This window comes from Variovorax paradoxus, assembly GCF_030815975.1.
Lineage (GTDB): Bacteria > Pseudomonadota > Gammaproteobacteria > Burkholderiales > Burkholderiaceae_C > Variovorax > Variovorax paradoxus_N.
In genome coordinates this window covers 276864-332490 of the sequence record NZ_JAUSXL010000002.1, presented here as the reverse complement: position 1 = coordinate 332490, position 55627 = coordinate 276864, and the positions used below count along the sequence as shown (strand labels likewise).

51 protein-coding genes and 1 pseudogene (2 of these 52 only partly in view) are annotated in these 55627 nt (G+C 68.1%); 26 read left to right on the top strand and 26 right to left on the bottom strand.

The genetic code is table 11. From position 1 onward, the window contains the following. The 3 genes from QFZ47_RS05330 to QFZ47_RS05320 all read right to left on the bottom strand — a co-directional run. On the bottom strand, positions 1 to 811 hold the 5' portion of the coding sequence (locus QFZ47_RS05330; protein WP_307654657.1) for an ABC transporter substrate-binding protein. It extends 770 nt beyond the left edge of the window; 811 of the gene's 1581 nt are visible here — the first part of the coding sequence; the start codon lies at positions 809 to 811; the stop codon falls past the left edge of the window. A 137-nt stretch (positions 812 to 948) separates the two neighbouring features. Continuing rightward, complete coding sequence (locus QFZ47_RS05325) at positions 949 to 2394, bottom strand: M81 family metallopeptidase (protein WP_307654656.1); 1446 nt, start codon at positions 2392 to 2394, stop codon at positions 949 to 951. 33 nt (positions 2395 to 2427) lie between these two features. Further along, positions 2428 to 3588: an NAD(P)/FAD-dependent oxidoreductase gene (locus QFZ47_RS05320; protein ID WP_307654655.1), complete on the bottom strand. Its 1161-nt coding sequence runs from the start codon at positions 3586 to 3588 to the stop codon at positions 2428 to 2430. A 203-nt stretch (positions 3589 to 3791) separates the two neighbouring features. On the opposite strand from QFZ47_RS05320, the gene QFZ47_RS05315 reads away from it, so the two are divergent. Together QFZ47_RS05315 and QFZ47_RS05310 are read left to right on the top strand one after the other, a co-directional pair. Beyond that, a complete protein-coding gene (locus tag QFZ47_RS05315; protein WP_307654654.1) occupies positions 3792 to 4538 on the top strand; it encodes a helix-turn-helix domain-containing protein in 747 nt (248 codons plus the stop codon). A gap of 97 nt (positions 4539 to 4635) precedes the next feature. Further along, entirely contained in the window at positions 4636 to 5904 is a 1269-nt protein-coding gene (locus tag QFZ47_RS05310) for a glutamate carboxypeptidase (RefSeq protein WP_307654653.1), read from the top strand. 21 nt (positions 5905 to 5925) lie between these two features. Here QFZ47_RS05310 and QFZ47_RS05305 read toward each other — a convergent pair whose 3' ends face one another. The 8 genes from QFZ47_RS05305 to QFZ47_RS05270 form a co-directional block, all read right to left on the bottom strand. After that, positions 5926 to 7827 (bottom strand): DUF3300 domain-containing protein, encoded by a 1902-nt coding sequence (locus tag QFZ47_RS05305; protein ID WP_307654652.1) that lies wholly within the window; start codon positions 7825 to 7827, stop codon positions 5926 to 5928. Between the two features lie 155 nt (positions 7828 to 7982). Next, complete coding sequence (locus tag QFZ47_RS05300; RefSeq protein WP_307654651.1) at positions 7983 to 8624, bottom strand: DUF3299 domain-containing protein; 642 nt, start codon at positions 8622 to 8624, stop codon at positions 7983 to 7985. Between the two features lie 3 nt (positions 8625 to 8627). Beyond that, positions 8628 to 9890, bottom strand: a complete 1263-nt coding sequence (locus tag QFZ47_RS05295; protein ID WP_307654650.1) for an ABC transporter permease — start codon at positions 9888 to 9890, stop codon at positions 8628 to 8630. Between the two features lies 1 nt (position 9891). Next, positions 9892 to 10641: an ABC transporter ATP-binding protein gene (locus QFZ47_RS05290; RefSeq protein WP_307654649.1), complete on the bottom strand. Its 750-nt coding sequence runs from the start codon at positions 10639 to 10641 to the stop codon at positions 9892 to 9894. 4 nt (positions 10642 to 10645) lie between these two features. Further along, positions 10646 to 11224 carry a DUF2796 domain-containing protein gene (locus QFZ47_RS05285; RefSeq protein ID WP_307654648.1) on the bottom strand — a complete coding sequence of 193 codons (579 nt, stop codon included), beginning with the start codon at positions 11222 to 11224 and terminating at the stop codon, positions 10646 to 10648. Then, positions 11221 to 12129, bottom strand: a complete 909-nt coding sequence (locus QFZ47_RS05280; RefSeq protein WP_307654647.1) for a sulfurtransferase — start codon at positions 12127 to 12129, stop codon at positions 11221 to 11223. Before QFZ47_RS05280 ends, QFZ47_RS05285 begins: the two co-directional genes overlap by 4 nt. A 37-nt stretch (positions 12130 to 12166) precedes the next feature. Continuing rightward, on the bottom strand, positions 12167 to 13084 hold the full coding sequence (locus tag QFZ47_RS05275) for a DMT family transporter (protein ID WP_307658888.1): 918 nt from the start codon (positions 13082 to 13084) through the stop codon (positions 12167 to 12169). A gap of 26 nt (positions 13085 to 13110) precedes the next feature. Next, the gene (locus tag QFZ47_RS05270; RefSeq protein WP_307654646.1) at positions 13111 to 14253 is read right to left on the bottom strand and encodes an aromatic ring-hydroxylating oxygenase subunit alpha; all 1143 of its coding nucleotides are present in this window, start codon (positions 14251 to 14253) and stop codon (positions 13111 to 13113) included. 213 nt (positions 14254 to 14466) lie between these two features. Here QFZ47_RS05270 and QFZ47_RS05265 point away from each other — a divergent pair, with 213 nt between their 5' ends. The 4 genes from QFZ47_RS05265 (at position 14467) to QFZ47_RS05250 (ending at position 18737) form a co-directional block, all read left to right on the top strand. Further along, positions 14467 to 14733, top strand: a complete 267-nt coding sequence (locus QFZ47_RS05265; protein ID WP_307654645.1) for an exodeoxyribonuclease VII small subunit — start codon at positions 14467 to 14469, stop codon at positions 14731 to 14733. Further along, positions 14730 to 15647, top strand: coding sequence for a polyprenyl synthetase family protein (locus QFZ47_RS05260; RefSeq protein WP_307654644.1), 918 nt, complete (start codon positions 14730 to 14732; stop codon positions 15645 to 15647). Before QFZ47_RS05265 ends, QFZ47_RS05260 begins: the two co-directional genes overlap by 4 nt. 38 nt (positions 15648 to 15685) lie before the next feature. Further along, positions 15686 to 17542, top strand: a complete 1857-nt coding sequence (gene dxs / locus QFZ47_RS05255) for a 1-deoxy-D-xylulose-5-phosphate synthase (RefSeq protein ID WP_307654643.1) — start codon at positions 15686 to 15688, stop codon at positions 17540 to 17542. Between the two features lie 112 nt (positions 17543 to 17654). Next, on the top strand, positions 17655 to 18737 hold the full coding sequence (locus tag QFZ47_RS05250; protein WP_307654642.1) for a TRAP transporter substrate-binding protein: 1083 nt from the start codon (positions 17655 to 17657) through the stop codon (positions 18735 to 18737). Positions 18738 to 18852: 115 nt separating this feature from the next. On the opposite strand, the gene QFZ47_RS05245 is transcribed toward QFZ47_RS05250, so the two are convergent. Then, a complete protein-coding gene (locus tag QFZ47_RS05245; RefSeq protein WP_307654641.1) occupies positions 18853 to 20646 on the bottom strand; it encodes a TRAP transporter large permease in 1794 nt (597 codons plus the stop codon). Positions 20647 to 20658: 12 nt separating this feature from the next. Further along, positions 20659 to 21255, bottom strand: coding sequence for a TRAP transporter small permease subunit (locus tag QFZ47_RS05240; RefSeq protein ID WP_307654640.1), 597 nt, complete (start codon positions 21253 to 21255; stop codon positions 20659 to 20661). A 261-nt stretch (positions 21256 to 21516) separates the two neighbouring features. On the opposite strand from QFZ47_RS05240, the gene QFZ47_RS05235 reads away from it, so the two are divergent. Further along, entirely contained in the window at positions 21517 to 22746 is a 1230-nt protein-coding gene (locus QFZ47_RS05235) for an SUMF1/EgtB/PvdO family nonheme iron enzyme (RefSeq protein WP_307658887.1), read from the top strand. Positions 22747 to 22765: 19 nt separating this feature from the next. On the opposite strand, the gene QFZ47_RS05230 is transcribed toward QFZ47_RS05235, so the two are convergent. From QFZ47_RS05230 to aptA, 3 genes are all read right to left on the bottom strand, one after another. After that, entirely contained in the window at positions 22766 to 24217 is a 1452-nt protein-coding gene (locus QFZ47_RS05230) for an MFS transporter (RefSeq protein WP_307654639.1), read from the bottom strand. A 36-nt stretch (positions 24218 to 24253) separates the two neighbouring features. After that, on the bottom strand, positions 24254 to 25363 hold the full coding sequence (locus QFZ47_RS05225) for a substrate-binding domain-containing protein (protein WP_307654638.1): 1110 nt from the start codon (positions 25361 to 25363) through the stop codon (positions 24254 to 24256). Between the two features lie 147 nt (positions 25364 to 25510). Next, on the bottom strand, positions 25511 to 26866 hold the full coding sequence (gene aptA / locus QFZ47_RS05220; RefSeq protein WP_307654637.1) for an omega-aminotransferase AptA: 1356 nt from the start codon (positions 26864 to 26866) through the stop codon (positions 25511 to 25513). Positions 26867 to 26974: 108 nt separating this feature from the next. Between aptA and QFZ47_RS05215 the strand changes: the two genes are divergently transcribed. After that, positions 26975 to 27931, top strand: a complete 957-nt coding sequence (locus QFZ47_RS05215) for a LysR family transcriptional regulator (protein ID WP_307654636.1) — start codon at positions 26975 to 26977, stop codon at positions 27929 to 27931. 294 nt (positions 27932 to 28225) lie between these two features. On the opposite strand, the gene QFZ47_RS05210 is transcribed toward QFZ47_RS05215, so the two are convergent. Beyond that, positions 28226 to 29011: a FadR/GntR family transcriptional regulator gene (locus QFZ47_RS05210; protein ID WP_307654635.1), complete on the bottom strand. Its 786-nt coding sequence runs from the start codon at positions 29009 to 29011 to the stop codon at positions 28226 to 28228. Positions 29012 to 29199: 188 nt separating this feature from the next. On the opposite strand from QFZ47_RS05210, the gene QFZ47_RS05205 reads away from it, so the two are divergent. The 11 genes and pseudogenes from QFZ47_RS05205 (at position 29200) to QFZ47_RS05155 (ending at position 39421) form a co-directional block, all read left to right on the top strand. Further along, complete coding sequence (locus tag QFZ47_RS05205) at positions 29200 to 30405, top strand: ABC transporter substrate-binding protein (RefSeq protein ID WP_307654634.1); 1206 nt, start codon at positions 29200 to 29202, stop codon at positions 30403 to 30405. 25 nt (positions 30406 to 30430) lie between these two features. Then, positions 30431 to 31292, top strand: a pseudogene (locus tag QFZ47_RS05200) (branched-chain amino acid ABC transporter permease). Between the two features lie 8 nt (positions 31293 to 31300). Further along, positions 31301 to 32263 (top strand): branched-chain amino acid ABC transporter permease, encoded by a 963-nt coding sequence (locus QFZ47_RS05195; RefSeq protein WP_307654633.1) that lies wholly within the window; start codon positions 31301 to 31303, stop codon positions 32261 to 32263. Continuing rightward, positions 32260 to 33030, top strand: a complete 771-nt coding sequence (locus tag QFZ47_RS05190) for an ABC transporter ATP-binding protein (RefSeq protein ID WP_307654632.1) — start codon at positions 32260 to 32262, stop codon at positions 33028 to 33030. The genes QFZ47_RS05195 and QFZ47_RS05190 overlap by 4 nt, the downstream gene beginning before the upstream one ends. After that, a complete protein-coding gene (locus QFZ47_RS05185) occupies positions 33027 to 33740 on the top strand; it encodes an ABC transporter ATP-binding protein (RefSeq protein ID WP_307654631.1) in 714 nt (237 codons plus the stop codon). Before QFZ47_RS05190 ends, QFZ47_RS05185 begins: the two co-directional genes overlap by 4 nt. A gap of 34 nt (positions 33741 to 33774) precedes the next feature. Beyond that, on the top strand, positions 33775 to 35031 hold the full coding sequence (locus QFZ47_RS05180; RefSeq protein WP_307654630.1) for a Zn-dependent hydrolase: 1257 nt from the start codon (positions 33775 to 33777) through the stop codon (positions 35029 to 35031). After that, positions 35028 to 36500 carry a M81 family metallopeptidase gene (locus QFZ47_RS05175; protein WP_307654629.1) on the top strand — a complete coding sequence of 491 codons (1473 nt, stop codon included), beginning with the start codon at positions 35028 to 35030 and terminating at the stop codon, positions 36498 to 36500. Before QFZ47_RS05180 ends, QFZ47_RS05175 begins: the two co-directional genes overlap by 4 nt. 89 nt (positions 36501 to 36589) lie before the next feature. Continuing rightward, entirely contained in the window at positions 36590 to 37348 is a 759-nt protein-coding gene (locus QFZ47_RS05170) for an ABC transporter permease (protein WP_307654628.1), read from the top strand. Further along, positions 37321 to 38064: an ABC transporter ATP-binding protein gene (locus QFZ47_RS05165; RefSeq protein ID WP_370880565.1), complete on the top strand. Its 744-nt coding sequence runs from the start codon at positions 37321 to 37323 to the stop codon at positions 38062 to 38064. Before QFZ47_RS05170 ends, QFZ47_RS05165 begins: the two co-directional genes overlap by 28 nt. Beyond that, positions 38061 to 38921: an ABC transporter substrate-binding protein gene (locus QFZ47_RS05160; protein ID WP_307654626.1), complete on the top strand. Its 861-nt coding sequence runs from the start codon at positions 38061 to 38063 to the stop codon at positions 38919 to 38921. The genes QFZ47_RS05165 and QFZ47_RS05160 overlap by 4 nt, the downstream gene beginning before the upstream one ends. Positions 38922 to 39043: 122 nt before the next feature. Further along, positions 39044 to 39421 carry a nuclear transport factor 2 family protein gene (locus QFZ47_RS05155; RefSeq protein ID WP_307654625.1) on the top strand — a complete coding sequence of 126 codons (378 nt, stop codon included), beginning with the start codon at positions 39044 to 39046 and terminating at the stop codon, positions 39419 to 39421. Between the two features lie 111 nt (positions 39422 to 39532). Here the strand turns inward: QFZ47_RS05155 and QFZ47_RS05150 are convergent, their stop codons facing one another. Next, the gene (locus QFZ47_RS05150) at positions 39533 to 40669 is read right to left on the bottom strand and encodes a helix-turn-helix domain-containing protein (RefSeq protein WP_307654624.1); all 1137 of its coding nucleotides are present in this window, start codon (positions 40667 to 40669) and stop codon (positions 39533 to 39535) included. A gap of 181 nt (positions 40670 to 40850) precedes the next feature. Between QFZ47_RS05150 and QFZ47_RS05145 the strand changes: the two genes are divergently transcribed. The 7 genes from QFZ47_RS05145 to QFZ47_RS05115 all read left to right on the top strand — a co-directional run bounded on the left by QFZ47_RS05145 (position 40851) and on the right by QFZ47_RS05115 (position 48528). Further along, positions 40851 to 41348 carry a (2Fe-2S)-binding protein gene (locus tag QFZ47_RS05145; protein ID WP_307654623.1) on the top strand — a complete coding sequence of 166 codons (498 nt, stop codon included), beginning with the start codon at positions 40851 to 40853 and terminating at the stop codon, positions 41346 to 41348. A gap of 13 nt (positions 41349 to 41361) precedes the next feature. Then, entirely contained in the window at positions 41362 to 43812 is a 2451-nt protein-coding gene (locus QFZ47_RS05140; RefSeq protein ID WP_307654622.1) for a xanthine dehydrogenase family protein molybdopterin-binding subunit, read from the top strand. Positions 43813 to 43833: 21 nt separating this feature from the next. After that, positions 43834 to 44625 carry an FAD binding domain-containing protein gene (locus tag QFZ47_RS05135; protein WP_307654621.1) on the top strand — a complete coding sequence of 264 codons (792 nt, stop codon included), beginning with the start codon at positions 43834 to 43836 and terminating at the stop codon, positions 44623 to 44625. 70 nt (positions 44626 to 44695) lie between these two features. Then, entirely contained in the window at positions 44696 to 45598 is a 903-nt protein-coding gene (locus tag QFZ47_RS05130) for an AAA family ATPase (protein ID WP_124956910.1), read from the top strand. A 27-nt stretch (positions 45599 to 45625) separates the two neighbouring features. Beyond that, complete coding sequence (locus QFZ47_RS05125; protein ID WP_307654620.1) at positions 45626 to 46840, top strand: vWA domain-containing protein; 1215 nt, start codon at positions 45626 to 45628, stop codon at positions 46838 to 46840. Positions 46841 to 46873: 33 nt separating this feature from the next. Then, complete coding sequence (locus tag QFZ47_RS05120) at positions 46874 to 47488, top strand: SRPBCC family protein (RefSeq protein ID WP_307654619.1); 615 nt, start codon at positions 46874 to 46876, stop codon at positions 47486 to 47488. A gap of 17 nt (positions 47489 to 47505) precedes the next feature. Then, positions 47506 to 48528, top strand: a complete 1023-nt coding sequence (locus QFZ47_RS05115) for an XdhC family protein (protein ID WP_307654618.1) — start codon at positions 47506 to 47508, stop codon at positions 48526 to 48528. 17 nt (positions 48529 to 48545) lie between these two features. Here the strand turns inward: QFZ47_RS05115 and mnhG are convergent, their stop codons facing one another. The 8 genes from mnhG to QFZ47_RS05075 form a co-directional block, all read right to left on the bottom strand. Then, entirely contained in the window at positions 48546 to 48902 is a 357-nt protein-coding gene (gene mnhG, locus QFZ47_RS05110; protein WP_307654617.1) for a monovalent cation/H(+) antiporter subunit G, read from the bottom strand. After that, positions 48899 to 49177 carry a K+/H+ antiporter subunit F gene (locus QFZ47_RS05105; protein WP_307654616.1) on the bottom strand — a complete coding sequence of 93 codons (279 nt, stop codon included), beginning with the start codon at positions 49175 to 49177 and terminating at the stop codon, positions 48899 to 48901. The genes mnhG and QFZ47_RS05105 overlap by 4 nt, the downstream gene beginning before the upstream one ends. Next, a complete protein-coding gene (locus QFZ47_RS05100; RefSeq protein WP_307654615.1) occupies positions 49174 to 49665 on the bottom strand; it encodes a Na+/H+ antiporter subunit E in 492 nt (163 codons plus the stop codon). The genes QFZ47_RS05105 and QFZ47_RS05100 overlap by 4 nt, the downstream gene beginning before the upstream one ends. Then, the gene (locus QFZ47_RS05095; RefSeq protein WP_307654614.1) at positions 49662 to 51365 is read right to left on the bottom strand and encodes a monovalent cation/H+ antiporter subunit D; all 1704 of its coding nucleotides are present in this window, start codon (positions 51363 to 51365) and stop codon (positions 49662 to 49664) included. The genes QFZ47_RS05100 and QFZ47_RS05095 overlap by 4 nt, the downstream gene beginning before the upstream one ends. Beyond that, positions 51362 to 51715: a Na+/H+ antiporter subunit C gene (locus QFZ47_RS05090; protein ID WP_307654613.1), complete on the bottom strand. Its 354-nt coding sequence runs from the start codon at positions 51713 to 51715 to the stop codon at positions 51362 to 51364. The genes QFZ47_RS05095 and QFZ47_RS05090 overlap by 4 nt, the downstream gene beginning before the upstream one ends. Continuing rightward, a complete protein-coding gene (locus tag QFZ47_RS05085) occupies positions 51715 to 54675 on the bottom strand; it encodes a monovalent cation/H+ antiporter subunit A (protein ID WP_307654612.1) in 2961 nt (986 codons plus the stop codon). Before QFZ47_RS05085 ends, QFZ47_RS05090 begins: the two co-directional genes overlap by 1 nt. Positions 54676 to 54762: 87 nt before the next feature. Then, a complete protein-coding gene (gene crcB, locus QFZ47_RS05080) occupies positions 54763 to 55140 on the bottom strand; it encodes a fluoride efflux transporter CrcB (protein WP_307654611.1) in 378 nt (125 codons plus the stop codon). A 31-nt stretch (positions 55141 to 55171) separates the two neighbouring features. Beyond that, positions 55172 to 55627, bottom strand: partial view of a TRAP transporter large permease gene (locus tag QFZ47_RS05075; protein WP_307654610.1) — the 3' end only. The gene runs 846 nt beyond the window's last position; only the last 456 of its 1302 coding nucleotides appear in the window; its start codon lies beyond the right edge, outside the window; its stop codon occupies positions 55172 to 55174.

The window sequence follows — 55627 nt, the reverse complement described above, 5'->3', positions numbered from 1 at the left end:
CGGGGTCGGTGCGCAGCGGCGCGATGTAGTCGGGCGGCACCTGCTCCACCAGGTCGACCTCGCCGCGCTTGAGCGCCGCGATGGCGCTGTTGGCGTCGGGAAGGTAGAGCCATTCCACGCGGTCGAAGGTGGTCTTCTTGCTGCCGGCCAGGCCACTCGGCGGTTCGCTGCGCGGCACGTAGTCGGGGTTGCGCACGAACACGGTCTTGTTGCCCGGCACCCATTCGTCGCGCTTGAAGATGAAGGGGCCCGAGCCGATCACCTCGGGCAGCGGCGCCGTCGCGGGCATCTTCGCGAGCCGCTCGGGCAGGATCACCGGCGGAAAGCTCGACGGCTTGGCCAGCCCCTCGAGCACCAGGCCGGAGGGCTCGGCGAGCGTGAGCGTGAAGGTGCGCGCATCCACCGCCTTCCACTCGGCGCCGCCCGCCACCATGGCGCGGCCGATGCTGTCGCGCGCGGCCCAGCGCTGCAGCGAGGCAATGGCGTCGGCCGAGGTCACGGCGGCGCCGTCGGAGAACTTCAGGCCCGGGCGCAGCGTGAAGCTCCACTGCTTGCCGTCCTTGGAGCTGGTGTACTTCTCGGCCATCTGCGGCTGCGGCTTGCCGTTCGCATCCTGCGCGAACAGCGTGTCGTACACCATGTAGCCGAAGTTGCGCGAGATGTAGGCGGTGGTGAAGGTCGGGTCGAGGATCTTCAGGTCGGCATGCGCCACCACCTTGAGCGTCTTGGGCGCCGGTGTCTGGGCGAGCGCCGGCAGACACGCGGCGGAAAGCGCCAGGGCGGCAAGGGCTGCAAGCGTTCGTCGTTTCATCGTCGGTACTCCGATAGAGGCTGAAAAGAAGCGGGCCAGATTCATTCGCGAAACACCGCGGAACCGGCTTTGCCGGGCCGCTGGTGTTGCCCCCTGGAAGGGGGTTGGAGGCCACACGAAGTGGGCAAGCCTGGGGGTCATGCCGTGATCGGCCACTTGGGCAGGCGCGCCTTGCGGTAGGGCAGGGTGTTGAGGTCGAGCGTCACGGCGCCTGGCGCACCGGCGTAGATCACGTGCTTCGCGACCTTCGAGTAAGAGGCGTAGAAGTGCTGTGAAGACTTCACCACGATGATCTTCTTCGCGGCCAGGTCGCAGCCCAGCTGCGTGAACAGGTCGGTGCCCATGGCCTGGTTGCGCAGCGTGATCAGCACGATCTCGATGCCGTTGGCCTCGACGAGTGCGCTGTCGCCCATCAGCGTGGGCGTGCCCGCCAGGCCCGTCATCACCAGGTCGTGCTGCAGTGCCTTCACGGTGCAGTCGAGGTCGATCGGGTCGCCCGACAACGGGCTGATCTTGCCGCCGATGCGCATCGCGAGCTTCGCGCCCACGCCCGCATCGAAGGCGATGCGCACCGCGATCGGGTCCCACATCGGCCCGATGGCCGCGTTCGTGATGCCGCGCTCGACCATGCGGCGCACGATGAAGGTGGAGTCGCTGGCCGCGCCGCCGCCGGGGTTGTCGGCGCCGTCGGACAGCACCACCGGGCCGCCATCGAAGGCCAGCGCTTCGTCGAGCGAGGCATCGATGCTCGGGTAGTCGATCGCGAGCCCGTCGCGCATGGCGATGACTTCATCGGCAAGCTGGCGCGCCAGCGCATCGGCCTTGGCCTGGTCGCCGTCGGTGTAGACCAGCACCTTGGTGCCCATCTCGGGCACGTCGCCCCATGAGAAGCCGTGCGTGAGCGAGATCGACAGTACGCCGTCCTTGCCCTCCAGCGACTGCATGCGCTCGACAAAGCCGCGCGCCGGTTCGCGCGAGGTGTGCACGGTGACGATCATGTCGCAGTCGACCACCGCGGCCACCGGCTTCACCTTGCCTTCGGCCATCGCGGCGCAGATGTCCACCAGCTCCAGTCCGCGTTCGAGCACATCGGTGTGCGGATATTCCTTGAACGAGATCATCAGGTCGGCGTTACCGATCATCTCGGGCGTCAGGTGGTTGTGCGGATCGAGTTCGGCGCCGATGACCACGTCGGGCCCGACGATCTTGCGCACGCGTGCCAGCAGGTCGCCTTCGCAGTCGTCGTAGCCGTCGGCCACCATCGCACCGTGCAGGCCGAGCAGCACCATGTCGACCGGCAGCACCGCGCGCAGGTCGGCCAGCAATTCCTCGCGCAGCGTTTCGTAGGCGTGGCGCGTGGTCGTGCCGCTGGGCTGCGCGCCGGCCACCATGCCCTCGAACAGCTCCCAGCCCTTGTCCGCACCGCGCATGCGCGCAGCCCACAGCGGGCCGGAGAACAGCGTCATCGCATCCGGGTGCTTGCCGGCCGGGAAGTGGCCGCGGTCCTTGAAGGAGGCGAGGCCGGTCGGCATCGGGCCGAAGGTGTTGGTTTCGGTGGCGAGGGAGGCGCTGAAAACTCGCATAGGTTTGTCTCTGTGGTTGTGGGAGTGTTCTTGTCAGCCGGCTGCAGCGGTGCGAAGGCGCTGCGGCCCGAGCATCTCGGCCGTGAGCCCAAAGGCCGCGATGCGCTCGGGCAGCGGCAGTCCGCGTGCCAGCGCTGCGCAGGCTTCGCCCATCGCCGCCGAGGTCTGGATGCCGTAGCCGCCCTGCGCCGCAACCCAGAAGAAGCCCGGCGCATCTGGATCGAAGCCGCCCACCAGGTCGCCGTCGGCCACGAAGGAGCGCAGGCCGGCCCAGGTGCGCGTGGGGCGGCGGATGGTGAGCGTGGTCGCTTCCTCGATGCGGTGGATCGCGAAGGCGATGTCCAGCTCCTCGGGCTGCACGTCCTGCGGCTCGACCGGATCGGCGTTGGCCGGCGAGCCAAGCAGCATGCCGGCGTCGGGCTTGATGTACCAGCCTTCGTCGGCACCGAACACCATGGGCCAGTGCGCGACGCTGCTGCCTTCGGGCGGCGCGAAGATGAAGGCCGAGCGCCGGCGCGGCTCGATGCCGATGGGCTGCACGCCGGCAAGCTGCGCGATGGTGTCGACCCAGGCCCCTGCGGCGTTGAGCAGCACCGGCGCTTCGTAGACGCCGCCGCCGGCCGTCACGCGCCAGTGGCCGCCGATGCGTTCGATGGCCGTCACGCCGGCATCGCACACCAGCTTGCCGCCGGCCTGCCGCATGCCGCGCAGGTAGCCCTGGTGGATGGCATGCACGTCCATGTCGGCGGCATCGGGCTCGTAGACGGCGCCGGCCACCTGGCCGGGCCGCAGGGCGGGCACCATCGCGAGCGCCTCTTCGCTGCCCAGGCGCGTGGCGCCGGTGTTCATGGCGCGCAGCACGTTCCAGTGGGCTTCGAGTTCCGGCAGCTGTTCCTTGCTCGCGACCATCATCGCGCCGCGCGGCGTGAGCAGCGGGTGCTCGGAAAAGCCTTCGGGCGGATGCTCGAGGAAGGCGCGGCTCGCCATGGTGAGGGCGCGCACCTGCGCCGTGCCATAGCTTTCCATGAAGAGCGCGGCCGAGCGGCCGGTGGAGTGGTAGCCCGGCTGGGCTTCGCGTTCGAGCAGGATCACGCGGGCATGCGGCGCGAGCCAATGGGCCACCGAAGCCCCGGCAATGCCGCCGCCAATTACAAGGTAGTCGGCCACCACGGGCGCTGGAGAGTTTGCAGTCATCGGCGAAAAGTGTAGGTAGAAATTTGCGGATACGCAAATTAAATAGAAGGCACCAAGGGGAAACCATGGTGCACCGCATCGGTGAAATTTGCGTCAACGCAATTTGCGTATACGCAACTTCCGGGCCTGCGTCACGCGGGTCAACGTGGATGGCGCGGCACCGGGCTGGCAGAATTGCGCTGCACTAAAAGAGAAAGCCAAGCGTGAATCCACACACAGGGACCAAGCCGGGGACAAGGCCGAAGGACGAGGCGCCCACGCTGGACCGCACCACTTTCGGCCATCGCCTGCGCGCCGCGCGCAAGCGCTTCGGCTGGACGCTGGCGCAGCTGGCCGAGCGCTCGGGCGTGTCGATTACCACCATCTCGCGCGCCGAGCGCGGGCAGCTGGCACTGGGCTACGAGAACTTCACCGCGCTCGGCCGCGCGCTGGAGATGGACATGAACGCCATGTTCGCGGGCGCCGGCGTCAAGCCCGCGCAGCTCGACGGGCCGGTGGTCACGCGCGCCGGCAAGGGCGTGGTGTACCGCGGCCTGTCGATCGCCTACGAATTCCTCGGCACCACGGCGGCCGGCAAGCAGATGAGCCCGATCGTGGGCACCGTGCATGCGCGCCGCATCCATGGCCCGGAAGACTTCGTTCGGCACTCGGGCGAGGAATTCGCCTATGTGCTGTCGGGCGAGATCGAGGTGCACTTCGACAACGGAGAAGTGGTGCATCTGGCGCGCGGCGATTCGCTGTATTTCGACAGCCGCATGGGCCACGCCTATGTGAGCGTGAGCCGGCAGCTCGCGAAGATCGTGGGCATGACCACGGCGGAGAGCGGGCACATGAGGTCGGCGCGCGAAGCGCCTGCATCCGGTCCGGTGGGAAAGGTGTTGCCCAAACCCCGGCCCAAATCCAGGCCAGCAGCCGTCGCGAAGAAAGCCGCGCGAGGCCGCGGCGCCTGACGCTTCGCCGCGCTGTCCTGCTGTCGCCGATTTGCGCGCGAATCCTGGCGAGGGCCGCTATGCTGGCGCCCGCCAATCACTCCGACAAGAAACCATCATGACCCTGCACTCGTCCTTCCTTGCCCTGCGGTCTGTGTCGCTGGCCTGCAGCCTCGCCCTTGGCGCCGCCGCCGCCGTGCACGCCGCGCCCGATGCGAAGCTGCTCGCCGCCGCCGAGAAGGCGCAGCCCGCGGTGATCGACAGCCTCAAGGAGATGGTGCTGATCGAATCGGGCAGCCTCAACGTCGACGGCCTGCTCAAGATGGCCGACGTGGTGGAAGGACGCCTGAAGGCTGCCGGCTTCAAGACCGAGCGGCGCAAGGCCACGGCCGGCGCGGGGGCCGATCTCGTCATCGGCACCCTCAAGGGAACCGGCAAGCGCAAGATCATGCTGCAGGGCCACATGGACACGGTGTACGCCGCAGGCATTCTGAACAGCCAGCCCTACAAGGTCGACGGCAACCGGATCTACGGCCCCGGCATCGCCGACGACAAGGGAGGCCTCGCGGTCATGCTGGCGTCGCTGAAGATACTGGCCGACGCGGGCTGGCGCGACTACGACACGCTCACTGTGCTCATGAATCCCGACGAAGAAGTGGGCTCGGTCGGCTCCGGCGAACTCATCGCGGCCATGGCCGACCAGCACGACACGGTGCTGTCCTTCGAGCCCACCGCGGCCAAGTCGGTGGCCAAGGGCGAATCGCTGCTGCTGGGCGCGGCCGGCATCGCGCAGGCCACGCTCGACGTGAAGGGCCGCGCATCGCATGCGGGTGCCGCGCCCGAGCTGGGGCGCAACGCCCTGTACGAGCTGTCATACCAGCTGCTGCAGACCAGGGACGTGGCCAAGGACATCCCCGGCGTGGCGCTCAACTGGACCGTGGCGCGCGCCACCGGCCCGATCAACCAGATCACCGAGAAGGCGCAGGCGCTCGGCGACATCCGCATCACGCAGCCCGGTGCCGAGAAGAAGCTCGAAGCCGCCCTGCAGGCGAAGATCGCGAGCGGCAAGCTGGTGCCCGACACCGAGACCACGCTCAAGGTGGAAGTGGGCCGCCCGGCTTTCGTGGCGGGGGAGAAGGGCCGTGCGCTGGGCGAGAAGGCCCAGGCCATCTACAAGGAAATCGACCGCGAACTCGCGCTCACGCCGATGACCGGCGGCGGCACCGATGCGGGCTATGCGGGCCGCTCGGGCAAGGCCACCGTGGTCGAGAGCTTCGGCCTGGCGGGCTTCGGCTATCACGCGCGCGACGAATACATCGAGGTCGACTCGATCGTGCCGCGCCTCTATCTCGTCACCCGGCTGCTGACGGAAATCGGCAAGCAGTAACCCGCGTCTCGGCGGCCGCCCTCAGGGCTGATCCTTGGGCGGTTCGCCGGGTCGGCCGGGTGGTCGGCGATGCGCGGCGGCGGCCGCTGCCGCGTGCTGCTGGGCCTGTTGCTGCTGGTGCTGCTGGCGGACTTGCTGAGCCTGCTGCTGAGCCTGTTGCTGTTGGCGTTGCTGCTGTTGCTGTTGCTGCTGGCGTGCCGCTTGCGCCTGTTGCTGTTGCTGCCGGTGCATCTGCTCTTGCTGCTGTTGCCGGGCTTGTTGCTGCGCCTGCTGTCGTTGCACCTGTTGCTGTTGAGGCTGTTGCTGCTGAAGCACGCGGGCTTGTTGCTGCGCTTGCTGCTGCATCTGCTGCTGGCGCCTTGATTGCTCCTGCTGTGCCGATTGTCTTTGTTGCTGGCGCTCTTGCATGGCCTGCTGTTGCTGTTGCTGTTGGGCCTGCCGGCTGGCCGCGCGTGCCTGTTGCTGTTGTTGCTGGGCCTGTTGTCGCCGCGCTTGTTCCTGCTGCTGTTGTTGAAGCAGGGCCTGCGGCGGTTGCTGGGGTATGTTGCGCGCCTGCTGCCGTGCTTGTCGCTCCTGTTGCTGTGCCTGTTGCGCTTGCTGGCGCTGCGCCCTGTCTTGTTGCTGCTGCTGCTGTTGCTGAAGACGTGCCTGTCGTTCCTGCTGCGCTTGCTGGCGCTGGCGCGCCTGCAACTGCTGGGCCTGTTGCCCGGCTTGTTGCTGCTCCTGCTGCTGGCGCATGAAGGCTTGCTGCTGCCGCGCTTGCTGCTCTCGTTGCTGTTGCTGTTGCTGCTGCTGCTGCTGCGCGAACTGGGCGTTATGCGGCGGGGGCAGGCCCGGCGCGGCCGCGAAATTGGGAGCGGGAGCGCCTGGCGGCAGACCGCGCGGCGCGTTGTTGTTGTAGACGTTGCGCACGTTGTTGACCACGGTCGTCGAACGCGAGATGTAGGTGCTGTTGTTGTAGACCACCGCGGGCCGCGCATAGGCCGGCGCCACCGCGCGGTCGCGATCGCGGTAGCGCGGCGCGCCCCAGTTCATGTCCCATGAACGCCAGCCCCAGTCGTGGCGTTCCAGCGCGGCGCCCACGACCACGCCGAGCCCGAAGGTGAACGCACCGGCCGCCGCCATCTGGCCGCGGCTGTAGCCGGGCGCGGCCTCGACGGGCGGGGCATACGCATAGCCGGGGTACACGGGCACGGGCTCGCCGTAGATGCGCTGCGGGTCGTAGCTCGGCACGTAGACCACGTCGGGCTGGGCGGGCTCGATGGTGATGAACTGCGGCGGCGGCTCGACCACGGCAGGGCCGGCATAGACGGGCTGCACGTCCGGCGCGGGCGCGTAGTTGCGCGGCGTGGCAGCGCTGGCCACGCGCAGCCTGTTGTTGGTCTTGAGCCGGCCCGCCGCCTGGGCGCGCTGGCGCATGACCTGGATGGCGTTCATCACGTCGGCCGGATCGTTGTAGTAGGCCTGTCCGAGCGCCTCGGTCCACGCGATGTTGCCGGCCATCTGGTCGAGCACCGGGCGGAATGCGGTGAGCGACTTGACGCTCGGATCCCAGGGCTGCTGGTTGGCCGCATCGGCGAGCGGGCCGCCCCTGAGCGCTGCGTTCTGCGCGAGCCAGCCGTGCGCGGCGGTGATCTGGTCGGGATAGGTGGATCCGGCCAGCACCTGCGCCACCAGCTTGTCGGGATACAGCGCGATGGGTGCGACGAGTTGATAGAGCTGCTCGGCCGAGGGTGGCGTGTAGGCCACGGGTGCGGGCGCCGGCGCGGGCGGGGCTGGTGCCGTGGCCACTGGCGCCGCGGGCGCCGGTGCCGGGGCCGAAGGCGTGTCGGTCTTGTTGCAGCCGGCGACAGCGAGTGCGCCGATGCACAGCGAAATCGTCAGGAGCCGCGCAACCGGTGTGCGGCGCAGTGTTGTTGTCATCTGGAGTTCCTGTGAGCGCGGACGCCGCGCCCTCGAAACTCTTCAACGGCGCGCCGCTTGGGGCGACGACGCCAGCCTGCATCGCCGATGCAACGGTCTGTGTCGGCGGTGCGCCGCCTGCGCTGTCGGCGCAGAACCACAGGCCCGCAGGAGCCCTACTTGGCGCCGCCCGCGTATTTGGTGACGCTCGTCGCGCTCACGTGATAGCCGCTCACGCCCATCATCGAATCGTTGCGCAGGGTCTGCAATTTGCCGGTGACCCACACGGTGTCCATGGCGCGGAACTTGGCGCCCTTGGGCGTCACCACGTGCAGGATCTGGTTGGCAGGCGGTGGTGGCGTGTGGATGCAGGCGCCGAAGTAGGGCACGAGCAGGAACTCGGTGACCTCGCCCTTGGCTTCTTCGAGCGGCACGATGAAGCCCGGGATCTTGATGTCCGCGCCGTTCATGGCCGGGTTGGTCGGCGCATTGTTCGACACTTCCTGCATCTTCATGAGCAACTCGTTGGCGCGCGGGTCGCCGTCGTTGAGCGCGCTCAGGTCCATGCCCTTGAATTCCTTGGCCGGGTCCCAGTCCTTGGGCACGAGTTCTTCCCAGGTGATCTGGCGCGGCTGGCCCGGCGGGGCTTTGGCTGCTGCGGCAGGCGGCGCGGCCTTGCCGCCGAGCGGGTTCGATGCGGTCGTGTCCTTGGGCGCCGGCTCGGCGGCCCACGTGGCGGCTGCGAGGCCGGCGCCAGCCAGCAGCATCGAAAGCCGGGTGAAGGCTTGGAGCGTGGAGATCTTCTTTGCGATGCGCATGGTCTAAATCCTCGGTGAGAGGCCGTCGGCCAAAGAGAGCCGGTAGGCACGAATGCCGGGCAAGAGGCTGGCCAGCCAGCCCGCGACCAGCAGGCTCGCCATCAGCAGCCATTCATTCAGTGTAGGTTGCGAAAGGCTCAATGTCAGCCCGAACTGCGACTGCAGCCATGGCGCGAGCAGGGCGATGCCGAGCACCGCCATCACCACGCCGAAGGCCACGCCCAGCACGGTGACCATGGCGCCTTCGAGCGCGAGCAGCGCCAGCACATGGCGCAGGCCGGCGCCCACGGCGCGCAGCACGGCCAGCTCGCGCCGCCTTTCGTTCAGCCCCGCCATCACCACCGAGACCAGGCCCGCAAGGCTCACCAGCGCCACCAGCGCCGACATCAGCAGCAAGGCGTTCTCGCCGATGCCGATCACGCTCCACAGCTCGTCGAGCGCCACGCCCGGCAGGATGGCCATCAGCGGCTCGCCGGTGTAGGTGGAAATCCAGCGCTGCACGCCGAACACGGCCGAACGGTTCTTCAGGCCCACGAGCGCGGCCGTCACGTTCTTGGGTGTGAGGTCGAACTTGCGCACCTGCTCGGCCGGGATCTTCACGCCCGGCATCGGCGCGCCGCCCACCCATTCGAGGTGGATGGCTTCCATCGCTTCGAGGCCGATGTGCACCGTGCGGTCGACCGGCGTGCCGGTGCGCGCGAGCACGCCGACCACGGTGAAGGGCTTGTCGGCATGCTCGGACGCGTTGAGTTCGCCGCTGCCGTGGGCCAGCGTGATCTTCTGGCCGACGTGGTAGCCGAGCTTGTCGGCCACTTCGGCGCCCACCACCGCATCGAACAGCGCACTGAAGGGCTTGCCTTCGCGCAGCGCGAGCGGCTGCCGGTTGCCGTAGCGAAAGCGCGTGAAGTATTCGGGCGAGGTGGCCAGCACCGCGAAGCCGCGGTGCGAGTCGCCGAGCGAAAGCGGCACCACCCAGTCGACGCCGGGGTGCGCGGCCAGGGCCTGCACGCTCTTCCACGAGATGTTGTTGGTGGCCGCGCCGATGCGGAACACCGAGTACAGCAGCAGCTGCGTGGAGCCGGTGCGCGCACCGACGATCAGGTCGGTGCCCGAGACGGAGGACGCGAAGTTCTGGCGCAGCTCGGTGCGGATGCGCTCGACGCCGAGCAGGAGGAAGGTCGACAGCGCGATCGAGAACACCGTGAGCGCCAGCGTGAAGCGCCGGTTCCAGGCGCTGTGCCAGGCGATGGAAAAAAGCGCCTTCATTTCAGGTATCCGCCGCCATGGCCGCCGGCGCCGCGCGGTTGATCTCGGGCAGCAGCACATGCCGCGCAAAGCGCTGCGCAATGCGCTGGTCGTGGCTCACGAACACGAGCGCGCTGTTGTTGACGGCGCAGGCCGTCAGCAGCACGTCGAGAAAGGCCTCGCGCCGGTCTTCGTCGAGCGCGGAGGTGGGTTCGTCGGCAATGACCACCTCGGGCTGGCCGATGAGTGCGCGCGCTGCGGCGACGCGCTGCTGCTGGCCCACGGAGAGCTGCATCGCCTGCCGCTTCCACAGGCTGCGGTCGAGCCCCATCTGATCGAGCAGGTGCTCGGCCTCGTCGCGCGCACTGCCGCCGCGTGCGGCCTGCGACTCGCGCCGCTGCGAGAAGCGGCAGGGCAGCAGCACGTTGTCGAGCACGCTCAGGTACGGCAACAGGTTGAACTGCTGGAAGATGTAGCCGACATGCGCGACGCGGCAGCGGTCGCGCGCGGCGCCCGAGAGCTGCGACCAGTCGTGTCCCAGCAGCGTGACGCGGCCTTCGTCCGCCACCAGCACGCCGGCCAGCAGCGACAGCAGCGTGCTCTTGCCGCAGCCGCTCGGGCCGTGCAGGAAGACCGCCTCGCCGGCGGTGATGCGCAAGGCCTCGATGTCGATGCATGGCTTTGGCATGCCGGGCCACGAGAAGCGCAGCCCTTCGGCGGCGAGCACCACGCGCAGCGGCGGCACGGCCTCGCCCTGGGGGATGGTGCTCACAGCCTCACTTGCCCAGGTTCAGGCGAACGGGCTGGGCCGCTTGCGCGCCTGCCGGGCGCTTGAGCTGGCGCTTGAACTGGCCTTGGGCGGATGCAATCTGCGAATCGATCTGGCGCGTGCCCTTGAAGGCGGAAAAAAGATTCACGTCGATGAACTTCGCCGCGGCCGCGTTGGTGCAATTGAAGGAGAAGGTGGCGTCGAGGTCCGCATGTCCCGGAGGCTCGTTCGGATCGGGGTTGCCGAGGCCCAGGGCGCTGGAGCGCAGCTCGACCGGGCCGAGCTTGCAGTTGGCGGCGGGGTCGATGGCAAAGAGCTTGTCGGCCGCGCGAAGCTGGGCGATGGCGTCTTCGGCGGTTTTTTTCTCGGCAGCGGACTTGGGTGCGCGCTCGAAGCCGACGATGTTGTCGAGCGGGGATTCCATGTCGATCACCACCGTGGGCCCGTCGATCGCCACGTCGAGCTTGAGCTGGCCGTGCACATGTGCATGCTGCTGCTGGGCCTGTGCAGAAAGAAAGGGAGCCGCGAACAGTGCTGCGGCGAATGCGAAGCCGGATGAAATGCGTCGAAGTCGGATCTGTTTCATGGTTCTGCGCCTTGCCGGGTCGGCAGCCCCGGCGTGTTGCTCCATTCGCTCCAGCTGCCGGCATAGAGCGCTGTCGTCCCAAGGCCCGCGATCTGCATCGCGAGCAGGTTGGGCACAGCGCTCACGCCGCTGCCGCAGTGATGGACGACCGTCGCCGGATCGCGCCCCGCGAGCAGCGCTTCGAACTCGGCACGCAGTTGCGATGCCGGCTTGAACTTGCCGTCGGGACCGAGGTTCTCGGCGAAGGGCCGGTTCGCAGCCCCGGGGATGTGACCCGCAATCGGGTCCAGAGGTTCCACCTCTCCGCGATAACGCGCAGCGGCACGCGCGTCGATCAGGTTCTGGTCAGGCTGGCCGAGCCGGCGCGCCACCGTCTCGGTGACGACGAGCTTCACAAGCGGCTCGCCCACGACGAAGTTCGACTGGAAGTGCGCGGGCTCTTCGCGGTTCGTGACCTCGCCGCCCGCGGCCTGCCAGGCCTGCAGGCCGCCGTCGAGCACGGCCACCGTGTCGTGGCCCATCCACTTGAGCATCCACCAGAGCCGGCCGCAATAGTTGGCGCCGTTGCGGTCGTACACCACGGCCTGCATGTCGTTGGAAAAGCCGATGCTCGACAGCCAGGCCGCGAACTTCTCGCGGCTCGGCAGCGGATGGCGCCCGCCCGAGGCCGGCACGCCGTCTTCCTGCGCGATGACCACGTCGCCCTGGGCGCCCGGCACGCCGTGCTTCGCGCTCAGGTCGGTATCGAGGTTCGCATACAGGGCGCCCGGGATGTGGGCGGCGGCATATTGCTGTGCGCCGGCTTCGGGCTTCATGAGATCGAAGCTGCAGTCGAAGACCATGAGGGGCGCGTCGCCAGCCTGCAGCTGCTGGAGTTGTTCGACGCTGACGAGGGTGGTGTACATGGCGGGGTTCCTTCGTTGTCGACGGTTGCGATGCGGATCAGTGCTCTTCGGCCGGTGCCTTGGGCACCGCGCGCTGGCGCAGCACGGTGGCCGCGATGCCGCTCACGATGATGAGCGCCATGCCGGCCCAGCCGGCGGCGTCGATGCGGTCGTCGAACAGCACCACACCATAGAACGCGGCAAAGATGATGCCGGAGTACTGCAGGTTGGCCACCAGGAGCGTGCCGGCCTCGGTCTTGGCCGTGGCGTAGGCGCGCGTCATGCAGAGCTGCCCGAGGGCCGCCAAGAGGCCGATCGGCAGCAGCCACAGCGCATGCTGCCACGTCCAGGATTCTCCGCCCGAAAACCCCGTGGCGGCCGTGGCAAAGGCGCCGGCCACGGCCGAGCCCACCGCGAAATAGAACACCGTGCGCAGCTCGGGTTCGCCGATGCGCGACAGCGCCACCACCTGCATGTAGGCGAAGGCGGCCGTGAGGCCCGACAGCAGGCCCAGCATTCCCGCGAAGCCGTCGCTGCCGCTGACCGAAGGCTTGAGCATCAGCACCACGCCCACGAAGCCCGCGAGCACGGTCAGTGCCAGGGTGCCCTGCAGCGGCGGGCGTTCGATGCGGCCGTCGCGCCCGGGCACCGGCACCCAGGCCAGCAGCGCGCCGCCGACCAGGAAGGCCGCGATCCACACGCTGCTCATGTAGTTGAGCGTGACGGCCGTGGCCAGCGGCATGTGGGCAATGGCATAGAACCATGCGCCGAGCGACACCACGCCGATGGTGCTGCGCCAGGCGTGCATGCCGGGATAGCGGGTGGCCAGCGAGACGCCGCGGTTGCGCGCCAGAAGCCACAGGAACACGATGCCGATCAGGCCGCGCCCGAGCACCATCTCGCCACTGTTGAACCAGGCCGAGGCGACTTTCACGACCACGCTCATGGTGGCGAACAAAAAGGCGCCGAGCACCATCCAGAGCGCTTGCACTGTTGTCCGGCTCAGGCGTTGTTCTGCATTGCGCTGCGGTACCACTCGTGGAACTGCTGCATGCCGTCTTCCATCGGGCTCTGGTAGGGGCCGCTCTCGTCGTCGCCGCGCAGCATGAGCGCGCGGCGGCCGGCGTCCATGCGCTCGGCGATCTCGTCGTCTTCCACGCAGGTTTCCATGTAGGCGGCCTGCTGGGCCTCGACGAATTCGCGCTCGAAGGCCACGATTTCCTCGGGGTAGAAGAACTCGACCATGTTGAGCGTCTTCGTGGGGCTCACCGGATGCAGCGTCGAAACCGTGAGCACATGCGGATACCACTCGACCATCACGTGCGGATAGTAGGTGAGCCAGATGGCGCCGTACTTGGGCGGCTTGCCCTCGCGGTACTTGAGCAGCTGCTCCTGCCATTTCTGGTAGATGGGGCTGCCCGCGCGGCCGAGCCGGTTGGCCACGCCCACGGTCTGCACCGAGAAGTTGCGGTTGAACTCCCAGCGCAGGTCGTCGCAGGTGACGAAGCTGCCCAGGCCCGGATGGAACGGGCCGACGTGGTAGTCCTCGAGGTAGACCTCGATGAAGGTCTTCCAGTTGTAGTTGCACTCGTGCAGTTCGACGCGGTCGAGCGCGTAGCCCGTGAAGTCGAGGTCGGCACGCGGGCCGAGCTCGGCCATGTCAGCCGCCACGTCGCGCCCGCCGCCGTCCGGGCCGCCTTCGAACAGCAGGCCGTTCCACTCGGTGAGCGGATAGTTGTGCAGGTTGAGGCAGGGGTCCTGCTGGAAGTGCGGCGCGCCGATCAGCGTGCCCGTGGTGCGCGGGTCGCTCGCCGCATAGGTCCAGCGGTGCAGCGGGCACACGATGTTGCCTCCGGCCTGGCGGTCGAGCTGGCCGCGGCCCTGGAGAATGAGCGCCTGCCGGTGGCGGCACACGTTGGAGATGAGTTCCACGCCCTTGGGCGTGTGCACCAGCGCGCGGCCCTGGTGCTCCTGCGGCAGGGTATGGAAGTTGCCGGGCTCGGGCACGGCCAGCCGGTGGCCCACGTAGCGCGGGCCCTGCGCGAACAGCGTTTGCATTTCGCGCGCATAGAGCGACTCGTCGAAGTACGCGGAAACTGGAAGTTGGCTCGTGGCCTGCTGCAGTTGAAGACTTAAATCAGACATGGAGGACCTGACCAAGCTCCCCACAGGGAGAAAAAAAGAAAAGACGGAAGGCGCCGTCTGGAGGGCGACGGCCCGAAGAGTTGTGCCGGGTTGGCCGGCATGGGAAGCCAGGATTGTACCCAAGGGGGCAGTGCCGTGCCCGCGGCTCGCCGCATGCCGGCGCCCGTTTGCTTCCCCGTCCTAAAATGCGCGGTTTCACACTCGTTCTCTCGCATGCCCAAGGTCCCTTCTTCCGCCACGTCCAGCCCGGCCGCCAAGCCCGACACCGGGCCGCTGCCGGCCAGCTACGAAGCCGGGCTCCAGGAGTTGGAACAATTGGTTGCAGAACTCGAGTCGGGCCAGCTGCCGCTCGACCAGTTGCTCGGCAGCTACCAGCGCGGCGCGGCACTGCTTGCCTTCTGCCGCGAAAAGCTCCAGGCGGTCGAAGACCAGATCAAGGTGCTCGATGCGGGGAGCCTCAAGCCCTGGACTGCCGAATGAGCGCGGCTAACGTGGTGACGTGGGATGCCGCGCGCCTGGCCAGTTGGAGCGACCCGCATCTGGCGCGCGTCGAGGCGGCGCTGTCGCGATGGGTCGGCGTCGATGCGCCGGTGCTGCTCGGTGATGCCATGCGCTATGCCGTGCTCGATGGTGGCAAGCGGCTGCGGCCGCTCTTGGTGCTGGCCGCGAGCGAAGCGGTCGGCGGCAATGCGGCCGCGGCGCTGCGCGCGGCCTGCGCAACGGAGCTGATCCACGCCTACTCGCTGGTGCACGACGACCTGCCGAGCATGGACAACGACGTGCTGCGGCGTGGCAAGCCCACGGTGCACGTGAAGTTCGGCGAAGCCGATGCGCTGCTGGCCGGCGACGCCCTGCAGGCCTTGGCCTTCGAGCTGCTCACGCCCGACGGCGACGAGATTCCCGCATCGATCCAGGCCATGCTGTGCCGCCTGCTCGCGCGTGCCGCGGGCAGCCAGGGCATGGCGGGCGGGCAGGCCATCGACCTGGCCAGCGTGGGCCTGGCGCTCGACGAAGCGCAGCTGCGTGAAATGCACCGCCTGAAGACCGGCGCGCTGCTGCAGGGCAGCGTCGAGATGGGCGCGGCCTGCGCCGGCGCCGTGGCGCCCGCGGCGCTGGCCGCTCTGCGCGACTACGGCGGCGCCATTGGCCTGGCGTTTCAGGTGGTCGACGACATCCTCGACGTCACGGCCGATTCGCAGACCCTCGGCAAGACGGCCGGCAAGGATGCGGCCGCCGACAAGCCCACTTACGTCTCGCTCTGGGGCCTCGATGGCGCGCGCGCGCAGGCCAGGCAACTGCTGGCCGAATCGCTTGCGGCGCTGGAGCGCAGCGGCCTGGCCGACACCGCGGCCTTGCGCGCGCTGGCCCACATGGTCGTCGACCGCGACCGATGAACAGTTCACAGATGGACAAGAAGAACCAACACGATCCCATGGCTGCGCTGCTTCCCACGCTTCACGATCCATCGCCGATCCGCCAATTCGACCGCGCCCAGCTCAGGCAGCTGTGCGACGAGGTGCGCGCCTGCGTGCTCGACAACGTCTCACGCACCGGCGGCCACCTGAGCTCCAATCTTGGCACCGTCGAGCTCACCGTTGCGCTGCACCATGTGTTCAACACGCCGCACGATCGCCTGGTGTGGGACGTGGGCCACCAGACCTACCCGCACAAGATCCTGACCGGCCGGCGCGAGCGCATGCCCACGCTGCGCCAGATCGGCGGCATCTCGGGCTTTCCGCAGCGCAGCGAAAGCGAATACGACACCTTCGGCACGGCGCATTCATCGACCAGCATCTCGGCCGCGCTCGGCATGGCGATGGCGGCCAAGCAGAAGGGCGAAGACCGCCACGCCGTAGCCATCATCGGCGACGGCGCGCTCACGGCCGGCATGGCCTTCGAGGCGCTCAACAACGCCGGCGTGTGCGACTGCAAGCTGCTGGTGATCCTGAACGACAACGACATGTCGATCAGCCCGCCCGTGGGCGCGCTCAACCGCTACCTCGCGCAGCTCATGAGCGGCAACTTCTACGCCGCTGCCAAGAACGTCGGCAAGAGCGTGCTGCGCGCCGCGCCGCCGCTGTTCGAGCTGGCCAAGCGCTTCGAGCAGCATGCCAAGGGCATGGTGGTGCCGGCCACGCTGTTCGAGCAGTTCGGCTTCAACTACGTCGGCCCCATCGATGGCCACGACCTCGACTCGCTGGTGCCCACGCTCGAGAACCTCAAGCACCTCGACGGCCCGCAGTTCCTGCATGTGGTCACCAAGAAGGGACAGGGCTACAAGCTGGCCGAAGCCGATCCGGTGGCCTACCACGGGCCCGGCAAGTTCGATCCGCAGGTGGGGCTGGTCAAGCCCACCGCGGTGGCCAAGCAGACCTTCACGCAGGTCTTCGGCCAGTGGCTCTGCGACATGGCCGCGCACGACGGCCGGCTGGTGGGCATCACGCCGGCCATGCGCGAAGGCTCGGGGCTGGTCGAGTTCGAGCAGCGTTTTCCGGACCGCTACTACGACGTCGGCATTGCCGAGCAGCATGCCGTCACCTTCGCGGCCGGCCTCGCCTGCGAGGGCCTGAAACCTGTGGTGGCGATCTATTCGACCTTCCTGCAGCGCGCCTACGACCAGCTGATCCACGACGTCGCGATCCAGAACCTGCCGGTGGTGTTCGCGCTCGACCGCGCCGGCCTCGTGGGCGCGGACGGCGCCACGCACGCGGGCGCCTACGACATCTCGTTCCTGCGCTGCATTCCCAACATGAGCATTGCCTGCCCGGCCGACGAGCGCGAGTGCCGCCAGCTGCTGTCGAGCGCCTACGAGCAGAACCATCCGGTGGCCGTGCGCTATCCGCGCGGCGCCGGTGCGGGCGTGGTGCCGCACCTCGCGCTCGATGCACTGCCGTTCGGCAAGGGCGAGGTGCGGCGCGAGGGCCAACGCATCGCGATCCTCGCGTTCGGCAGCCTGCTGTACCCGGCGCTCGCCGCGGCCGAATCGCTCGACGCCACGGTGGTCAACATGCGCTGGGCCAAGCCGCTCGACGTCGAACTGCTGCTGAAGGTGGCGGGCACGCACGAGGCCATCGTCACGCTCGAAGAAGGCGCCGTCATGGGCGGCGCGGGCAGCGCGGTGCTCGAGGCGCTGCAGGCGGCCAATGTGCAGAAGCCGGTGCTGCAGCTGGGCCTGCCCGACCGCTTCATCGAGCATGGCGATCCGGGCAAGCTGCTCGCGTCGATCGGGCTCGATGCGGCCGGCATCGCCGCTTCGGTCGCGCAGCGCTTCGGCGCCGCCGCAGGGTAAACCCCGGCCGGCCGCGTGTAAGCGCGTTTTTACAATAACCGGGACTCACAAAAGTCCTCGACGCGGCCACAAGCCGCGTTTCGTTTTTTCCAATGCACTCGGAGTGAATTCAATGGATCGTCGTTCCCTCATCAAAAACGCCGGCATCGCTGGCGTTCTGGCCGCCGGCATTGCGCCCGCAGTTCATGCGCAGGCGGCCGTCCGCTGGCGCCTGGCATCGAGCTTTCCCAAGTCGCTCGACACCATCTACGGCGGCGCGGAAGTCTTCGCCAAGGCGGTCAAGGCCATGTCGGGCGGCAAGTTCGAAATCTCGGTGCATGCCGGCGGCGAGCTGATGCCTCCCTTCGGCGTGGTGGACGGCGTGCAGAACGGTTCGGTCGAGATGTGCCACACCGTGCCCTACTACTTCTACGGCAAGAACCCCGCGTTCGCGCTGGGCTCGGCCATTCCGTTCGGCCTGAACTCGCGCCAGATGACGGCGTGGATGATGCACGGCAATGGCCGCAAGCTCATGAACGAGTTCTACGCCAAGTACAACATGGTGAGCTTCGCCGGCGGCAACACGGGCTGCCAGATGGGCGGCTGGTTCCGCAAGGAAATCAAGTCGGTGGCGGATTTCAAGGGCATGAAGATGCGCCTGGGCGGCGGCCTGATCGGCGAGGTCATGCAGAAGCTGGGCGCCGTGCCGCAGAGCCTGCCGGGTGGCGAGATCTACCAGGCGCTCGAAAAGGGCACCATCGATGCCGCCGAATGGGTGGGACCGTACGACGACCAGAAGCTCGGCTTCAACAAGGTGGCGCCGTTCTACTACTACCCCGGCTGGTGGGAAGGCGGTCCGGAAGTGGACTTCTTCATCAACCAGAAGGCCATGGACGGCCTCTCGGCCGAGAACAAGGCCATCGTGGAAGCCGCCGCGGCCTTGGCGTCGTCGGACATGCTCGCCAAGTACGACGCGCTGAACCCCATCGCGCTCAAGCAGCTCGTGGCCGCCAAGACCAAGGTGCTGCCGTTCTCGCAAGCCATGATGGACGCCGCCTACAAGGCTTCGCTCGAGGTCTATGCCGAGAACGACGCCAAGAGCCCCGAGTGGAAGAAGATCTACGCCGACTTCCGCAGCTTCCAGCGCGACCAGGTGCTCTGGTTCCGTTTTGCGGAATCGCGCTTCGACTCGTTCATGTCCACGCTCAAGCTCTGATCCGGGTTCATTCCGGACAGCAAAAAGCCCCGCGCCGCGGGGCTTTTTTTTGGGTCTCGGGGAAGTCCCAGCCGCCGCAAGCCCCGAAGGGCCTGCCGGCGGCCTTCTTCGAGAACTACTTCTTGCCGGCGTCCCGGTCCAGCTGTTCCTGCATGGCCTTCATCGGGTCTTCTTCCGCGCCCGAAGGCGCAGCAGGCGCTTCGCCGCCGGCCGGTGCCGAGGCGCCCGGCTGCGGCTCGGGAGCGGGCTGGGAATCGTCCTTCGGCATGTTGGCCTGCATCTCGGCTCCGATCTTGTCGAGGTCGACCGCCACCTCCTTGTCGAGTCCGCTCGAGACGATGGCCGGGAACGCGATGATCAGGCCGACCATGATGATCTGGATCAGCACGAAGGGCACGGCCCCCCAGTAGATCTGCATGGTGGTGACCGGCTCGATGCGCTCGTTCGTGACCTTGTCGTTGTAGGCCTTGGTCGGCGCCACGCTGCGCAGGTAGAACAGCGCAAAGCCGAAGGGCGGATGCATGAACGAGGTCTGCATGTTCACCGCCAGCAGCACGCCGAACCAGATCAGGTCGATGCCGAGCTTGTGCGCCACGGGTGCCAGGAGCGGCACGACGATGAACGAGAGCTCGAAGAAGTCGAGGAAGAACGCCAGGAAGAAGATCAGCACGTTCACCAGGATCAGGAAGCCGAGTTGGCCACCGGGCATGCCGGTCAGCAGGTGCTCGACCCAGCGCGGTCCGTCCACGCCCTGGAACACCAGGCTGAAGATGGTCGAGCCGATCAGGATGAACACCACGAAGCACGACAGCTTGGTGGTGGTGTTGAGCGCCTGCTTGAGCAGCCTCATGCTGAGCCGGCCGCGCACCATGGCCATGATGAAGGCCCCGAGCGCACCCATGGCGCCGCCTTCGGTGGGGGTGGCCACGCCGAGGAAAATCGTGCCCAGCACCAGGAAGATCAGCAGCAGCGGCGGGATCAGCACGAAGGTCACGCGCTCGGCAATGCGCGACAAGAGGCGCAGCCGCAGCAGGCGGTTGGCCACCGCGATCAGGAAGGCCAGCATCACGCCCACGCACATCGACACCACGATGGTTTCGTCGGTGGCCACGCTGGCCACGGGCTCGCCGGTCCACCAGGTGTGGACGTCGGCAATGTGCTCGGCAAAGAACATGGCCGCTGCGGTGGCAATGATGGTCAGCACGAGCAGCGAGGGCAGGCCGCTGCTGCCGCTCGGCTCGCGGAAGGTGCGTGCTTCGAGCGGCAGGGCCGGAACCCACTTGGGCTTGAAGATGGCCAGCAGGATCACGTAGCCCGCATACATGGCGGTCAGCATGAAGCCCGGCACGAACGCGCCCTTGTACATGTCGCCCACGCTGCGGCCGAGCTGGTCGGCCATGATGATCAGCACCAGCGAGGGCGGAATGATCTGCGCCAGCGTGCCCGAGGCCGCAATCACCCCCGAGGCAAGCCGCCGGTCATAGCCGTAGCGCAGCATGATCGGCAGCGAGATCAGGCCCATCGAGATGACCGAGGCTGCGACCACGCCGGTGGTGGCCGCGAGCAGCGCACCCACGAAGATCACGGCCAGCGCCAGGCCGCCGCGCACCGGGCCGAAGAGCTGGCCGATCGAGTCGAGCAGGTCTTCGGCCATGCCGCTTCGCTCGAGGATCAGCCCCATGAGCGTGAAGAACGGAATGGCCAGCAGCGTGTCGTTCTGCATGATGCCGAACACCCGCAGCGGCAGCGCCTGCAGCAGCGCTTCGGGCAGCAGGCCGAGCTCCACGCCGACGAAGCCGAAGAACAGGCCGCAGGCGCCGAGGCTGAACGCCACCGGGAAGCCGAACAGCAGGAAGACGATCAGCCCCGCGAACATGATCGGGGCGAAGTTTTGTGCGATGAATTCCATGGGTGCTACCGCTCAGCCTTTGACGTTGGATTCGGCGAGCCGGCGGATCGACTCGGCCAGTTCTTCTTCGGCGGTCTTTTCTTCACGCTTTTGCGTGGGATCGTCGATGCGGCCCTGCAGGAAGGCGATGCGCTTGATGAGCTCGGACCAGCCCTGGAGCATCAGCAGCGTGAAGCCCAGCGGGATCATGGCGTAGATCGGCCAGCGGATCAGCCCGCCGGCGTTGTTCGACATTTCGCCCGAGCGGTAGCCCTGCAGGAAGAACGGAATGCCATACCAGAGGATGGCCAGGCAGACCGGTGTGAGGAAGAAGCTGAAGCCGATGATGTCGACCCAGATCTGGCCGCGCTTGGACAAGCGGCTGAGGATCACGTCGATCTTCACGTGCTCCTGGTTCAAGAGGGTATAGCCCGCGGCAATCAGGAAGGACGCGGCGAACAGATACCACTGCACTTCGAGATAGGCGTTGGAGCTGACGTTGAACACCTTCCGGACCACGGCATTGACGCCGCTGATCACGGTGGACGCAAGGATGAGCCAGATCACGTACTTGCCGAGCTGGCCATTGAGCCAATCGACCGCGCGCGAAAATCTGAGCAGGAAATTCATGCTCTTCTCCAGAGAGGAAATGGATGCTTGGATGCAGAAGCGGGCCGGGGTCCGCCGGCGAGCGGCGGTCCGGGGGCTTTCGGCGGACGCGCGATTTTATCGGCGCGCAAAGCCGTTTTCGGACGGGCACGGGCGGTGTATTCCCGTAGGCCCGCCGCCATGCGCCGCGCTGGTGCGCCGGCTCGCGATAATGAAACATGCCCTCGTCGTCGCCGCCCCCGCTGCCCACGGGGCTTGCCGCACTCCATCGAATCGCCCGACATGCGGCGCGCCGGCCGCGAACTGCTCTCGCTCGCCCTGATCGACGCACGCAACCACACGCTGCACCTGTTGTCGCTCTACGAGGAGGCGCTGGGCTCGCCCGCGCTCGCCGTGGAGCGCACAAGCGATGAGGGTGTGGTGCCACCGCTCTGGCTCGCCGGGCACATCGGCTGGTTTGCCGAATGGTGGATCGGGCGCAACACCCAGCGGGCCTTCGGTGCCGAGTGCCCGGTGCGGCCGACCCGCCTCGCGGCCATCGATCCCGGTGCCGACGACTGGTGGAACCCGGCCCAGGCCCCGGCCGCGCAGCGCTGGTCGCCCGGCCTGCCGGACCTGGCCCAGACCAAGGCCTACCTGCTCGAAACACTGGAGAGCACGCTCGAACTGCTCGAGCATACGGCCGAGACCGACCCGGGGCTGTACTTCTACCGCCTTGCGTTGTTCCACGAAGATTTGCGCGGCGAGCAGTTCATCGTGATGGCGCAGACGCTCGGGCTGCCTCTGGGCATCGAGCCGGTGCCCATGGCCGTCACGCGCGAGCCGCTGCTGCTGCCGGCGACGCAATGGGAGCTCGGCCTGCCCGAGGGCTGCGGATTCGCCTTCGCGCAGGAGCAGGGCGCGCACCGCGTCGAGGTGCCCGAGTTCGAGATCGACGCCCAGCCCGTGACCTGGAGCCAGTACATCGAGTTCGTCGACGAAGGCGGCTACGACCGCGAGGAGCTCTGGCATCCGCAAGGCTGGCGCTGGCTGGCCTCGCAGATCGAAGGGCGCCGCGGGCCGCGCCACGTCGAGCAGATCGGCGTCGCGCGCAAGGGCGCCGGCGGCTCGGTGCTGCAGCACCGTTTCGGTTCCACCGTGCGCGCCGCCGGCCACCACAGCGCGGTGCACCTGAGCTGGTGGGAGGCCGATGCCTGGGCGCGCTGGGCCGGCCGGCGCATCGCGACCGAGGTGGAGTGGGAAATTGCAGCGCACACGGCGGCGCGGCGCGGATTCCGCTGGGCCGACGTGCACGAGTGGACCGCGGGCACGCTGCGGCCCTGGCCCGGCTTTCGCGCCGATCCGTGGAGCGCCGGCAGCGAGTTCGATCCGGTGCCTGCATTCGGCGAGGCGCGCGTGCTGCGCGGCGCTTCGTTCGCGACCCGCTCGCGCTTGCGTTCGCCGCGGCGCCGGGGCTTTGCGTTGCCTGGCCGCGACGACGGATTCTTCGGCTTCCGGACATGCGCGCTCTGAGCCTCCCGCAGGTCGGGGCCTAGTCGCCGATGCCGGTGCTCCCGATGTCCGACGACAGCGGCGGCGCCACTTCCTCGAGCGGCTTGCACTCCGCATCGGCCGCATAGCGCAGCGCCAGCAGCCCCGCGACGATGACCAGCGTGGCACCGATCGCGTAGCCCACCATCACCGCGCCGCGGCTGCCGGTTTCGATCAGCATGCCGAAGATGACGGGCGCCGCGAAGCCGCCCGCGCCCATGCCGACGGCGTAGAAGATCGCGATGGCCATCGCGCGCATCTCGAGCGGGAACACTTCGCTGACCGTGAGATAGGCCGAGCTCGCAGCGGCGGAGGCCAGGAAGAACACCGCCGACCAGCACAGTGCCTGGCTGCGTGCGTCGAGCCATCCCATCATGAAGGCCCAGCCGGTGAACGCGAGCGCCACGCCCGCGAGCACGTAGGTCAGCGCGATCATCTTGCGCCGGCCCACGCTGTCGAACAGCGGGCCCAGCAGCAGCGGCCCGAGCACGTTGCCGAGCGCGAAAGGAAAGATGTAGAGCGCCACGTTGTCCTCGGCCACGCCGTAGAAGCGCGTGAGCACCAACGCATAGGTGAAGAAGATCGCGTTGTAGAAGAAGGCCTGCGAAACCATCAGCGCCACCGCGACCACGCTGCGCTCGCGGTAGCGGCGCAGCAGCACGTGCGCCACCTCGCGCATCGACGGGCTGCGGTGGCGCCCGCCGCCGTAGGCCACGCGGCCCTCGGCCAGCGCCAGCGGGCCGTGCTGTGCACTGACCTGGGCCTCGATGTCTTCGATGATGCGAAGCGCCTCGTCGGCGCGGCCATGCGCCATCAGCCAGCGCGGGCTTTCCGGCACATCGCGCCGCACCAGCAGGATGGCCACCGCCAGCACCGCGCCCAGCGCGAAGCCCGCGCGCCAGCCCCACACCGGACCGATCACGCGCGGATCGAGCAGCACCAGGCTGAGCCCGGCACCCAGCGCCGCGCCGATCCAGAAGCTGCCGTTGATTGCGAGGTTGACGCGGCCGCGCACGCGCGCCGGAATGAGCTCGTCGATGGCCGAGTTGATGGCCGCGTATTCGCCGCCGATGCCCAGGCCCGTGACGAAACGACACAGCGCAAAGAAGGCGAAGTTCGGCGAGAACGCGGTGGCCAGCGTGCCCACCGTGTAGACCACCAGCGTGACCAGGAACAGCTTCTTGCGCCCGAGCCGGTCAGTCAGGCGGCCGAAGAGCAGGGCGCCGATCACCGCGCCCGCAATGTAGATCGAGCCCGACCAGCCGATCTCGCCGGCGCTGAGCCCCAGCGTGTCGGGCCGCTCGAGCACGGCGCCGATCGAGCCGACCAGCGTCACCTCGAGGCCGTCGAGCACCCAGGCCACGCCGAGCGCGACCACCACGCGCCAGTGCCAGCGCGACCAGGGCAGGCGATCGAGACGGGCGGGAATGTCGCTGAGCACCGCAGCTGTCATGGGCACAACCTTAACCCATGTGCCCGGACCGCCTCTTCAGGGCCTGTGTGCCTTCTTCTCGCGTGCGAAGGTCCACCAGGGCAGCAGCGCGCGCAGCGACTGCACCTCGCCGCTGTCGGCGGCTTCGTAGCCGGGCAGCGTTCCCAGCAGGTGCTGCCAGTTCGCGCTGCGCAGCACCGCCACCAGTGCCTGCATGGCAGGCTGGTCGAGCGCCGACTTGAGGCAGGCCAGGTGATAGCGCTCCCGCACCAGCGGCACGAAGTCGAGCCCTTCGGCGTGCGCGGCCGATTCGAGCCCGAGCCCCGCATCGGCCTGCCCGGACGCCACGGCATGCGCGACCGCGGCATGCGAGGTTTCGCAGCGCTCGTAGCCCGCGAGCGCCGCGGCATCGAGCCGGGCCTCGGCCAGCAGCTCGTCCAGCAGCAGGCGCGTGCCGGTGCCGATCGCCCGGTTGACGTAGCGCGCACGCAGCCGCACGGCGTCGGCCAGCGAGCGCAGGTTGAGCGGGTTGCCCGGCGCCACGAGCAGGCCCTGCGTGCGCCGCGCGAATCCGATCAGCTTGTGCTGGCCCGGCTTGAGCAGCGGCTGGTAGGTGCGCTGCGCCAGCGAGCCGCGCGGCGGATGCTCCAGCGTGTGAAAGCCCGCCATCACGCAGCGGCCCTGGTTGAGCGCGCGGATCGCATCGACGCTGCCGGTGAACTGGATGTCCAGGTGCAGCTGCGCGGTGCCCGCCGCATGGGTGCGCAGCAACGCGAGCGCGTCGTCATGGCTCGCCTGCAGGCTCAGCACATGGGTGCGGTCGTCGAAGGCGAGCGCGAAGGCGCGCTCGAGTTCGGCGTGCAGCGCCTCGATCTGCGGCGCCAACCGGGCCTGGGCCTGGCGCTCGGCCCACAGCAGCTTGTCGCCGAACTCGGAAAGCTGCGCGCGCTGGCCCCGCTCGCCCTGCACCAGCGGATGGCCGAGCGCCTGCTCCCAATGCTTGAGCTCGCCCCACACGTGGCGATAGGACAGGTCGAGCGCGCGCGACGCGCCCGAGATGGAGCCGTGCTCGCGCACCGCCTGCAGCATCTGAATCAGCGGATTGCGGATCTGCCGCGATCCGCTGCGGCGGGGACGGATCGCGTAGGAAAGGTCGATCTGTTGCACAGGGCTGGCGGGAGAGGAATGGAGGCCGGCCGATTATGCAGACCGCTCGTGTCCCGGGCCCAGTCCAGTGCACCCGCGGAACCGGCTTTGCCGGGCCGCTGGGTGCGCCCCCAGTGGGGGAGGCGCCGAAGGCGCTTCGGGGGCGTCCTATGCCGTTTCGGCCAGTGCGTCGCCCAGCGCGTTGACGAGGCGGTCGATCTCCGCCTTCTCGGCGATGAAGGGCGGCGCGAGTTGGATCGTGTCGCCGCCGTAGCGCACGTAGAAGCCCTTCTTCCAGCAGTTCATCGCGATCTCGTAGGGGCGGCGTGCCGGCTCGCCCGGCAGCGCGGCAATCGTCAGGCCCGCGGCCAGGCCGTAGTTGCGGATGTCCGTCACGTGCTTGCTGCCCTTGAGGCTGTGCACCGCGTTCTCGAAGTGCGGCGCGAGCGCCTGCACGCGGCCGATCATGTCATCCTTCTGCAGCACGTCGAGCGCCGCGATGCCGGCGGCGCAGGCCACCGGGTGCGCGCCGTAGGTGTAGCCGTGCGGGAATTCGAGCATGTAGTCGGGCCCGCCCGCCGCCATGAAGGTGTCGTAGATCTCCTTGCTGGCAATCACCGCGCCCAGTGGCTGTGCGCCGTTGGTCACCTGCTTGGCGATGTTCATGATGTCGGGCGTCACGCCGAAGGCTTCAGCGCCCGTGAGCGCGCCGCAGCGGCCGAAACCGGTGATCACTTCATCAAAGATCAAGAGGATGTTGTTCGCGGTGCAGATGTCGCGCAGGCGCTTCAGGTAGCCCTTGGGCGGAATCACCACGCCGGCCGAGCCCGCGAAGGGTTCGACGATCACGGCTGCGATGTTCGAGGCGTCGTGCAGCGCGATCAGGTCGAGCAGGCGGTCGGCCAGTTCGGCGCCGTTCTCGGACATGCCGCGCGTGAAGGCATTGGCCGCAATCTGCGTGTGCGGCAGGTGGTCCGCTTCGACGCCCTGGCCGAACAGCTTGCGGTTGGCCGCGATGCCGCCCACCGAGATGCCGCCGAAGTTGACGCCGTGGTAGCCCTTCTCGCGGCCGATCAGGCGTGTCTTGCTGGCGAGGCCCTTGGTGCGCCAGTAGGCGCGCGCCATCTTCAGCGAGGTGTCGGCGGCTTCGGAGCCCGAGCCGGTGAAGAACACGTAGTCCAGGCCCGCGGGCGTGAGCTCCTTGATCTTGTTGGCCAGCTCGAACGAGAGCGGATGGCCGAACTGGAAGGCGGGCGAGTAGTCGAGCTTCGCGATCTGGCGGCTCACCGCTTCGGTGATCTCGGGGCGGCCGTGGCCCAGGCCCGAGCACCACAAGCCCGAGAGGCCGTCGAAGATCTTGCGGCCGTCGCCATCGGTGAAGTAGGCGCCCTTGGCCTCCACGATCAGGCGCGGATCGGCCTTGAAGCTGCGGTTGGCGGTGTAGGGCATCCAGTGCGCGTCGAGCCAGGCGGCGTCGGTGCGCAGGGCGGGCGTCGGTTCGATGGCGGGCGTTGCAAGGGTCATGGCGCTTCCCGCGCAGGGCGGGCTCCAAAGAGGTAATGAGGTGTGCCGATTGTTGGCAGAGCCATCAGTGTGGAGAATGGCGCAATATCAATGTTCACTTGACACTTTATGCAAGTAAAGGCGAAAGCCCAAAACAGTGCCCCGGGCACCCGGAACCGCGCCGTTCTGGGGCAGCTCAGCGACATGGACCTGCGCCTGCTCAAGGTGTTCAAGAGCGTGGTCGACTGCGGCGGCATGGCGGCGGCCGAGCTGGAGCTGAACATCGGCACCTCCACCGTGAGCCGGCATGTGAAAGACCTGGAGACGCGGCTCGGCCTCGTGCTGTGCCGGCGCGGCCGCGCGGGCTTCGCGCTCACCGCCGAGGGCCAGCGCGTGTACGACGAGACGCTGCGGCTGCTGGCCTCGGTCGATGCCTTTCGCGGCAGCATCGACGACATCCACAACCGCATGGGCGGCCAGCTCGACGTGGCGCTGTTCGACAAGACGGCCACCAATCCGAAGGCGCGCATCGGCGAAGCCATTGCGCGCTTCACCGAGATGGCGCCCGAAGTGCAGCTGGCGGTGCACGTAGGCTCCATCAACGCCATCGAGCAGGGCGTGCTGGAGGGCCATTTCCAGATCGGCATCATCCCGGCGCACCGCGCCTCGAAGAGCCTGGTGTATGCCGACCTGTTCGACGAGACGATGCTGCTTTACTGCGGCAAGGGACATCCGCTCTTCGAGGCTAACAACGCAAGGCTCACATGGGCCAGGCTGCGCGAGCATCACTTCGCGGGCCTGGGCTACCACTCGCCCAACATGGAACTGAGCCACCGCGCCAAGCTGTCGCGCAAGGCCACGGGCTTCGACCAGGAGGCGATTGCCACGCTGATTCTGTCGGGGCGATTCCTGGGCTTTTTGCCTGACCACTATGCGCAGGTGTTCGAGCAGCGTGGGCTCATGAAGGCAGTGCTGCCGGCGCGGTTCAACTATGTGTGCCGGTTCGTGAGCTTGCTGCGGCGGTCGCCTAAACCTTCTCGGGCTGTGTTGGCGTTTCAGGAGTGTCTGGAGAAGGCGCATGCCTGAATTCAGGGCGCGCTCCCGCCGACGGGGTACCTTGCTCCGCGAATGTCCTCCGGCCTGCGGCCTCCCCCTTGATTTCGCTGCGCAAGGCACCCCATCGGCGTGATCGTTGTTCAGAGCACTGGTTGATCAGCCAGCACCACGGCAGCGCCTCTTGTGCACAGGGCATCGGGTGCTCCCCGCAGCGAAATCAAGGAGGAGGCCGCAGGCCGGGGGACATTCGCGGAGGGGAGTACCCGGTGTCCTGTGCACGCGCCCTGAACAACAGCGCCTTTTACTGTGCGGCAGCCAATCCGGCTACCGCTGCCCACTAGGCAGCAACAGATGCTTGGCCCCGATGTGCGCCTCCATCTCGTGCATGTGCGCCTCGGCATCGACCATGTGCTCGGCCATCAACCGTCGCACGGTGTCGGCGTCTTCACGGCGGTATGCGGCCAGCAACTGCGTGTGATAGTCGACATTGGCTTCGCCGAAGTGGTGATGGTCCAGCGCCTTCTTGTAGACCACGAGGTCGCGCAGCAGGTCGTTGAGGAAGCGGCACATGAATGAGAGCACCGGATTGGGGCAGGCCTCGGCCAACATGGTGTGAAACGCGAGCTCGGCCTCGCGCTGGGTGCGCAGCTCGTCCTCGTTGGTGGGCTCTATCGTGCAAAGGCGCACGTTGGCCTCGAGCCGCTCGAAATGCTCGGGCGTCAGCTTGCCGACCACGCTCACGGCCAGCTCGGGCTCCAGTACCTTGCGCAGCTGGTAGATGTGGTGCCCGTCCAGATGGTGAAAGTGCAGGAAGTTGCGCAGCGGCTCCGACGCATGGTCGACCGACACCTGCTGCAGGTAGGCCCCGCCGCCGGGGCCGGTGCGGATCGAGACCAGCCCGCGCACCTCCAGCGCCTTCAACGCCTCGCGCACCGTGCTCTTCGAATAGCCGAAGAGCTCGATCAGCTCCTTCTCGTTCGGCAGCCGGTCGCCGGGCTGCTTGCGCTCGGCCACGATCCAGCGCTTGACCTCCTCGACGATGACGTCGGAGAGCTTCTGCCGCTTGGCGCGGGTGTGCCCGAAGGTCATGGCGTCCTGCGTCGATTTCATTCGTAGAGGGTCATTTCGGGGGTGATGAGGGACTCTGAGCAGGTATCGGGCCCGGGCCTTCCCGGATTTTGGCACGGGCATTGCTAGCGGGTTTTTACCAGCATATTAATCCTATTTATCCGCTTAAATTCGTTGCCGACTTCAGGCAGCACCTTTCTCGTACCTCCCATCCACGTCCGGAGAATTCCATGCAACGCAGACACCTTCTTCAGCTCGCCGCCCTGTCGGCCGCTCCCGCTTCCCTGCTGGCCGGCCGCGCGGCCTTCGCCCAATCGGCCGATGCGATCCGCTTCGGCTGCCCGGTGCCGATGTCGGGCGCCTTTGCGGCCAACGGCAAGTTCGCCGACCTGGGCATGAAGCTGGCCATCGAGCAGTACGGCAGCGTGCTCAAGCGCCCGCTGGCCTACACGGTGCTCGACACCGAGGGCAAGCCGGCCACTGCCGTGCGCAAGGTGCAGGAAGCCTCGCAGCAGCAGGGCGCCAAGTTCTTTGCGGGCGGCATCCTGTCGTCGGAGGCGCTGGCCATGGGCAAGGAGGCCGAGAAGGCCGGCGGCATCTTCATCACCACCGCGGGTGCCGACGAGATCACGGGCAAGGACTGCAACCCCGCCACCTTCCGCTGGTCGGTGCCCACCTTCGGCGCCATCGAGCAGACGGTGCGCCCGCTGATCGCCTCCATGCCGAAGGCCAAGCGCTGGTACACCATCACGCCGCAGTACGTGTTCGGTGAAGGACTTTTGGGTGCGGCCAAGAACATCTTCCAGGAGAAGGGCATCGAGCACGTGGGCAACAGCTACCACTCGCTCAACGAGAAGGAGTTCAGCGGCTACCTCACCAACGCCATGGCGGCCAAGCCCGACGTGCTGCTGCTCTTGAACTTCGGCGCGCAGTCGTCGGCCGCGCTGCGCCAGGCGGTGAGTTTCGGCATGCACAAGAACATGACGATCCTCATTGCGTGGGCGTCGGGGCTGGAGCAGTTCGACGAGCTGGGCGCCGACCTGTGCGACGGCGTCTATTTCGGCGCGCAGTACTGGCACACGGCCGACACGGCGCTGAACAAGGACCTGGTGAAGCTCACGGCCGACAAGCTCAAGATCGTGCCCAACTACAGCCTCGCTGGCTCGTACATTTGCACCAAGATCCTCATCGATGGCATCGCGCGGGCGGGCACGGCGGACCAGAAGGCCGTGATCGCGGCGCTCGAAGGCATGAAGTACGAGGGGCTCACGGGCACGGAAGAAATCCGCAAGGCCGACCATCAGGTCATCAAGGACTACTACCTGCTCAAGGGCAAGGCCAAGTCGAAGATGAAGAACCCGGCCGACTATGTGGACGTGGTGAGTTCGGGCAAGTCCTTCCTTGCCGTAGACAAGACCGGCTGCAAGCTGGCCTGAGCACGCCAAGGACACCGACGCGCCCATGACCGTCTACCTGCTCCAGACCATCAACGGAATCGGCATCGGCATGCTGTATTTCCCTGCTGGCCGTTGGCTTGTCCATCGTGTTCGGCCTGCTGCGCTTCGTGAATTTTGCGCACGGGGCCTTCTATCTGCTGGGCGCCTACCTGTGCTTCCAGGCCATGCAGTGGGGGCTCGACTTCTGGGCCGCGCTGGTGCTGGTGCCGCTGTTCGTCGGCGCACTCGGCTGGCTGGCCGAGAAGCTGCTGCTGCGCCGCGTCTATGCCAAGGCGCACGAGTTCCACATTCTCGTGACCGTGGGGCTTGCGCTCGCGGTGCAGGAGATCGTCATCGTGTTCTGGGGGCCGCTCGGCAACAGCGTGGCTACGCCCGACCTGCTGCAGGGCGTGGTGATGTGGGGCAGCTTCATCTACCCCAAGTACCGGCTGTTCGTGATCGGCTTTACTGCCGTGCTCGCGGTGCTGCTGTGGTGGGTGCTCGAGGGCACGCGCCTGGGCAGCGCGGTGCGCGCGGGCAGCGAATCGACCGAGATGGTGTCGCTGCTCGGCATCAACGTGTTCCGCGTGTTCAGCCTGGTGTTCGCACTGGGGGCGGCCACCGCGGCGCTGGCCGGCGTGCTGGCGGCGCCGATCCGCGGGGCCGAGCCTTTCATGGGTGTGGAGGCACTCGGCGTGGCCTTCGTGGTGGTGGTGATCGGCGGGCTCGGCAGCTTCGGCGGTGCGCTGGTGGGCGGCTTGCTCATCGGCATCGTGCAAAGCCTCATGAGCACCATCTGGCCGCCGGGCGCGAGCCTGATGATCTACATCGCGATGGCGGCCGTGCTGCTGCTGCGCCCGCATGGCCTGCTCGGCCGCAGAGGATGAATATCGCCATGCCAAAAAAAATCACTTTCCTGCTGGCGCTGATCGTCACGCTGGCGCTGCCGCTGTGCATGCGCTCGGGCTCGCTCGCGAGCGAGGTGCTGATCTATGCGCTGGCCGCGCTGGGCTGCAACCTGCTGCTGGGCTACACGGGGCTGCTGTCGTTCGGGCAGGGCATCTTCTTCGGCCTGGGCAGCTACACCATCGCGATCCTGCTCACGCGGCTTTCGCTGCCGATGCCGCTCGCCTTGCTTGCGGCCATTGCCATGGGCGCCTTGGGCGCGGCGGTGGTCGGCTGGGTCGCGATTCGCCAGCGCGGCACCTACTTCGTGATGCTCACGCTGGCCTTCGCGCAGATGTTCTATTTTGTGGCGTACACGGCTTCGGGGCTCACGGGCGGCGACAACGGGCTGCTCGACGTGCCTCGCCCCGCGTTCATGGACACGCCCTGGAAGTACTACGGCTTCGTGGCTGTGATGTTCCTCGTCGCCTTCGGCCTACTGCTGCGCGTGACGGACTCCGTGTTCGGCCGCACGCTGCTTGCCATTCGCGACAACGAGGACCGCGCCGCCGCGGTGGGCTACGACCTCAAGCGCTTCAAGCTGCTGGCCTTCGTGATCTCGGGCGCCGTCACCGGTCTTGCGGGCGGCCTGCACGCCATGATGACCGGCATCGCGCCGCTGTCGAATGCTGAATACCACACGAGCGAGATGATCCTGGTCATCACCGTGATCGGCGGCACCGGCAACCTGTTTGCCTCGGTGCTGGGCTCGGCCTTCTATGTGCTGCTGGCCGACTGGCTCTCCACGCTGTGGCCGCGGTGGCTGCTGTTGCTGGGGCTATTGCTGATCGGCGTGAGCATCGGCATGCAGCGCGGCCTCTGGGGGCTTGGCGAGAGCGCATGGCGCCGGGTGTTCCGCAAGGCGCCGCCTTCGGCGCCGGTCGCGCCTGGCGTGGAGGGAGAAAAAGCATGACGCAACCCATCCTGATCGAAGCCATTGGCGTCACCAAGCACTACGGCAAGTTCGCCGCGCTCGGCGGGGTCGACCTGAAGATCAAGCGCAACACCGTGCATTCGGTGATCGGGCCCAACGGGGCCGGCAAGACCACGCTGTTCCACATGCTCACGGGCACCGGCACCACCACGGGCGGCCGCATATTGTTCGATGGCCACGACGTGACGCACGAGCCCGACCACAAGCGCGTGCAGCGCGGCATGGCGCGCTCGTTCCAGGTGACCAGCCTGTTCGCGAGCCTTTCGGTGCGCGAGAACCTGCGCGTGGCGGCGCAGGGCATCGCGCCGCGCCAGGCCATGAACTGCTGGCGCGCACCGGTCGGCGAACGCGCTTGCGCGGAAACCGTGGCCGAGGTGCTGGAGCGCGTGGGTCTGCAAAGGCTGGCCGGCGTGCCCGCGAGCGAGCTGTCGCACGGCCAGCAGCGCCGCCTCGAAGTGGGCATGGCGCTCGCCGCCAAGCCCAAGGCCATCTTCCTGGACGAACCCACCTCGGGCATGGGCATCGACGACCTCGACGACATGAAGCGGCTGATCCGCGGCCTGCGCGATGCGCACACCGTGGTGTTGATCGAGCACAACATGAACATCGTGATGGACATCTCCGACACCGTGACCGTGATGCAGCTGGGCCGCGTGCTCGCCGAGGGGCTGCCGGGCGACATCCGGGCCGATGCGCGCGTGCGCACGGCCTACCTGGGCAACATGATCACAGGCGGCAAGGCATGAGCGGAAAGAACATCCTCGAAGTCGAAGGCCTGCATGCCCACTACGGCAAGAGCCATGTGCTGCAGGGCGTCTCGATGACCGTGGGCGAGGCCGAACTGGTCACGCTGCTGGGCCGCAACGGCGCGGGCAAGTCGACCACGCTCAAGAGCATTGCCGGTGCGGTCGCGCCCACCGGCGGCCGCGTGCGCTTCCAGGGCGCGGACATCGCGGGCCTGCCGCCGCACCGCATTGCGACGCGCGGCGTGTGCCTGGTGCCCGAGCACCGCGGCGTCTTCAAGCTGCTGACGGTGGAAGAAAACCTGCTGCTCGGCCAGCGGCGCGATTCACCCTGGCAGCTGGACGACATCTACCGCATCTTCCCGCGCCTGAAGGAGCGGCGCCGCAACGGCGGCGGGCAACTGTCGGGCGGCGAGCAGCAGATGCTGGCCATCGGCCGCGCGCTCATGAACCATCCGCGGCTGCTGATTCTCGATGAGCCGGTCGAAGGCCTCGCACCGGTGATCGTGGAGGAGATCGTCGCCCAGCTGAAGCTCATCAAGGCGGCCGGCGTGGCCATCCTGCTGGTCGAGCAGAACCTCGAGGTCTGCGTGCAGCTGGCCGACCGCCACTACATCCTGGAGCAGGGGGTGATCGTGCACGAGGCCGGCAACGCCGCCTTCATGGCCGACCACAATGTGAAAGACCGCTACCTGGGCGTGGGCCTTGCTTGAGGCTTCGCGCATCCCTTCTTCTTTTTGCAAAGCCATGAACTCACCAACCCAACTCCGCATCAACGGCGAGCGCCTCTGGAACTCGCTGATGGAACTGGCGAAGCTCGGCGCCACCGAGAAGGGCGGCGTCTGCCGCATCGCGCTGACCGACCTCGACCGCCAGGGCCGCGATCTTTTCACCCGCTGGGCGCGCGAAGCCGGCTGCGAGGTGCGCGTCGACCGCATCGGCAACATCTTTGCGCGCCGCGCCGGGCGCGACAACACGCGGCCGCCCGTGGTCACCGGCAGCCACATCGACACCCAGCCCACGGGCGGCAAGTTCGACGGCAACTACGGTGTGCTCGCGGGGCTGGAAGTGATCCGCGTGCTCAACGATGCGAAGATCGTCACCGAGGCGCCGCTCGAGGTGGCCGTGTGGACCAACGAGGAGGGTTCGCGCTTCGTGCCCGTCATGATGGGCTCGGGCGTGTTCGCCGATGCCTTCACGCTCGAGCATGCCCTCGCGCAGCGCGACAACGACGGCATCAGCGTGGCCGAGGCGCTGGCTTCCATCGGCTATGCGGGCAGCGCGCCGGCTTCGGTCACGGCGTCGCCCGTGGGTGCTTATTTCGAGGCGCATATCGAGCAGGGGCCGGTGCTCGAGGCCAATGAGCGCGTGATCGGCGTGGTCGAGGGTGCGCTCGGCCAGCGCTGGTACGACGTGGTGCTGCAGGGCATGGAAGCGCATGCCGGTCCCACGCCCATGGCGCTGCGCAAGGACGCGCTGCTCGCGGCCTCCGAACTGGTGATCGAGGTCAACCGCGTCGCGCTGGCCCATGCGCCGCATGCGCGCGGCACGGTCGGCTGGATCGGCAACTATCCGAATTCGCGCAACGTGATCCCCGGCCGCGTGAAGCTCAGCGTCGACCTGCGCGCGGCCGACGACGTGGTGCTGTCGGCCATGGACGCCGAACTCAAGGAGGCGGTGCAGCGCATCGCCACCAAGGGCAAGGTCGAGGCCACGGTGGAGCAGGTCGTCTATTTTCCTCCGCAGCCCTTCACGCCCACGCTGGTGTCGGCCATTCGAGAGGCCGCACAGGCGCAGGGCATGACCTGGATGAACGTGATCAGCGGCGCCGGTCACGACGCCGTGTACCTCGCGCGCGTGTGCCCCACGGCGATGATCTTCGTGCCCTGCCTTGACGGCATCAGCCACAACGAGATCGAGGACGCGCAGCCCGGCCACCTCGAGGCCGGCTGCAATGTGCTGCTGCAGGCGATGCTGCAAAGCGCGGGAGTCGCGTCGTCATGAAGGTGCTGATTGCGCGGCTCAACCACGAGACCAACACCTTCTCGCCGGTGCCCACGCCGCTCGCGGCCTTCGGCCCTGACGGCCCCACGTTCGGCGCGCAGGCCTACACGGACAACAAGGGCATGCGCACCGCGATGTCGGCCTTCATCGACCTGGCCGAGCAGGCCGGCGCAACGCTGGTCACGCCGGTGTCGGCCTCGGCCAATCCGAGCGGGCCTGTGGATGCAGAGGCCTACACCACGCTCACGCAGTGCATCGTCGATGCGGCGCCTGGCTGCGACGCGATCCTGCTCGACCTGCACGGCGCCATGGTGGCGCAGAACAGCGCCGATGGTGAGGGTGACCTGCTGCTGCGGCTGCGCGCCGCGGCGCCCGGCGTGCCCATTGGCGTGGCGCTCGACCTGCATGCCAACGTGACGCCTGCGATGGTCGGCAATGCGGACGTGATCGTCGGCTTCAAGACCTATCCGCACATCGACATGTACGAGACGGGCGAGCATGCCGGCCGCCTGCTGTTCGACCTGCTCGCGGGGCGCAGCAGGCCCGCGATGCGCTGGCACCCGCTGCCGCTGATGGCGCACACGCTGCGCAGCGCCTCGTTCACCGGCGCGATGCAGCGGGCCATCGAGGCGGCGCGCGCGGCCGAAGCATCGGGATCGCTCGCAGTGTCGATCTTTGCCGGCTTCTCGCTGTCGGACATCGAGGCGCCCTGCATGAGCGTGGTGGTGGTCGATGCAGAAGCGCCCGAGCGCGCGCAGGCCACGGCCGACCGGATCGCTGCGCAGATGTGGGACGAGCGCGAGGCCTTCGTCTATCGCAGCGAACCGCTGGCCGAATCGATTGCGCGCGCCAAGGCCATCGCCGACGGCGCCACGCGCCCGGTGCTGCTGCTCGACCATGGCGACAACTGCATGTCGGGTGGCAGCTGCGACACCATGGACGTGCTGCAGGAAGCACTGGCGCAGGGGCTCGACGGCATCGGCGTCGGTCCGCTGTGCGATCCGGAGGCGGTGGCCGCGCTGATCGCGGCGGGCGAGGGCGCAGAGGTGACCGTCGCGCTCGGCAACAAGGTGTCGCTGGCAGGCATCGGGCTGTCGAAGAAGCCCGTCACGCTGACCGGCACGGTGCGCACCATCGGCAACGGCGAATACATGATCACCGGCCCCACCTACACCGGCCAGCGCAGCAGCATGGGCCGCACGGTGCTGTTCGACATTGGCGCGGCGCGCATCGTGGTGACCGAGCGCACGCAGGAGCCCTGGGACATCGGCGTCTTCGAATGCGCGGGGCTCGATCCGCGCAAGGAACGCTTCCTGCTGCTCAAGTCGCGCATGTACTGCCGGCCGGTGTTCGAGCCGCTCTCGGCCGCATTGGTGGAGTGCGACAGCCCGGGCGTGACCAGTTCGGACTACAGCCTGTTCCCGTTCAGCAAAGTTCGCCGGCCGGTCTTTCCGCTCGACGTGATCTGACCCAGGTCGTTTTACCTATGCAATGAATTGCATAGGTAATTCGAGGTACCCCCCGATACTGCGGCGCTTCCACCCATGAAGCCCACCGCGTGAACACCTTTGCACAGAGCGCCGTCGCGGCCTGGGAGCTGCTCGTGTCCGGCGATCCGGTGCTGCTGGCCATCGTCGGGCGTTCGCTCGCGGTCAGCGCCAGCGCCTGCGTGCTGGCCTGCGGGCTGGGCCTGCTGCTGGGGGCCTGGCTGGGCGTGGCGCGCTTTCGCGGCCGCGCCGGCTTGCTGACGCTGCTGAACACCCTGCTGGCGCTGCCGTCGGTGGTGGTCGGGCTGGTGGTCTACCTGCTGCTGTCGCGCTCGGGCCCGCTCGGCTTCCTGGGCTGGCTGTTTTCTTTCAAGGCCATGGTGCTGGCGCAGACGGTGCTGGTGCTGCCGGTGGTGACGGCGCTCACGCGCCAGGCCATCGAGGATGCCGAGCGCGCGCATGGCGAGCAACTGCGCTCGCTCGGCGCCGGGCCGCTGGTGCGCGCGCTGCTCCTGGTGTGGGACGAGCGCTACGCGCTGCTCACGGTGCTGATCGCCGCATTCGGCCGCGCGGTCTCGGAAGTGGGTGCGGTGATGGTGGTGGGCGGCAACATCGACGGCTTCACGCGCGTGATGACCACCGCCATCGCGCTCGAAACCAGCAAGGGCGACTTGCCGCTGGCACTGGCCCTGGGCATCGTGCTGCTGGGCGTGGTGCTGGTGCTGAACCTCGCGATTGCCGCGGTCCGGGGCTGGCGCGAGCGGGCCGACGGCGGCGGCGGCGCAGGCGGCGGCACGGCGGCATGGTGGCGGCCGGAGGCGCGCTCGTGAACGAGCACGCGCAGCTCGCGAGCGTGGACGCCACCGTCTTCGCGCTCTATGGCGTCGACGTTCGCCTGGGGCGCGTGGCGGCGCTGCAGGGCGCGACCCTGACCATCGCGGCGGGCGAGCGCGTGGCCCTCATCGGCGCCAATGGCAGCGGCAAGACCACGCTGCTGCGGCTGCTGCACGGCCTGGTGCCGCATGCGGCGGGGAGCTTCACCAGCGCCGCGCCGCGCCGGCAGCAGGCCATGCTGTTCCAGCGCCCGCACATGCTGCGCGCCTCAGTGGTGGTCAACGTGGCGCTGGCGCTGTGGCTGCGCGGCATGCGCTGGCGCGATGCCTGCCGCGCCGCCCTTCCGGCGCTGGCGCGCGTGGGCCTGGAGGACCTGGCCGAGCGCAACGCCCGCGCCCTCTCGGGCGGCCAGCAGCAGCGCGTGGCGCTGGCGCGCGCCTGGGCACTGCATCCGGCGGTGCTGCTGCTCGACGAGCCCACGGCCAGTCTCGACCCGACCGCCAAGCGCGAGGTCGAGACGCTCATTGCCGAAGCCGCCGCCGGCCGCACGCTGGTGTTCGCGAGCCACAACCTCGGGCAGGTCAAGCGGCTCGCGAGCCGCGTGGTCTACCTCGAGCACGGCCGCGTGCTGGCCGATCTGCCGGTGCACGATTTCTTTCATGGGCCCCTGCCGGAAGAGGCCCGCCTGTTCGTCAAGGGAGAGTTGGCATGAATCTGTTCTTCAAGCAGCACCGCGCAAGCGCGGGCGTCCGCGCCTCGCTGGCCGTTGCCGTTTTCCTGCTGGCCGCGGGGGCCGCGCACGCCGAGACCATCACCATGGCCTCGACCACGTCCACCGAGCAGTCGGGCCTGTTCTCGCACCTGCTGCCGGCTTTCAAGAAGGCCAGCGACATCGACGTCAAGGTGGTGGCGGTGGGCACCGGCCAGGCCATCGACATGGCCAAGCGCGGCGATGCCGACGTGCTGTTCGTGCACGACACCGCGGCCGAGGAGAAGTTCGTGGCCGAAGGCTTCAGCGCCAGGCGCTACCCGGTGATGTACAACGACTTCGTGCTGGTGGGGCCACAGGCCGACCCGGTGGCCGCGAAGGGCGGCGACATCGTCGCCGCGCTCAGTAAGATCGCGGCCGCCAATGCGCCTTTCGTGTCGCGCGGCGACAAGAGCGGCACCGACGCGGCCGAGCGCCGCCTCTGGACGCAGACCGGCGTGGCCGCGGCGGGGCAGCCGGTGCCCAACGAGCGCAAGGGCGCGGGCTACAAGGAGTGCGGCTGCGGCATGGGGCCGGCGCTGAACATCGCGGCTTCGTCCGGCGCCTATGTGCTGGCCGACCGCGGCACCTGGCTCAGCTTCAAGAACCGCGCGGGCCTGGCGGTGCTGGTCGAGGGCGACAAGCGGCTGTTCAATCAATATGGCGTGATGGTCGTGAGCCCGGCGAAATTCCCCTCGCTCAACAGCAAAGGCGCGCAGAAGTTCGTCGACTGGGTGATCTCGCCGGCCGGACAGCAGACCATTGCGGCCTACAAGATCGGCGGCGAGCAGCTGTTCTTTCCCAACGCGCTGTCGAATTGACCGGCGCGTGCGGCTGCGCATCGCTGCATGACCTGCGAGGTCATCGACGCCGCGCGCACCCGGCGCGACCATTCCTTCACCCCGCGATGTTGCGGGTCGAACCCTCGAAAGGAATCGTCATCATGAACACCGCCGCACACGACGCCGCCGCCATTGCCCAACGCTACATCGCCGTCTGGAACGAAACCGATGCCGCGCGCCGCGCCGAGTTGATCGCAGCCGCCTGGACCGCCGATGCGCACTACGCCGATCCGCTGGCGCAGGCCAGCGGCCGTGAGCAGATCGGCGCATTGATCAGTGCCGTGCACCAGCGCTATCCGGGTTTCCGCTTCAACCTGTTCGGCAAGCCCGAGGCGCATGGCGACAACCTGCGCTTTTCGTGGACCCTGGGGCCGAGCGGCGCCGAAGACCTGATCCAGGGCACCGACTTCGCCCGGCTCGACGCCGGCAAGCTGCAGTCGGTCACCGGTTTCCTCGACAAGGTGCCTGTAGGCGCGTGAGTAGGCTCGCCCCCAGTCTTCGCGCACTTCGTGTCGCTTCGCCAACCCCCTACCGGGGGCAACACCAGCGGCCCGGCAAAGCCGGTTCCGCGGTGTTTCTGGCAAAGGCAGTCAGCCTGGAGTATCAGTTGAAGCACGGCCGCGCCACAGCTTGCGGTAGACCGTGGCGCGGCTGATGCCGAGGGTGCGCGCGGCTTCGGCCACGTTGCCGCGGGCGTCGGTCACGGCCTTGCGGATCAGGGCGGCTTCCACGTCGCGCAGCCGCGGCCGGGCTTCGGGCAGCGCGCCCGGCGAGCCCTTGCCGCCGCGCTGGGGCCGGACCTGCACGCGCAGCCCCGACCAGAGCGGCACCTCGAGCACGGCGTCGCCGCGCCGGGCCGCATCGAACAGCATCGCGAGCGGCAGCGCGAACAGGTCGTTGCACTGCGGCGCATGGCTGCGCGCCAGCGGCTGGTGCAGCATCTGCCGCGCAGCGGCATTGGCGCCCGATACGGTGCCGCCGGCATCGATGCACAGCAGCCCCTCGGTGGCTTCGCCGCCCGGGCAGCCCGGCCACGAGAGATGCAGCCGCAACTCGCAGGGCTCGTTCATCACCAGCACGTTCTCGATGCTGCGCGCCGAAAGCGTGGCCAGGTGCCGCAGCTCCGGCCGCTCCAGCGCCTGCACGCCGGTCAGGTCGAGCATGCCGATGCAGTTGCCCTGGGGGCCGAAGAGCGGCGCCCCGGCGCAGCTGTAGACGCTGGTGTCCTCGAAGAAATGTTCACCGCGGTGCAGCCACACCGATTCCTGCTCGGCCAGCGCGGTGCTGATGGCGCTGGTGCCGACCGCGCGCTCCGACAGGTCGACGCCCACGCGGGCGATGTTGCGGGCATAGCGGCTGGCGGTGTCGGTGCCGTCGGGCAGCGGACCCACGTCGACCACGATGCCGTCGGCATCGGTCAGGACGGCGAAATAGCGCGTGTCGACAATGGCGCGGGACAGCCGCTCGATCACCGGCCGGGCCGCCGAGACCAGCGCCCGGTTGCGCTCGGCCACGTCGCGCACGGCCGACTTGGCCACGGGCTCGAAGGTGATCCGCTGCTGCGGCTGGCATCCCGCTTCCATGCAGCGCTCCCAGGAACGCAGGATCCACGGCTCGACACGCGCGCTGCCCCGCGAGCGGGAGGCTTCGCCATGGATCAGCTCCCGGCGCGCCTGCGCAATGGCGACGGAACGTTCGGGCGGGGGCGCAACGATGGAGGCGGACATCGGATCGGGTGGCTCGGGTGGGGCGTCTTTTTTCTGAACTTGCCGGGCCGCAAGTTGTTTCATTTTGAGAATTTCGTACGCGCTGCGCAAGCGGCGAGGGTTTTGCCTAGGATAGTGCACCGGGCCGGCATCCAAGATGCCTTTCGCTGAACCAGCCATCACCTTCAACGGAGACAGCCAAATGCAGGTAGCTTTCACGGTCAACGGCCGACCGGCCACGGTTGACGCGCCCCCCAATACCTTCCTGGTGCACGCCATCCGCGAGCATCTCCATCTGACCGGCACCCATGTCGGCTGCGACACCGCCCAGTGCGGCGCATGCACCGTCCACATGAACGGGCGCGCGGTGAAGTCGTGCAACATCCTGGTCGGGCAGGCGGCCGGTGCGCAAATCACCACCATCGAGGGCGTCGCCCAGCCCGACGGCACCATGCACCCCATGCAGGCGGCCTTCAAGGAATGCCATGGCCTGCAGTGCGGTTTCTGCACCCCGGGCATGGTCATGAGCGCCATCGACCTGTGCACCCACCATCCCAAGTCGAGCGAGTCCGAAATCCGCGAACTGCTCGACGGCAACCTGTGCCGCTGCACGGGCTACCAGAACATCGTCAAGGCCGTGCAGATGGGCGGCGAGGCCATGGCCTCGGGCACCCCGGTCAAGACCACCGTCGCGGCATGAAGGGAGCAACATCATGGGTGCCTCCGACTTCTCGAACCTGCCCCACATCGGCGAGGCGCTTCGGCGCAAGGAAGACTATCGCTTCCTGACCGGCGCGGGCAACTACACCGATGACATCACGCTGGCCAACCAGAGCCATGCGGTCTTCGTGCGCTCGCCGCACGCCCACGCCGTCGTCAAGTCGGTCGACACCGCCGAGGCGCTCAAGATGCCCGGCGTGGTCGGCATCTTCAGCGGCAAGGACATCGAGGGCAAGATGGGGGGCCTGCCTTGCGGCTGGCTCATCAACAACCCCGACGGCACCCCCATGAAGGAGCCGATGCACCCGATCCTCGCGATCAACAAGGTGCGCTACGTGGGCGACCATGTGGCCATGGTGGTGGCCGAGACGGTCGAGCAGGCCAAGAACGCGGCCGAGGCCGTGGTGGTCGACTACGACGTGCTGCCCGCGCTCGTGAGCGTGGCCGATGCGGCAAAGAAGGCCAGCGGCGTCACCTTGCACGACGAAGCGCCCGACAACCAGTGCTACAAGTGGGCGCTGGGCGACAAGGCCGCCGTCGATGCGGTGTTCACCAACGCCGCGCACGTGACCAAGCTCGACCTCGTCAACAACCGGCTGGTGCCCAACCCCATCGAGCCGCGCGTGGCCATCGGCAGCTACAGCCGCGGCACCGACGACTACACACTCTATGTGTCCAACCAGAACCCGCACGTCGAGCGCCTCTTGATGACGGCCTTTGTGCTGGGGCTGCCCGAGCACAAGGTGCGCGTGATCGCGCCCGACGTGGGCGGCGGCTTCGGCTCCAAGATTTTTCTCTATGCCGAAGACGTGTGCCTGACCTGGGCCGCCAAGCAGCTCAACCGCAACATCAAGTGGACGGCGGAGCGCTCGGAGTGCTTCCTGTCCGATGCGCACGGCCGCGACCATGTGAGCCATGCCGAGATGGCATTGGACAGTCAAGGCAAGTTCCTCGCGATGCGGGTGCACACCGACGCCAACCTCGGCGCCTACCTGTCGACCTTCTCGACCGCGGTGCCGACCATCCTCTATGCCACGCTGCTCGCGGGCCAGTACACCACGCCGCAGATCTACGTCGAGGTCGATGCCTGGTTCACCAACACCGCGCCGGTCGATGCCTACCGCGGCGCGGGCCGGCCCGAGGCCACCTACCTGCTCGAGCGGCTGGTGTCGCGCTGCGCCTGGGAAATGAACCTGGGCCAGGACGAGATCCGCAAGCGCAACTTCATCACCACCTTTCCCTACCAGACGCCAGTGGCGCTGCAGTACGACACGGGCGATTTCCACGCATGCATGGACAAGTCGCGTGTGCTGGCCGATGTCGATGGCTACGCGCAGCGCAAGTCGGCCAGCGAGGCCGCGGGCAAGCTGCGCGGCATGGGCTACTCGAGCTACATCGAGGCCTGCGGCATTGCGCCGTCGAACATCGCGGGGGCGCTCGGTGCGCGGGCCGGCCTGTTCGAGTGCGGCGAGATCCGCGTGCACCCGACCGGCAGCGTGACCGTGTTCACCGGTTCGCACAGCCATGGACAGGGGCACGAAACCACCTTTGCGCAGGTGGTGGCGGCGCGCCTGGGCATTCCGGTCGACAACGTCGACGTGGTCCATGGCGACACCGGCCGCGTGCCCTTCGGCATGGGCACCTACGGCTCGCGCTCCATTTCGGTGGGCGGTGCGGCCATCATGAAGGCGCTCGACAAGATCGAGACCAAGGCCAAGAAGATCGCCGCGCATTTGATGGAGGCGAGCGACGCCGACATCGAGTTTGCCAACGGCGAGTTCACGGTCAAGGGCACCGACAAGAAGATCCCGTTCGGCCAGGTGGCGCTCACGGCCTACGTGCCGCACAACTACCCGCTCGACAAGCTCGAGCCCGGCCTGAACGAAACCGCCTTCTACGATCCGACCAACTTCACCTTCCCGGGCGGTACCTACATCTGCGAGGTCGAGATCGACAAGCAGACCGGCGAGGTCCGCGTGGACCGCTTCACTGCGGTGGACGACTTCGGCACCATCATCAACCCGATGATCGTCGAGGGCCAGGTGCACGGCGGGCTGGTGCAGGGAATCGGCCAGGCGCTGCTCGAGAACTGCGTCTACGACAACGAGAGCGGCCAGTTGCTCACAGGCAGCTTCATGGACTACGCCATGCCCAGAGCCGCCGACTTTCCGCAGTTCAATCTCGACACCGTGTGCACCCCGTGCACGCACAACCCGCTGGGCACCAAGGGCTGCGGCGAAGCGGGAGCCATCGGCTCGCCGCCGGCCGTGATCAATGCCGTGCTCGACGCACTGGCGCCGCTGGGCGTCAAGGACCTCGACATGCCCGCATCGTCCAGCCGCGTCTGGGAAGCGATGCAAAAAGGCAGCGGGAGTGCGGCGCGAGTTTCGCAGCCGCAGGAGCCCTCGCTCTCCGCAAGCACCCAAGGCCGCCCGGCCCCCTGAACATAGAAGGAATCACAAACCATGTACGCCTTCACACTCGAACGGCCGGCCACCGTGGCCGATGCGGCCAAACTCGTTGCCGCCGGCGCCAAGCCGCTGGCCGGTGGCCAGACGCTGCTCGCCTCCATGAAGCTCAGGCTGTCGGCGCCCGAGCAGCTCGTCGACCTGGGCGGCATCAAGGAGCTCACCGGCATCAGGAAAGACGGCAGCACGATCACCATCGGTGCGATGTCGCGCCACCTCGACGTGCAGAACAACGCCGACGTGAAAGCCGCCTTCCCGGCGCTGGCCGACCTGGCCGGGCGCATCGGCGACCGGCAGGTGCGCGCGATGGGCACCATCGGCGGCTCGGTGGCCAACAACGATCCGGCAGCCTGCTATCCCAGCGCAGTGCTGGGTGCGGATGCAACGGTCATCACTTCCAAGCGCGAGATCGCTGCGGACGATTTCTTCCTCGGCCTCTTCACCACGGCGCTGGAAGAAGACGAGCTGATCACCGCCATCCGCTTTCCGATTCCGAAGCGCGCCGTGTACGAGAAGCTGCGCCAGAAGGCCTCTAACTTTCCGCTGGTCGGCGTGTTCCTTGCGCAGTTCGACAGCGGCGTGCGCGTGGCCATCACCGGCGCGGGCAACGGCGTGTTCCGCCACGCGGGGCTCGAAGATGCGCTCAACAAGAGCTTCACTGCGGCAGCCGCCGCGGCCGTGAAGATCGACGCGAGCGAGCTCAACAGCGACCTGCATGCCTCGGCGGCTTACCGCGCCAACCTGATCAGCGTGCTGACGCAGCGGGCTGTCACCAAGGCCCTGGGCTGAACGGGCCAGCGCCGCCACCGCTCGCAGGCCGGAAGGCGCGACACCCCCGCGTCTTCCGCTACGCTTCGCCATGATCTTTCCGACCATTGATTCCCTCTCCGAAGGCTTGATGCAGGCCGGCTACTTTGCCGACCGCCGGCTGGCCACGGCCGTGTTCCTCGCGCTCAGGCTGCAGCGCCCGCTGCTGCTCGAGGGCGAGCCCGGTGTCGGCAAGACCGAACTGGCCAAGGCGCTGTCGACCGCGCTCAACCGCGAGCTGCTGCGCCTGCAGTGCTACGACGGACTGGAGCAGCGCGAGGCGCTCTACGAATGGAACTACGCCGCGCAGCTCTTGCACATGCGCGCTGCCGAAGCGACAGGCGCGGCGCGCGACGTCGAAGCCGAGGTCTACCAGCCGCACTACCTGATCCGCCGTCCGCTGCTGCAGGCCCTGCAGACGCCCGCGCCGGGCGCCGTGCTGCTGATCGACGAAGTGGACCGCGCCGACGAGCCCTTCGAGGCCTTCCTGCTCGAATACCTGGGCGAGTACCAGGTCAGCATTCCCGAGCTCGGCACTGTGCGCGCCGTGGTGCCGCCGGTCACCATCCTCACGAGCAACCGCACGCGCGAGCTCAACGACGCGGTCAAGCGGCGCTGCCTCTACCACTGGCTCGACTATCCGGAACGCGAACGCGAACTTGCCATCGTGCGGGCCCAGGTGCCGCAGGCCGGCGAGAAGCTCTCGGCCCAGGTGGCGGCCTTCGTTGCGCGGCTGCGCGATGCCCCCTTCGTCAATGCCTTCCAGCGCGCGCCCGGCATCGCCGAGAGCGTCGAGTGGGCGAGAGCGCTGATTGCGCTCGACACGGTCGAGCTCGACCCCGAAGTGGTGGTCGACACCGCCGGCATCCTGTTCAAGCAGCGCGACGACGTGGCGGCGCTCACGCGCGAGCTGGCATCCGATCTGCTGAAACCCGAGGAGCCGGTCGCGCCCTGAGCGCGGCCGAAGCTCCGGGCCTCCCACATGGCCGGCATCCAGCAACTCGGCGACGTACGCAGCGGCAAGCTGGCCGGCAACATCACGGCCTTCGGCCGCGCCCTGCGCCGCGCCGGCGTTCGCACCGATGCCATGCGCATTGCGCTGGCGGCCGAAGCAGCCACGCTGGTCGGCGTGGAAAGCAGGCTCGACCTGGGCGCCGCGATGGAAGCCGTCATGGTGAGCCGCGAGCAGGACCGCATGGTGTTCCGCGAGCTCTTCGATGCCTGGTTCCGCGACCCCGAGCTGGCCAACAAGCTGATCGCGCAGATGCTGCCGAGCGCCGAAGGCAAGGCCGAGCCCTCGAAGCGGCGCCCGCGCGTGCGCGAGGCCCTCACGGCGCCGCGCGATCCGGCCAGGCCGGCCACGGCCGCCAAGCCCGACAAGGAGGTCGAGTTCGATGCCGCCATGACATCGAGCGACCGGCAGCGCCTGCAGCATGCCGACTTCAATGCGCTGGGCGCGTCCGAGTACCAATTGGTGGAACGGCTCGCGCGCGACATCAGCTTGCCGATTCCTTCGGTGCCGTCGCGCCGGCTGCGCGCGGCCAACGATGCCGGCCGGCAGCATGCGCGCATGCATTGGCCCGGCGTGCTGCACGAGGCTGCGCGCACCGGCGGCGAATTGCTGCGCCTGCCGCGGCTGGCCCGGCGCGAGCAGCCGTTGCCGCTGCTGGTGCTGGTCGACGTGTCGGGCTCGATGGAACGCTATGCGCGGCTGCTGCTGGCTTTCCTGCACGCCTCCACGCGGCGGGCCGGGCGGCGCGACGTGTTCGCCTTCGGCACTCGCCTGACCGATCTCACGCCGGCCTTCCGGCTGGCCGACACCGATGCCATGCTGGGTGCAGCCAGCATGGCCATCGACGATTTCGCGGGCGGCACGCGGCTCGGCAGTTCGCTCGCCGAACTCCGCCACCGCCACGCCCGCCGCCTGACCGGCCGCCGCACGCTGGTGCTGGTGATCAGCGACGGGCTCGACACCGGCGAGCCGGCGCTGCTCGAAAGCGAGCTGCTCTGGCTCAAGCGCCACTCGCGCCGCCTGCTGTGGCTCAACCCGCTGCTGCGCTTCGAGGGCTACGCCCCTTTGGCGCGTGGGGCCGGCGTGCTGCACCGGCATGCGGACGCGATGCTGGCGGTCCACAATCTCAGTGCCCTCGAACAACTCGCGAGCAGCCTCGCCGCCCTGATGCGGTCCGGCCGCTAGGGACCTCACAGAAGCCAAAAAGGAAAAACCACCATGGAAATGCTCGGCAACCGCCGCCTCGGCGTCACCCAACAACAGGCCTGGGAAGCGCTCAACGATCCCGCGACGCTCAAGAAGTGCATTCCCGGCTGCGACAAGTTCGAGCTCACGGGCGACAACCAGTACAGCGTGGCGCTCGCGGTCAAGATCGGTCCGGTGTCGGCCAAGTTCAGCGGCAAGGTCGCGCTGTCCGACATCGTGGCGCCCGATGGCTACAAGCTCAGCTTCGAAGGGCAGGGCGGCGTCGCGGGTTTTGCCAAGGGCTCGTCCAGCGTGACGCTCCGGCCGCTGGACGGCGCCGCCGAAGCCGCGCCGGCACCGGCTGGCTGCGAGCTCGACTACACCGTGCAGGCGCAGGTCGGCGGCAAGATCGCCCAGCTGGGCCAGCGGCTCATCGACGGCGCCGCCAAGTCGACCGCCGACGACTTCTTCAAGCGCTTCGAGGCCGAGATGCAGAGCCGCTACGGCCCCCCGCCCGCCGCCGCGCCGGAAGCTGCCGAGCCGCCCGCCGAAAAGGCTGGCGTGATGTCCGGCCTCATGAAGAAGATCGGCCTCGGCAAGAAGGACGACAAGGACGCGTCGGCCGCACCGGGCGACGCCAGCAGCTAGGAACAACGGATCACGCGATGGAAAATCTCGACGTCATGGTGCTGCGCACGCTGCGCGACTGGCGCCGCGCCGGCAAGCGCGCGCTGCTCACGACCGTGGTGCGCACCTGGGGCTCCTCGCCGCGGCCGGTCGGCTCGATCATGGCGCTGGCCGACGACGGCGCGGTGGTGGGCTCGGTCTCCGGCGGCTGCATCGAGGACGACCTGATCGCGCGCTACAGCCATGCGCACGGCAACGGCGAAGAGGTGCCCGTGGGCGCGCCGCCCGTGCTTGTGAAGTACGGCATCACGGCCGACGAGGCGCACCGCTTCGGGCTGCCCTGCGGCGGCACGCTGGAGCTGCTGCTCGAATACGACCCCGACGCAGCCTCGCTCGACACGCTGGTGGCCCAGCTCGAGCAGGGCAGGCTCATGCAGCGCACCGTCGCGCTTTCGACCGGCGCCGTGCGGCTGGCCGAAGCCACTGCGCCCGACGAGCTCAAGGTGAACGACACCGAGCTCACCAACACCTTCGGCCCCGAATACCGCATGCTGCTGATCGGCGCCGGCCAGCTGGCCGAGTACCTCGCGACCATGGCCAAGTTCAGCGGCTTTGCCGTGACGCTGTGCGATCCGCGCGCCGAATACCGCACCGCATGGTCGCTGTCCGGCGTGGAGATCACGACCGAGATGCCCGACGACGCCGTGCTGGCCTTCAAGCCCGACCGCCGCAGCTGCGTGGTGGCGCTCACGCACGATCCCAAGCTCGACGACCTCGCGCTGCTCGAAGCGCTGCAGAGCGATGCCTTCTACGTGGGCGCCATCGGCTCGCGCCGCAATGCCGAGGCGCGGCGCGGCCGCATGATCGAGCACTTCGGCCAGACGGCCGAATCGCTTGCGCGGCTGCGCGGCCCCATCGGCATCTATATCGGCAGCAAGACGCCGCCCGAGATCGCGGTGAGCGTGATGGCGGAAATCCTTGCGGTGAAGAACGCGGTGACGCTGCCACGCGAAATGGAAGTGGCGCGCGCCAAGGGCATGCAGCAGCTCGCGATGAGCTGACGAAGCGCCGGCTTCATTCAGTTCGACCGGGCCGCCGGCGGCACGTCGCCGCCTTTTTGCCGTTCACGGAAGAGCGCCGCACGCATCAGGAAGATGGTGGTGATGGGCGCCGTGAGCGCAATGAACAGGACGATCAGCACGGCGTGCAGGAAGAGGCTGAAGCCCTGCACCGAGAAGTAGACGATGGTGGCAATCGTCATGCACCACACGCCCACCGTGGCGCCGAGCGTTGGCGCATGGATGCGGCGGAAGAAGGTGGGCAGCCGCACGAGGCCGAAGGATCCGATGGCGGCAAAGGCTGCGCCGAGCACCGCGAACGCGGCGGTGACGATTTCCGCCCACAGCGGCAGCGGCCCCACGATGAAATCCGTCATTCAATGACCTCCCCACGCAACAGGAACTTGGCCATCGCCGTCGACCCGACAAAGCCGAACAGCGCCGTCAGCATCGCGGCTTCGAAGTACACGTTGCTCGCATAGACGATGCCCAGCACCAGCATCATCAGCATGCCGTTGACGTAGAGGCAGTCCAGCGCCATCACGCGGTCCTGCGCGCTCGGGCCCACCAGCAGCCGGGCCAGCGCGCAGAGCATGGCCACCGCCAACAGCAGCAGCGCCAGTTTCAAGGCCCAGAAAAGAACAGGCGTCATGATTCGAAGATCTCCATCAAGGGGTGCTCGTAGCGCTGCTTGATCAGCGCGATGAAAGCGGCTTCGTCGTCGACGTCGAACACATGGATCAGCAGCGTGCTGCTGTCGAACGCGATCTCGCCCCATGCGGTGCCGGGCGTGAGGCACATGATCATGGCCAGCACCGCGAGCCCGTTGGGGTCGCGCAGCTCCAGCGGCACGGTGATGAATTTCGAGGCGATGCGCGAGGTGCGGCGCGTCAGCAGCCGCCGTGCCACGAAGAGCGCCGATACCAGCATGTCGGCCGAGGCCCGGCCCGCGAGCCGCAGCGCGACTCCGGGCTTGCGCATGCGCACGGTGGCTGGCCGCAAGCCCTTGGTGAGCAGCGGAACCGCAATGGCCAGCACTGCGGCCGACAGCAGCGTGGCAGCCTCGAGCGACTGGTTGAGCAGCAGCCACACGGCAAACAGCGCCAGCGAAAGCGGCGGCGAAGGCATCCAGCGCTTCATGGTGCCGGGCCTTTCCCAGGGGCCGCAGGGTTGGGGACCTGCCGCGCGCCCATCACGGCGTCGCGGTAGGCGGTGGGCGTGCGCAGCCCTTCGGCGGTGGTGATGGCGTGGTGCATGACGGGGCCGGCCCAGACGGTCAGCGCCACGCTGGCCGCGAGCAGGCCGGCCACCGGCAGCACTTCGAGCGCGGGCAGGGCGGGCATGGTGGGATGCGGCTGGGTCCAGAAGTGGCGCATGCCGGTGCGGCTCAGCGCAATCAGCGCCAGCAGGCCCGAGGCGATCAGCAGCGCCAGGAAAATCCATGCGGAGGTCGACGTGCCGCCGGTGGAAAAGGCGCCCGAAAGCATCGCGAACTTGCCCACGAAGCCCGACAGCGGCGGCAGGCCCGCGAGCAGCAGGGTGCAGCCGATGAAGCTCAGCCCCAGGAAGGCCACGCCGGCGGGAATCGCGCGGCCGTAGAGCGCCTGTGCTTCGTCGTCGAGGTTCACGTCGTCGAGCACGCGCAGGTCTTCCGCGAGGAACGGCGCATTGCCCGCCTTTTCATGTGGTGCGACGCTCATGCCGGCGTTGCGCCAGCGCTCGATCATGTCGGTCAGCAGGAAGAAGGCGCTCACTGCCAGCGTCGAACTCAGCAGGTAGTAGAGCGCGCCGGCCCACACGGCCGGCTCCCCGAGCCCGATGGCCGCGAGCAGCGTGCCCGCCGACACCAGCACGCTGAAGCCCGCGAGGTTGGAGAGCCGCTGCGTGCCCACGATGCCGATGGCACCCGCGAACAATGTCGCGAGCCCGATCGCGGTGAGCGCCGATTGCCCGAACGCGGCCGAGGCGCCGGCGTCCGGTGCGAAGAGCAGCGTCCACAGCCGCAGCAGCGTGTAGATGCCGAGCTTGGTCAGCAGCGCGAACACGGCGCCCACGGGCGACACCGCCGCGCTGTAGGCCGGCACCAGCCAGAAGTTGAGCGGCCAGGCGCCGGCCTTGGCGAAGAATGCGGTCGCGAGAATGGCGGCCGCCGCATGCACCAGGCCGCGGTCGGCCGGCGCGAGCTGTGCGATGCGCAGGCCGAGGTCCGCCATGTTGAGCGTGCCGGTCGCGCCGTAGAGCAGGGCCGCGCCGATCAGGAAGAGCGACGAGGCGGCCAGGTTGATGGCGATGTAGTGCAGCCCGGCCTGCACCCGCAGCCGGCCCGAGCCGTGCAGCAGCAGGCCGTAGGAGGCCGCGAGCATCACCTCGAAGAAGACGAACAGGTTGAACAGGTCGCCCGTCAGGAAGGCGCCGTTCAGGCCCATGAGCTGCAGCTGCAGCAGCGGATGAAAATGCACGCCGGCGCGGTCCCAGCGCGAGGTGGAATAGATCGAGGCCGCAAAGGCGACCACGCCCGTGAGCGCCACCATCATGGTCGACAGCCGGTCGGCCACCAGCACGATGCCGAACGGTGCCTGCCAATTGCCCGGCAGGTAGACGCCGACCGATCCCGGCCCGTCGCCGGTCTCTGGCGCATTCACCCAGCGCAGCAGCGCGAGCGCCGCCAGCAGGCCCACCAGCCCCGAGACCACGCTCAGCGCCGACTTGGTGCGGCGCCGGCGTTCGCCCAGCAGCAGCATCAGCGCGGCCGTGAGCAGGGGCACGAGGATCGGCACCGCCACGAGGTGCGGCATGCTGAACTCGAGCAGCTGGTCGAGCAGATGAACCACCGCGGTCATTCCGCCGCCTCCTGCCGCTCTTCGCCGTCCACGTGGTCGGTGCCGGTGAGGCCGCGCGAGGCCAGCAGCACCACGAGGAACAGCGCCGTCATCGCAAAGCCGATCACGATCGCCGTCAGCACCAGCGCCTGCGGCATCGGGTCGGCGGTATTGGCCAGCGTGGCGGTGATGCCCTTGACCAGCACGGGTTCGCTGTCGAGCTTGAGCCGCCCCATGCTGAAGATGAACAGGTTGACCGCGTACGAGATGAGCGTGAGCCCCATGATCACCTGGAAGGTGCGGGGGCGCAGCAGCAGGTACACCCCCGAGCCGGTGAGTACGCCGATGGCCAGCGCGAGCACGATTTCCATCAGTGCGCTCCCTCCGGCGTTGCGCTGGCGGCCGCAGCAGCGGCCTCGGCCTCGGCCTCCTTCTCGCGCTGCTCGTCGGCCCAGCGGTGGCTGCGTACCGACTGGTGGGCCAGCGCGGTAAGGATCAGCATGGTCGCGCCCAGCACCAGCGCGAACACGCCGATGTCGAAGAAAAGGGCGCTCGGCACATGCAGTTCGCCCAACACCGGAAGGTGCAGGTGCGCGGTGTGCGTGGTCATGAACGGGTAGCCGAACACCACCGCGCCGCTGCCCGTGGCCAGCGCGAGCAGCAGGCCGCCAGCGATCCAGCGGCGCGGATAGATGCGCAGATGCTCTTCCACCCATTCGGTGCCCGAGACGATGAACTGCAGCAGCAGCGCCACCGACATCACCAGCCCCGCGACAAAGCCGCCGCCGGGCGCGTTGTGTCCGCGCATGAAGAAATACACCGACACCAGCACCGCGAGCGGCAGCAGCAGCCGCACCAGCACGGCCGGCACCATCAGGTAGCCCACGGCCGTGTCCTTGGCCAGCCGCGGGTTCAGCAGGTCGCTGCTTCCGTCGTCGGCCTGCGCGCGCTGCTGCACCGGCAGGGCCATCGACTCGCGCGCCGGCCGGAAGCGGCGCAGCAAGGCATAGACCGTGAGCGCCACCACGCCGAGCACCGTGATCTCGCCGAAGGTGTCGAAAGCGCGGAAGTCGACCAGCATCACGTTGACCACGTTGGTGCCGCCGCCCTCGCTGAGCGCGTGTTCGAGAAAGAAGGGCGAGATGCTCTGCGGAAACGGGCGCGTCATCATCAGCCACGCCAGCGCCGACATGCCGCTGCCCGCGGCAACAGCCACCAGCAGGTCGCGCCCGCGCCGGCCCCAGGGGCGCAGCCTCGCGCGTGCTGGCTGGACCACGTCCTTGCTGCGCATCGGCAGCCAGCGCAGGCCCAGGAGAATCAGCATGGTGGTCACGGCTTCGACCACGAGCTGCGTCAGCGCCAGGTCGGGCGCCGAGAACCAGATGTAGGTCACGCAGCACACCAGCCCGGCACCCGAGGCCAGCATCAGCGCGGCCAGGCGATGGAACTTGGCTTGCCACGCCGCTGCCAGCGCGCAGACGCCGCCGATGAGCCAGGTCATGGCGAACATCGCAGAGAAGGGCAGCAGTTCGCGGCCGCCGCGGGCGGCAGGTGCCGTCCAGAGCGATGCCGCGGCGCCCGCCGCCGCCACCGCGATCAGCAGCAGCAACTGCGTCTGCATGCGCCGGGTGCCCAGCACGCGGCGGCTGCGCCGGCCGGCCTCGCTGAGCTGCGCGAGCAGGTGTTCGAAGATGGCCTGGCCGTCGAAGCGGTGCAGCAGCGGCGTGTGTTCGAGCCTGCCCTCTGCGCGGCGGCGCCGCTGCGACAGGTAGAGCACCATGCCGCCGGCCAGCGCCACGAAGCTCATCGCCAGCGGCAGGTTGAAGCCATGCCACACGGCCAGGCTGTATTCCGGCAGCACGCCGCCGACCACCGGCGTGGCGGCAGCCGCCAGCAGCGCGCCGATCGACCAGGCCGGTGCCACGCCCACCACCAGGCAGACCAGCACCAGCAGTTCGACCGGCACGCGCATCCAGTGCGGCGGCTCGTGCGGCTGCCTCGGCACCTCGGGCCCGCAGGGCGGACCGAAGAACACATCGAACACGAAGCGCGCCGAATAGGCCACGCTGAAGATGCCCGCGACGGTGGCAATGACCGGAAGGCTCAGGTTGATCCACGGCGACGCCTGAATGAACACCGTCTCGGCGAAGAACATCTCCTTCGAGAGAAAGCCGTTGAGCAGCGGCACGCCGGCCATCGAAGCGCTCGCGATGATCGCCAGCGCGCCCGTGATCGGCATCAGCCGCAGCAGGCCGCTGAGCTTGCGGATGTCGCGCGTGCCGCTCTCGTGGTCGATGATGCCGGCCGCCATGAAGAGCGACGCCTTGAAGGTCGCGTGATTGATGATGTGGAACACGGCCGCCACCGCCGCCAGCGGGCTGTTCAGGCCGAGCAGCAGCGTGATGAGCCCGAGGTGCGAGATGGTCGAGTAGGCCAGCAGTGCCTTCAGGTCGCGCTGGAACATGGCCACGAAGCCGCCGAGCAGCAGCGTGATCGCGCCCGCGCCGCCCACCAGCCAGAACCACTGCTCGGTGCCCGACAGCACCGGCCACAGCCGCGCCATCAGGAACACGCCGAGCTTCACCATGGTGGCCGAATGCAGGTAGGCCGAGACCGGCGTGGGCGCCGCCATGGCGCGCGGCAGCCAGAAGTGGAACGGGAACTGCGCGCTCTTGGTGAAGGCGCCGAGCAGTATCAGCACCAGCGCCACGGGATAGAGCGCATGCGCGCGGATCGCGTCGCCCGAGGCGAGCACCAGGTCGAGCTCGTAGCTGCCCGCGATGCGGCCCAGCACCAGCACGCCCCCCAGCAGGCAGAGCCCGCCGGCACCGGTCACGGTGAGCGCCATGCGTGCGCCGCGCCGCGCGTCCCGGCGGTGATGCCAGTAGCCGATCAGCAGGAACGAGAACAGGCTGGTGAGCTCCCAGAACAGCACCAGCTGGATGAGGTTGCCCGAGAGCACCACGCCCGTCATCGCGCCCATGAACGCGAGAAAGAAAGAGAAGAAGCGCGGCACCGGATCGGAGGCCGACATGTAGTAGCGCGCATAGAGCACCACCAGCGCGCCGATGCCGAGCACCAGCATGCAGAACAGCCACGCAAAACCGTCCATGCGGAACACGAGGTTGAGCCCGAGCTCCGGCAGCCACGCGATCTCCTGGCGCAGCACGTTGCCGCGTGCGATCTGGGGAAAGAACCATGCGGTCTGCACCGCGCAGCCCAGCGCGACGAGTCCCGCCAGCGTCGACTCCCGGTTGCGCGCGTTCGACGGCATCAACGCGGCGAGCACGCTGGCAATGAAGGGGAGTGCGACGAGAAAGACCAGGGGCATTGCGGTCGATTCTATCGACCGGCCCCTTATAAAATTCTCCTGGAAACCCGTGAAGATCGACGGCCTTGCGGCCCGGCGATGGACCGATCAGCCGGCCAGGGCCTGCACGCTGCGTATGCCCAGCCAGGTCAGGAACAGCGATCCGCCGAGGTGGGCCGTTGCCGTGAGCAAGGCCACGCCCGGCCGGCCTTCGAGAAGCATGGTCATGACTTCGGCCGAGAAGCTCGAGAAGGTTGTGAGGCCGCCGAGAAAGCCCGTGACCAGTGCGAGCCGCCAGGCCGGATCGAGGTCGGGCAGCAGATGGAAAAAGGCAATGGCCATGCCGATGAGGTAGCCCCCGATCAGGTTGGCGGCCAGCGTGCCCCAGGGCATGAGCCCGCCCGCGCCGAACCAGAGCGCGAGGCCCCAGCGCGCCAGCGCGCCCACGGAGGCCCCCATGCAGATGGCAAGAATCGGAATCAGCATGGCCCTATTGTCGGGGCACGCCCGGTGCTGTTCATGGCGCCATCTGCTGCGGCAGCCAGGTGACCAGTTGCGGCACGAAGTAGATGATGAGCACGGCCGCCACCATCAGGAAGAACATCGGCAGCGTGACGCGGGCGATGTAGAGCAGGTCTTTTCCCGTCATGCCTTGCAGCACGAACAGGTTGAAACCCACAGGCGGCGTGATCTGCGCCATCTCGACCACCAGCACGATGAAGATGCCGAACCAGATCGGGTCGATGCCGGCAGCAGTGACCGTCGGCATGATGACGCCCATCGTGAGCACCACCATCGAGATGCCATCCAGGAAGCAGCCCAGCACGATGTAGAACGCCGCGAGCATCGCGATCAGCTGGAACTTCGAAAGCCCGAGCGACCCGATCCATTCGGCCAGGTGGCGCGGCAGGCCGATGTAGCCCATGGCGAGCGTGAGGAAGGCCGCGCCCGCGAGGATCAGCGCCATCATGCA

Excerpts from the sequence above, each read along its gene's own strand:
- QFZ47_RS05325 (WP_307654656.1), bottom strand. The coding sequence starts at position 2,394 with ATGCGAGTTTTCAGCGCCTCCCTCGCCACCGAAACCAACACCTTCGGC.
- QFZ47_RS05320 (WP_307654655.1), bottom strand. The coding sequence starts at position 3,588 with ATGACTGCAAACTCTCCAGCGCCCGTGGTGGCCGACTACCTTGTAATT.
- QFZ47_RS05310 (WP_307654653.1), top strand. The coding sequence starts at position 4,636 with ATGACCCTGCACTCGTCCTTCCTTGCCCTGCGGTCTGTGTCGCTGGCC.
- QFZ47_RS05305 (WP_307654652.1), bottom strand. The coding sequence starts at position 7,827 with ATGACAACAACACTGCGCCGCACACCGGTTGCGCGGCTCCTGACGATT.
- QFZ47_RS05300 (WP_307654651.1), bottom strand. The coding sequence starts at position 8,624 with ATGCGCATCGCAAAGAAGATCTCCACGCTCCAAGCCTTCACCCGGCTT.
- QFZ47_RS05295 (WP_307654650.1), bottom strand. The coding sequence starts at position 9,890 with ATGAAGGCGCTTTTTTCCATCGCCTGGCACAGCGCCTGGAACCGGCGC.
- QFZ47_RS05285 (WP_307654648.1), bottom strand. The coding sequence starts at position 11,224 with ATGAAACAGATCCGACTTCGACGCATTTCATCCGGCTTCGCATTCGCC.
- QFZ47_RS05280 (WP_307654647.1), bottom strand. The coding sequence starts at position 12,129 with ATGTACACCACCCTCGTCAGCGTCGAACAACTCCAGCAGCTGCAGGCT.
- QFZ47_RS05275 (WP_307658888.1), bottom strand. The coding sequence starts at position 13,084 with ATGGTGCTCGGCGCCTTTTTGTTCGCCACCATGAGCGTGGTCGTGAAA.
- QFZ47_RS05270 (WP_307654646.1), bottom strand. The coding sequence starts at position 14,253 with ATGTCTGATTTAAGTCTTCAACTGCAGCAGGCCACGAGCCAACTTCCA.
- QFZ47_RS05265 (WP_307654645.1), top strand. The coding sequence starts at position 14,467 with ATGCCCAAGGTCCCTTCTTCCGCCACGTCCAGCCCGGCCGCCAAGCCC.
- QFZ47_RS05260 (WP_307654644.1), top strand. The coding sequence starts at position 14,730 with ATGAGCGCGGCTAACGTGGTGACGTGGGATGCCGCGCGCCTGGCCAGT.
- dxs (WP_307654643.1), top strand. The coding sequence starts at position 15,686 with ATGGCTGCGCTGCTTCCCACGCTTCACGATCCATCGCCGATCCGCCAA.
- QFZ47_RS05250 (WP_307654642.1), top strand. The coding sequence starts at position 17,655 with ATGGATCGTCGTTCCCTCATCAAAAACGCCGGCATCGCTGGCGTTCTG.
- QFZ47_RS05245 (WP_307654641.1), bottom strand. The coding sequence starts at position 20,646 with ATGGAATTCATCGCACAAAACTTCGCCCCGATCATGTTCGCGGGGCTG.
- QFZ47_RS05240 (WP_307654640.1), bottom strand. The coding sequence starts at position 21,255 with ATGAATTTCCTGCTCAGATTTTCGCGCGCGGTCGATTGGCTCAATGGC.
- QFZ47_RS05235 (WP_307658887.1), top strand. The coding sequence starts at position 21,517 with ATGCGGCGCGCCGGCCGCGAACTGCTCTCGCTCGCCCTGATCGACGCA.
- QFZ47_RS05230 (WP_307654639.1), bottom strand. The coding sequence starts at position 24,217 with ATGACAGCTGCGGTGCTCAGCGACATTCCCGCCCGTCTCGATCGCCTG.
- aptA (WP_307654637.1), bottom strand. The coding sequence starts at position 26,866 with ATGACCCTTGCAACGCCCGCCATCGAACCGACGCCCGCCCTGCGCACC.
- QFZ47_RS05215 (WP_307654636.1), top strand. The coding sequence starts at position 26,975 with ATGCAAGTAAAGGCGAAAGCCCAAAACAGTGCCCCGGGCACCCGGAAC.
- QFZ47_RS05210 (WP_307654635.1), bottom strand. The coding sequence starts at position 29,011 with ATGAAATCGACGCAGGACGCCATGACCTTCGGGCACACCCGCGCCAAG.
- QFZ47_RS05205 (WP_307654634.1), top strand. The coding sequence starts at position 29,200 with ATGCAACGCAGACACCTTCTTCAGCTCGCCGCCCTGTCGGCCGCTCCC.
- QFZ47_RS05195 (WP_307654633.1), top strand. The coding sequence starts at position 31,301 with ATGCCAAAAAAAATCACTTTCCTGCTGGCGCTGATCGTCACGCTGGCG.
- QFZ47_RS05190 (WP_307654632.1), top strand. The coding sequence starts at position 32,260 with ATGACGCAACCCATCCTGATCGAAGCCATTGGCGTCACCAAGCACTAC.
- QFZ47_RS05185 (WP_307654631.1), top strand. The coding sequence starts at position 33,027 with ATGAGCGGAAAGAACATCCTCGAAGTCGAAGGCCTGCATGCCCACTAC.
- QFZ47_RS05180 (WP_307654630.1), top strand. The coding sequence starts at position 33,775 with ATGAACTCACCAACCCAACTCCGCATCAACGGCGAGCGCCTCTGGAAC.
- QFZ47_RS05175 (WP_307654629.1), top strand. The coding sequence starts at position 35,028 with ATGAAGGTGCTGATTGCGCGGCTCAACCACGAGACCAACACCTTCTCG.
- QFZ47_RS05165 (WP_370880565.1), top strand. The coding sequence starts at position 37,321 with ATGGTGGCGGCCGGAGGCGCGCTCGTGAACGAGCACGCGCAGCTCGCG.
- QFZ47_RS05160 (WP_307654626.1), top strand. The coding sequence starts at position 38,061 with ATGAATCTGTTCTTCAAGCAGCACCGCGCAAGCGCGGGCGTCCGCGCC.
- QFZ47_RS05155 (WP_307654625.1), top strand. The coding sequence starts at position 39,044 with ATGAACACCGCCGCACACGACGCCGCCGCCATTGCCCAACGCTACATC.
- QFZ47_RS05150 (WP_307654624.1), bottom strand. The coding sequence starts at position 40,669 with ATGTCCGCCTCCATCGTTGCGCCCCCGCCCGAACGTTCCGTCGCCATT.
- QFZ47_RS05145 (WP_307654623.1), top strand. The coding sequence starts at position 40,851 with ATGCAGGTAGCTTTCACGGTCAACGGCCGACCGGCCACGGTTGACGCG.
- QFZ47_RS05140 (WP_307654622.1), top strand. The coding sequence starts at position 41,362 with ATGGGTGCCTCCGACTTCTCGAACCTGCCCCACATCGGCGAGGCGCTT.
- QFZ47_RS05135 (WP_307654621.1), top strand. The coding sequence starts at position 43,834 with ATGTACGCCTTCACACTCGAACGGCCGGCCACCGTGGCCGATGCGGCC.
- QFZ47_RS05130 (WP_124956910.1), top strand. The coding sequence starts at position 44,696 with ATGATCTTTCCGACCATTGATTCCCTCTCCGAAGGCTTGATGCAGGCC.
- QFZ47_RS05125 (WP_307654620.1), top strand. The coding sequence starts at position 45,626 with ATGGCCGGCATCCAGCAACTCGGCGACGTACGCAGCGGCAAGCTGGCC.
- QFZ47_RS05120 (WP_307654619.1), top strand. The coding sequence starts at position 46,874 with ATGGAAATGCTCGGCAACCGCCGCCTCGGCGTCACCCAACAACAGGCC.
- QFZ47_RS05115 (WP_307654618.1), top strand. The coding sequence starts at position 47,506 with ATGGAAAATCTCGACGTCATGGTGCTGCGCACGCTGCGCGACTGGCGC.
- mnhG (WP_307654617.1), bottom strand. The coding sequence starts at position 48,902 with ATGACGGATTTCATCGTGGGGCCGCTGCCGCTGTGGGCGGAAATCGTC.
- QFZ47_RS05105 (WP_307654616.1), bottom strand. The coding sequence starts at position 49,177 with ATGACGCCTGTTCTTTTCTGGGCCTTGAAACTGGCGCTGCTGCTGTTG.
- QFZ47_RS05100 (WP_307654615.1), bottom strand. The coding sequence starts at position 49,665 with ATGAAGCGCTGGATGCCTTCGCCGCCGCTTTCGCTGGCGCTGTTTGCC.
- QFZ47_RS05095 (WP_307654614.1), bottom strand. The coding sequence starts at position 51,365 with ATGACCGCGGTGGTTCATCTGCTCGACCAGCTGCTCGAGTTCAGCATG.
- QFZ47_RS05090 (WP_307654613.1), bottom strand. The coding sequence starts at position 51,715 with ATGGAAATCGTGCTCGCGCTGGCCATCGGCGTACTCACCGGCTCGGGG.
- QFZ47_RS05085 (WP_307654612.1), bottom strand. The coding sequence starts at position 54,675 with ATGCCCCTGGTCTTTCTCGTCGCACTCCCCTTCATTGCCAGCGTGCTC.
- crcB (WP_307654611.1), bottom strand. The coding sequence starts at position 55,140 with ATGCTGATTCCGATTCTTGCCATCTGCATGGGGGCCTCCGTGGGCGCG.